Annotated in this window: 39 protein-coding genes; 20 read left to right on the forward strand and 19 right to left on the reverse strand. The window is 63.0% G+C overall.

Going from position 1 to position 41370, the window contains the following annotated elements; genetic code table 11:
* From NP534_RS07950 to NP534_RS07985, 8 genes are all read right to left on the reverse strand, one after another.
* The coding region (locus NP534_RS07950) for a PrkA family serine protein kinase (RefSeq protein WP_274098376.1) at positions 1-1783 on the reverse strand (1783 nt) is incomplete at its 3' end.
* 283 nt (positions 1784-2066) lie between these two features.
* Positions 2067-2396 carry a thiosulfate sulfurtransferase GlpE gene (gene glpE / locus NP534_RS07955; RefSeq protein WP_274098377.1) on the reverse strand — a complete coding sequence of 110 codons (330 nt, stop codon included), beginning with the start codon at positions 2394-2396 and terminating at the stop codon, positions 2067-2069.
* A 14-nt stretch (positions 2397-2410) separates the two neighbouring features.
* Positions 2411-3277 carry a symmetrical bis(5'-nucleosyl)-tetraphosphatase gene (locus NP534_RS07960; RefSeq protein ID WP_274098378.1) on the reverse strand — a complete coding sequence of 289 codons (867 nt, stop codon included), beginning with the start codon at positions 3275-3277 and terminating at the stop codon, positions 2411-2413.
* Positions 3277-3657 (reverse strand): Co2+/Mg2+ efflux protein ApaG, encoded by a 381-nt coding sequence (gene apaG / locus NP534_RS07965; RefSeq protein ID WP_033703052.1) that lies wholly within the window; start codon positions 3655-3657, stop codon positions 3277-3279. The genes NP534_RS07960 and apaG overlap by 1 nt, the downstream gene beginning before the upstream one ends.
* 153 nt (positions 3658-3810) lie before the next feature.
* Positions 3811-4611, reverse strand: a complete 801-nt coding sequence (gene rsmA / locus NP534_RS07970) for a 16S rRNA (adenine(1518)-N(6)/adenine(1519)-N(6))-dimethyltransferase RsmA (RefSeq protein ID WP_033703051.1) — start codon at positions 4609-4611, stop codon at positions 3811-3813.
* Entirely contained in the window at positions 4608-5597 is a 990-nt protein-coding gene (pdxA, locus tag NP534_RS07975) for a 4-hydroxythreonine-4-phosphate dehydrogenase PdxA (protein ID WP_033703049.1), read from the reverse strand. Before pdxA ends, rsmA begins: the two co-directional genes overlap by 4 nt.
* Positions 5594-6913, reverse strand: a complete 1320-nt coding sequence (surA, locus tag NP534_RS07980; RefSeq protein ID WP_033703048.1) for a peptidylprolyl isomerase SurA — start codon at positions 6911-6913, stop codon at positions 5594-5596. Before surA ends, pdxA begins: the two co-directional genes overlap by 4 nt.
* Positions 6894-9734, reverse strand: coding sequence for an LPS-assembly protein LptD (locus NP534_RS07985; protein ID WP_033703047.1), 2841 nt, complete (start codon positions 9732-9734; stop codon positions 6894-6896). The genes surA and NP534_RS07985 overlap by 20 nt, the downstream gene beginning before the upstream one ends.
* 130 nt (positions 9735-9864) lie before the next feature.
* Between NP534_RS07985 and NP534_RS07990 the strand changes: the two genes are divergently transcribed.
* Genes NP534_RS07990 through NP534_RS08000 form a run of 3 tightly spaced genes read left to right on the forward strand, consistent with a single transcriptional unit; the run spans position 9865 to position 12318 of the window.
* Entirely contained in the window at positions 9865-10884 is a 1020-nt protein-coding gene (locus tag NP534_RS07990) for an aminoglycoside phosphotransferase family protein (protein WP_274098379.1), read from the forward strand.
* Positions 10881-11552 carry an N-acetylmuramate alpha-1-phosphate uridylyltransferase MurU gene (gene murU, locus NP534_RS07995; RefSeq protein WP_274098380.1) on the forward strand — a complete coding sequence of 224 codons (672 nt, stop codon included), beginning with the start codon at positions 10881-10883 and terminating at the stop codon, positions 11550-11552. Before NP534_RS07990 ends, murU begins: the two co-directional genes overlap by 4 nt.
* Position 11553: 1 nt before the next feature.
* A complete protein-coding gene (locus tag NP534_RS08000) occupies positions 11554-12318 on the forward strand; it encodes a TerB family tellurite resistance protein (RefSeq protein WP_274098381.1) in 765 nt (254 codons plus the stop codon).
* 42 nt (positions 12319-12360) lie between these two features.
* Here the strand turns inward: NP534_RS08000 and NP534_RS08005 are convergent, their stop codons facing one another.
* A complete protein-coding gene (locus tag NP534_RS08005) occupies positions 12361-13359 on the reverse strand; it encodes an alpha/beta hydrolase family protein (protein WP_274098382.1) in 999 nt (332 codons plus the stop codon).
* A gap of 95 nt (positions 13360-13454) precedes the next feature.
* On the opposite strand from NP534_RS08005, the gene NP534_RS08010 reads away from it, so the two are divergent.
* From NP534_RS08010 to trpE, 9 genes are all read left to right on the forward strand, one after another.
* On the forward strand, positions 13455-15842 hold the full coding sequence (locus NP534_RS08010; RefSeq protein WP_274098383.1) for a PAS domain-containing sensor histidine kinase: 2388 nt from the start codon (positions 13455-13457) through the stop codon (positions 15840-15842).
* Positions 15843-15849: 7 nt separating this feature from the next.
* A complete protein-coding gene (locus tag NP534_RS08015) occupies positions 15850-16482 on the forward strand; it encodes a response regulator (RefSeq protein ID WP_177326514.1) in 633 nt (210 codons plus the stop codon).
* Between the two features lie 214 nt (positions 16483-16696).
* Positions 16697-17821: an ABC transporter ATP-binding protein gene (locus NP534_RS08020; RefSeq protein ID WP_033703038.1), complete on the forward strand. Its 1125-nt coding sequence runs from the start codon at positions 16697-16699 to the stop codon at positions 17819-17821.
* A gap of 40 nt (positions 17822-17861) precedes the next feature.
* Entirely contained in the window at positions 17862-18896 is a 1035-nt protein-coding gene (locus NP534_RS08025) for an ABC transporter substrate-binding protein (RefSeq protein ID WP_274098384.1), read from the forward strand.
* Positions 18897-18962: 66 nt separating this feature from the next.
* On the forward strand, positions 18963-20210 hold the full coding sequence (locus NP534_RS08030) for an ABC transporter permease (protein WP_274098385.1): 1248 nt from the start codon (positions 18963-18965) through the stop codon (positions 20208-20210).
* An 11-nt stretch (positions 20211-20221) separates the two neighbouring features.
* Positions 20222-21049 carry an ABC transporter permease gene (locus NP534_RS08035; RefSeq protein ID WP_033703035.1) on the forward strand — a complete coding sequence of 276 codons (828 nt, stop codon included), beginning with the start codon at positions 20222-20224 and terminating at the stop codon, positions 21047-21049.
* A gap of 161 nt (positions 21050-21210) precedes the next feature.
* On the forward strand, positions 21211-21885 hold the full coding sequence (gene rpe, locus NP534_RS08040; protein ID WP_274098386.1) for a ribulose-phosphate 3-epimerase: 675 nt from the start codon (positions 21211-21213) through the stop codon (positions 21883-21885).
* On the forward strand, positions 21882-22700 hold the full coding sequence (locus tag NP534_RS08045; RefSeq protein WP_047583858.1) for a phosphoglycolate phosphatase: 819 nt from the start codon (positions 21882-21884) through the stop codon (positions 22698-22700). Before rpe ends, NP534_RS08045 begins: the two co-directional genes overlap by 4 nt.
* A gap of 70 nt (positions 22701-22770) precedes the next feature.
* Positions 22771-24252: an anthranilate synthase component I gene (trpE, locus tag NP534_RS08050; RefSeq protein ID WP_274098387.1), complete on the forward strand. Its 1482-nt coding sequence runs from the start codon at positions 22771-22773 to the stop codon at positions 24250-24252.
* Positions 24253-24388: 136 nt separating this feature from the next.
* On the opposite strand, the gene estP is transcribed toward trpE, so the two are convergent.
* Positions 24389-26278, reverse strand: coding sequence for an esterase EstP (estP, locus tag NP534_RS08055; RefSeq protein ID WP_274098388.1), 1890 nt, complete (start codon positions 26276-26278; stop codon positions 24389-24391).
* Positions 26279-26651: 373 nt separating this feature from the next.
* Between estP and NP534_RS08060 the strand changes: the two genes are divergently transcribed.
* From NP534_RS08060 to NP534_RS08075, 4 genes are all read left to right on the forward strand, one after another.
* Positions 26652-27245: an aminodeoxychorismate/anthranilate synthase component II gene (locus NP534_RS08060; RefSeq protein ID WP_274098389.1), complete on the forward strand. Its 594-nt coding sequence runs from the start codon at positions 26652-26654 to the stop codon at positions 27243-27245.
* Between the two features lie 9 nt (positions 27246-27254).
* Positions 27255-28304, forward strand: a complete 1050-nt coding sequence (gene trpD / locus NP534_RS08065; RefSeq protein WP_033703029.1) for an anthranilate phosphoribosyltransferase — start codon at positions 27255-27257, stop codon at positions 28302-28304.
* Positions 28301-29134 carry an indole-3-glycerol phosphate synthase TrpC gene (trpC, locus tag NP534_RS08070; protein WP_033703028.1) on the forward strand — a complete coding sequence of 278 codons (834 nt, stop codon included), beginning with the start codon at positions 28301-28303 and terminating at the stop codon, positions 29132-29134. The genes trpD and trpC overlap by 4 nt, the downstream gene beginning before the upstream one ends.
* A 76-nt stretch (positions 29135-29210) precedes the next feature.
* Positions 29211-29915 carry a lipoate--protein ligase family protein gene (locus NP534_RS08075; RefSeq protein WP_274098390.1) on the forward strand — a complete coding sequence of 235 codons (705 nt, stop codon included), beginning with the start codon at positions 29211-29213 and terminating at the stop codon, positions 29913-29915.
* On the opposite strand, the gene crp is transcribed toward NP534_RS08075, so the two are convergent.
* Positions 29912-30556 carry a cAMP-activated global transcriptional regulator CRP gene (crp, locus tag NP534_RS08080; RefSeq protein WP_033703333.1) on the reverse strand — a complete coding sequence of 215 codons (645 nt, stop codon included), beginning with the start codon at positions 30554-30556 and terminating at the stop codon, positions 29912-29914. The two genes, NP534_RS08075 and crp, sit on opposite strands and share 4 nt — an antisense overlap.
* Positions 30557-30747: 191 nt before the next feature.
* Here crp and NP534_RS08085 point away from each other — a divergent pair, with 191 nt between their 5' ends.
* Positions 30748-31170, forward strand: a complete 423-nt coding sequence (locus tag NP534_RS08085; RefSeq protein WP_027594409.1) for an OsmC family protein — start codon at positions 30748-30750, stop codon at positions 31168-31170.
* A 40-nt stretch (positions 31171-31210) separates the two neighbouring features.
* Here the strand turns inward: NP534_RS08085 and NP534_RS08090 are convergent, their stop codons facing one another.
* The 6 genes from NP534_RS08090 to hemJ all read right to left on the reverse strand — a co-directional run bounded on the left by NP534_RS08090 (position 31211) and on the right by hemJ (position 35636).
* Entirely contained in the window at positions 31211-32251 is a 1041-nt protein-coding gene (locus NP534_RS08090) for a DUF2157 domain-containing protein (protein WP_274098391.1), read from the reverse strand.
* Between the two features lie 10 nt (positions 32252-32261).
* Complete coding sequence (gene coq7, locus NP534_RS08095) at positions 32262-32909, reverse strand: 2-polyprenyl-3-methyl-6-methoxy-1,4-benzoquinone monooxygenase (protein WP_274098392.1); 648 nt, start codon at positions 32907-32909, stop codon at positions 32262-32264.
* 65 nt (positions 32910-32974) lie between these two features.
* Positions 32975-33313: a histidine triad nucleotide-binding protein gene (locus NP534_RS08100; protein ID WP_033703025.1), complete on the reverse strand. Its 339-nt coding sequence runs from the start codon at positions 33311-33313 to the stop codon at positions 32975-32977.
* 64 nt (positions 33314-33377) lie between these two features.
* A complete protein-coding gene (locus NP534_RS08105) occupies positions 33378-34160 on the reverse strand; it encodes an SDR family NAD(P)-dependent oxidoreductase (RefSeq protein ID WP_047583853.1) in 783 nt (260 codons plus the stop codon).
* A gap of 67 nt (positions 34161-34227) precedes the next feature.
* On the reverse strand, positions 34228-35184 hold the full coding sequence (locus NP534_RS08110; RefSeq protein ID WP_274098393.1) for an NAD(P)H-dependent flavin oxidoreductase: 957 nt from the start codon (positions 35182-35184) through the stop codon (positions 34228-34230).
* A gap of 26 nt (positions 35185-35210) precedes the next feature.
* The gene (gene hemJ / locus NP534_RS08115) at positions 35211-35636 is read right to left on the reverse strand and encodes a protoporphyrinogen oxidase HemJ (RefSeq protein WP_027594415.1); all 426 of its coding nucleotides are present in this window, start codon (positions 35634-35636) and stop codon (positions 35211-35213) included.
* A 141-nt stretch (positions 35637-35777) separates the two neighbouring features.
* Between hemJ and argC the strand changes: the two genes are divergently transcribed.
* Positions 35778-36812, forward strand: a complete 1035-nt coding sequence (gene argC / locus NP534_RS08120) for an N-acetyl-gamma-glutamyl-phosphate reductase (RefSeq protein ID WP_274098394.1) — start codon at positions 35778-35780, stop codon at positions 36810-36812.
* 145 nt (positions 36813-36957) lie between these two features.
* The gene (gene erpA / locus NP534_RS08125; protein ID WP_033703332.1) at positions 36958-37308 is read left to right on the forward strand and encodes an iron-sulfur cluster insertion protein ErpA; all 351 of its coding nucleotides are present in this window, start codon (positions 36958-36960) and stop codon (positions 37306-37308) included.
* A 58-nt stretch (positions 37309-37366) separates the two neighbouring features.
* Here erpA and NP534_RS08130 read toward each other — a convergent pair whose 3' ends face one another.
* Both NP534_RS08130 and NP534_RS08135 read right to left on the reverse strand, forming a co-directional pair.
* Complete coding sequence (locus NP534_RS08130; protein WP_274098395.1) at positions 37367-38458, reverse strand: anhydro-N-acetylmuramic acid kinase; 1092 nt, start codon at positions 38456-38458, stop codon at positions 37367-37369.
* Positions 38459-38461: 3 nt separating this feature from the next.
* Positions 38462-39880: a peptidoglycan DD-metalloendopeptidase family protein gene (locus NP534_RS08135; protein WP_274098396.1), complete on the reverse strand. Its 1419-nt coding sequence runs from the start codon at positions 39878-39880 to the stop codon at positions 38462-38464.
* Positions 39881-40097: 217 nt separating this feature from the next.
* Here NP534_RS08135 and tyrS point away from each other — a divergent pair, with 217 nt between their 5' ends.
* Positions 40098-41297 (forward strand): tyrosine--tRNA ligase, encoded by a 1200-nt coding sequence (tyrS, locus tag NP534_RS08140; RefSeq protein WP_033703018.1) that lies wholly within the window; start codon positions 40098-40100, stop codon positions 41295-41297.
* Positions 41298-41370: the final 73 nt, after the last annotated feature.

Consider the following 41370-nt stretch of genomic DNA (forward strand, 5'->3'; position numbering starts at 1 on the left):
TGACCGGCAGCAGGTCTTCGGTGTTGGAGAACATTTTCTTCTCGATCACCACCCGCAGTTTTTCATAGCTCAGCCAGCTCGGGTTCTTGCCGTTGTTGTTGGCGCGTGCGCGCAGTACGAAGTTGACGATCTCGTTGCGGAAGTCTTTCGGGTTGCTGATGCCGGCAGGCTTCTCGATCTTCTCCAGTTCTTCGTTGAGGGCAATACGGTTGAGGATCTCGCCGGTTTCCGGGTCGCGGTATTCCTGGTCCTGAATCCAGAAGTCGGCGTACAGCACGTAGCGGTCGAAGATGTTCTGGCCGTATTCGCTGTAAGACTCGAGGTAGGCGGTCTGGATTTCCTTGCCGATGAACTCGATGTAGCGCGGCGCCAGGTATTCCTTCAGGTAGCGCAGGTAGCGTTCGCGCACTTCGGCCGGGAACTGTTCCTGTTCGATCTGCTGTTCGAGCACATACAGCAGGTGAACCGGGTTGGCCGCGATCTCGTGCGGGTCGAAGTTGAAGACCTTGGACAGGATCTTGAAGGCGAAGCGCGTCGACAGGCCGTTCATGCCCTCGTCGACGCCTGCCGAGTCCCGGTATTCCTGGATCGACTTGGCCTTTGGATCGGTGTCCTTGAGGTTTTCACCGTCGTAGACGCGCATCTTCGAATAGATGTTGGAGTTCTCGGGCTCCTTGAGGCGCGAGAGCACGGTGAACTGGGCCAGCATCTTGAGTGTGTCGGGCGCGCAATGGGCCTTGGCCAGCGAGCTGTTGACCAGCAGTTTGTCGTAGATCTTGATTTCGTCACTGACGCGCAGGCAGTAGGGCACCTTGACGATGTAGATCCGGTCGATGAACGCTTCGTTGTTCTTGTTGTTGCGGAAGGTGTGCCACTCCGATTCGTTGGAGTGGGCCAGCAGGATGCCGGTATAGGGGATCGCCCCCAGCCCTTCGGTACTGTTGTAGTTACCTTCCTGGGTCGCCGTGAGCAGGGGGTGCAGGACCTTGATCGGCGCCTTGAACATCTCGACGAATTCCATCAGGCCCTGGTTGGCCCGGCACAGCGCACCCGAATAGCTGTAGGCGTCGGCGTCGTTCTGTGGGTATTCCTCGAGTTTGCGGATGTCCACCTTGCCCACCAGGGCAGAGATGTCCTGGTTGTTCTCATCGCCGGGTTCGGTCTTGGCGATGGCGATCTGGTTAAGGATCGAGGGGTAGAGTTTGACCACCTTGAACTTGGAGATATCGCCGCCGAACTCCTGCAGGCGCTTGGTGGCCCAGGGCGACATGATGGTGTTCAGGTAGCGCCGTGGGATCCCAAACTCTTCCTCGAGAATGGCCCCATCTTCGGTGGCGTTGAACAAACCCAGTGGTGATTCGAATACAGGCGAGCCCTTGATGGCGTAGAAGGGCACCTTCTCCATCAGTTGCTTGAGCTTCTCGGCCAGCGACGACTTGCCGCCGCCTACCGGGCCCAGCAGGTAAAGGATTTGCTTCTTCTCTTCCAGGCCCTGCGCCGCGTGGCGGAAGTACGAAACGATCTGGTCGATGCATTCTTCCATGCCATGGAAGTCTTCAAAGGCCGGATAGCGCCGAATGACCTTGTTCGAGAAGATCCGTGAAAGCCTGGAATTGTTGGAGGTGTCGACAAGCTCCGGTTCGCCGATGGCCAGCAACAGCCGTTCTGCCGCCGAAGCGTAGGCGCTGCGATCCTGCTTGCACAGCTCGAGGTACTCCTGCAGCGAAAGTTCTTCCTGGCGGGTGGACTCGAAACGTTGTTGGAAGTGGCTAAAAATGCTCATGACGTCACCTCGCTCGATACGTGGAGACGACGCCGGATCAGTCAGCTGATGCTGGCATGCAACCGGGTTCGCCGATTGCTGTATACCCCCCAGAACACCCTTGAAACGCTACCGATGACCCGCACGCCGGTGTACCGGCTCTCCCCTTTTTTGGATGGCCTGGGCTTAAGGATAGTTGGTAATACGCAAGGTCAAGGGCGCGAGGCCGAGAAGTTGCTCGCGACCGTTCGTCAGGTGAGCCGCAAGCCCGCATGGGGCGCGGGCTGCAGTAAAAATGAAAAAATTATTCAGCAGAGCCTTGGGCGGTCTCGTCCGGGTAGGTGGCGCGCCACAGCTCAAAGCCGCCATCGACGCTGTACACCTCCGAGAAGCCCTGGCCGGCCAGGTAGGCGGCGGCGCTCTGGCTGGAATTGCCGTGGTAGCAGACCACCAGGGTCGGTGCATCGAGGTCGGCATTGCGGATGAAATCGGCGACCGAATGGTTATCCAGGTGGGTGGCGCCGCTGATGTGGCCGGCGGCAAAGGCCTGTGGGTCGCGAATATCGACCACTACCGCACCTTGCGCGCGCAGGGCCAGGGCCTGCTCGGGAGGGATGCGCTTGAATTCGCTCATGGGTACGGTTTCCTTCAGGGCTGATCGTTGAGTCTAGTGGGTTGTGCCGGCTTGCGTACGGTGCCGTCGTCGGCGCAGTCACAGCGATGGTATTCACCACTGTCGACGTTATAGAGGGTCATGGCACCACCCCACACGCAACCGGTGTCCAGGGCGATGATGCCGGGCTCGTCGACGCGCCCTTCAAGGGCGGCCCAGTGGCCGAAGATGACCTTCACATGCCGCGAGCGGCGGTCCTTGTGCGCAAACCAGGGCTTGTAGCCTTTGGGGGCTGTGCCCAGGCCTTCCTTGCTCTTGAGGTCGAGCTTGCCCTCGGGGGTGCAGAAGCGCATGCGCGTGAGGTAGTTGGTGATCACCCGCAGGCGCTCGATGCCGGTGAGGTTCTTGCTCCACTTGTTCGGCTCGTTGCCGTACATGCCATCGAGGTAGAGCTTGAGGCGCCCGTCGTCCCGCAGCACTTCCTCGACTTCGGCGGCAAGCTCAAGGGCTCGGCCCAGGGTCCACTGTGGCGGTATGCCGGCATGTACCATGGCGATACCGCGGGGCTCGTCGTAATGCAGCAGCTTTTGCCGACGCAGCCAGTCGAACAGCAGGTCGGCGTCTGGCGCTTCGAGGATTGCGCCCAGGGTGTCACTCTTTTTCAGGCGTTCGACGTTGTGCCAGGCGGCCAGCAGGTGCAGGTCATGGTTGCCCAGCACACACACCAGCGAGTCACGGATCGAGTAAAGGAAGCGCAGGGTTTCGAGCGACTCGGGGCCGCGGTTGACCAGGTCGCCGACCAACCAGAGGCGGTCGACGGCGGGGTTGAAGCGCACGCGTTCGAGCAGGCATTTAAGCGGTTGCAGGCAGCCTTGCAGGTCACCGACGGCGTAAGTCGCCATCAGTGCAGGGCTCCGGGTACCGCCAGGCGGAAGGGCGCGATCTGGGCATCGAAGCGTTTACCGTCTTCGGCGAACATCTGGTAGCTGCCCTGCATGGTGCCGACGCGGGTGCTGATGACCGCGCCACTGCTGTAGGTATGGCTCTGGCCCGGGTCGATGTTCGGTTGCTGGCCGACCACACCGGCGCCGCGCACTTCCTCGACTTCGCCATCACCGTTGGTGATCAGCCAGTGTCGGGACAGCAACTTGGCCGTGACTGAGCCGTTGTTCTGCACGGTAATGGTGTAGGCGAAAGCGAAACGACTGTTTTCGGGGTCGGATTGTTCTTTGAGGTAGCGGGTCACGACGCTGACGTCGATCTGATAGCGGGGATCGGACATGCAAAGACCTTGGGCGAACTGACGCAATAATGCAGTCTAGGCCATTGGCGGGGGGGAGGGCCAGCGGTGTGGTCGCGGGCAGGCATGTCAGCAGGGGTGGGGCGGTGCCAGCCTCATCACGGGTGAACCGCGAAGAGGCCGGTGCAGGCGCTATCAGGCTTGTTGGTCAGCCAACTGGTCTGCCAGGCGCACGAAGGCCGCCAGGTCCAGTTGCTCAGGCCTCAGGCTGCCGTCAACGCCTGCGGCTTCGATCGCCTGGCTGTCGAGCAGGCCTTTAAGGGTGTTGCGCAGTGTCTTGCGACGCTGGTTGAAGGCCTCGCGAACGACGCGCTCCAGCAGCAGGTGGTCCTTGGCCGGGAACGGCAGCACTTCGTGTGGCACCAGGCGCACGATGGCCGAGTCCACCTTTGGCGGCGGGTTGAACGCGCCAGGGCCGACGTTGAACAGGTGTTCGACCCGGCAGTGGTACTGCACCATGATCGACAGGCGGCCCCAGTCACCGCCACCCGGGCCTGCGGCCATGCGTTCGACCACTTCCTTCTGCAGCATGAAGTGCATGTCGCGGATCAGCCCGGCGTGGCTGAGCAGGTGGAAGATCAGTGGGGTGGAAATGTTGTAGGGCAGGTTGCCGACAACCTTGAGGCTGCGCGGTGGCACGCCGAGCTGGTTGAAGTCGAACTTCAGGGCGTCGCCCTGGTGCAGGCGGAAGTTGTCACGGCCGGCGAACTTGTGCTGCAGGATCGGCACCAGGTCCTTGTCCAGTTCCACCACGTCCAGCTGTGCGCCGCTGCCCAGCAGGCCCTCGGTGAGGGCGCCCTGGCCCGGGCCGATTTCCAGCAGGTGTTCACCCGCCTTGGCGTGGATGGCGCGCAGGATGCGGTCGATGATGCCGGCGTCGTGCAGGAAGTTCTGACCGAAGCGCTTGCGCGCCCGGTGTTGGTATTGCTCGTTCATGGTCGGTTCTCGGCCATCTGGTAGGCGGTTTCCAGGGCAACCCGCAGGCTGCCGGTATCAACCTTGCCGGTGCCGGCCAGGTCCAGGGCGGTGCCGTGGTCGACCGACGTGCGGATGATCGGCAGGCCCAGCGTCACATTGACGGCGGCGCCGAAGCCTTTGTACTTGAGTACGGGCAGGCCCTGGTCGTGGTACATCGCCAGCACTGCGTCGCAGTGCTCCAGATATTTGGGGGTAAACAGGGTATCGGCCGGCAGCGGTCCGCGCAGGTCCATGCCTTCGGTACGCAGGCGGGCCAGTGTCGGTTCGATGATGTCGATTTCTTCGCGGCCCAGATGGCCGCCTTCTCCGGCGTGCGGGTTGAGGCCGCAGACCAGGATGCGAGGGTTGGCAATGCCGAACTTGTCGCGCATGTCGGCGTGCAGGATGCGGGTGACACGCTCGACGCGTTCAGCGGTGATCGCGTCGGCAATCTCGCGCAGCGGCAGGTGAGTGGTCACCAGTGCCACGCGCAGGCCGCGGGTCGCCAGCATCATCACCACTTGCGCGGTGTGGGTCAGCTCGGCGAGGAACTCGGTATGCCCGGAAAAGGCAATGCCGCTCTCGTTGATCACGCCCTTGTGCACAGGGGCGGTGATCATCCCGGCGAAATGCCCGTCCAGGCAGCCAGTGCCTGCGCGGGTCAAGGTTTGCAGGACGAAGGCGGCATTGGCCTTGTCCAGCTGGCCTGCCGTCACGGCGGTGGCCAGGGGGGTATCCCAGACATACAGGCTGCCCGCAGGCGCTGGCTGGTCGGGCCAGTGGTCCGGCGCCACCGGCAGCAGGTTGACAGCCAGCCCCAGCTGCGTGGCCCGCTCGGCGAGCAGGTCACGGCTGGTGATGGCGATCAGGGGGTGGGGCTGGGCGTCTGCGGCGAGCAGCAGGCACAGGTCGGGACCTATGCCGGCTGGTTCACCGGGGGTGACGGCGAAGCGCAGGGGCTTCACTGTGCAGCCTGGTCGGCGCCAGGCAGCTTGATTTCAACGTAGGCCTCGTCGCGGATCTGGCGCAGCCAGGTCTGCAGCTCTTCGTCGTACTTGCGGTTGCGCAGCACGTTCAATGCCTGCTGTTCGCGCGCCTGTTCGGTGCTGTCGGTGGCGCGGCGGCCCAGCACTTCCAGGACGTGCCAGCCGTACTGGGTCTTGAACGGTTTGGTGACTTCGCCCTGGGCTGCGTTGGCCATCTGCTCACGGAACTCGGGCACCAGGCTGTTCGGGTCGACCCAGTTGAGGTCGCCGCCGTTAAGCGCCGAACCCGGGTCTTCCGAGAAGCTCTTCGCCAGCTCGCCGAAGTCTTCGCCGTTCTTGATGCGGTCGTACAGGCGCTCGGCCAGTTGCTCGGTGGCTGCGTCGCTGCGGATTTCGCTCGGCTTGATCAGGATGTGGCGTACATGCACTTCGTCACGCAGCACGTTCTCGCTGCCACCACGCTTCTCTTCCAGTTTGAGGATGATGAAGCCGTTGGGGATACGGATTGGCTGGGTGACATCGCCAGTGGCCATGTTGCTGAGCATCTTGGCGAAGTCAGGTGGCAACTGGCCGGCTTTACGCCAGCCCATCTCGCCGCCTTCCAGGGCGTTCTCGCTGGCGGAACGGGCGATGGCCAGTTGGCCGAAGTCCGCGCCTTGCTTGAGCTGCTGGTAGACATCGCCGGCCTGGCGGGCGGCCGCCTGGATGGCGTCGGAGTTGGCGCTTTCCGGGGTCGGGATAAGGATGTTGGCCAGGCGGTACTCTTCGGAGAGCTGCATCTTGCCCAGGTCCGAGTTGAGGAAGTTTTTCACTTCCTGCTCGGAAACCTGAATGCGCTCGGCCACACGGCGCTGGCGCACGCGGCTGATGATCATCTCGCGCTTGACCTGCTCGCGAGCGTCGTCGAACGACAGACCGTCATGGGCCAGGGCCGCGCGGAACTGGTCCAGCGACATGCCGTTGCGCTGGGCAATGGTGCCGATGGCCTGGTTCAGCTCCTCATCGGTGATGCGGATGCCGGAACGCTCGCCGATCTGCAGTTGCAGGTTTTCGACGATCAAACGCTCGAGCACCTGTTGTTCCAGGGCGCTGGTCGGTGGCGCGCCGGCGCCACGTTTGGCGATGGTTTGCTGAACTTCGTGGACGCGCTGGTCCAGTTGGCTCTGCATGACCACGTCGTTGTCGACGATGGCCACCACGCGGTCCAGGGGTTGTACCGCGGCATGCACCGCGCCACTCAGCAAAGCGGCGCCCAGCAACACTGGGCGCAGACGATCAATAAGCTTGGTCTTCACGTGTACGGTAACCTTGAATGCCTTCGTCGAGGAAAGATTCGACCTTGTTGCCCACTACACCACCGAGGCCTTTCAGCACGATCTGCAGGAAGATACCGTGGTCGCCTTTTTCGTTCGCTGGAAGGGCTTGGCTGAAGTCGTCGTAGTCGATCCAGTAACGGTTGATCAGGCGCAGCTTCCAGCAGCAGTTGTCATACTCGAAACCGCCCATGGCTTCCAGGGTGCGGTTGCGGTTGTAGTCATGCTGCCAGCGAGCGATGACGCTCCACTGCGGAACGATCGGCCAGATGACCGAGAAGTCATGCTGCTGGATCTTGTAGTAGTCCTTGATGTAGTTCTCGCTGCCTGGCACACCGTAGTCGCCGCCGCCCACTTTCCAGGTACCGGTCTGGGAGTCGTAGGAGATGGTGTCGTTGCGGTAGCGATAACCGAGGTTGACCACCTTGTTCGGGTTGTCTTCAGGCTGGTAGTGGAACATCGCGCTGCCCGAGCGGGTGCTGCGGCTGTCCGGGTCCCAGTTGAAGTCCGAATTGAAGCGCCAGTCGCGGTTGAACGCATAGTTGTACACCAGGGCGTACGGCGAAACGTCGGCCTGCGAGTCGGCGCGGGTCTTGTAGTTGATACCCGGCAACTGGACCTTGCGATCCTTGAAGTAGTAGGCCTGGCCGATGCTGAAGCTCTGCCGCTCGAAGCCGTCGTCCTCGATCCAGCGTGTGGTCACGCCCAGCGACAGTTTGTTCTCGTCGCCGATGCGGTCGGTGCCGCTGAAGCGGTTGTCGCGGAACAGCGAGTCGTAGCTGAACAGCGTTTCACCCGAGTCGAACAGCGGGATGTCCTTCTGGTCCTTGTACGGGACGTAGAGGTAGAACAGGCGCGGTTCGAGGGTTTGCTTGTAATTTGTGCCGAACATCGAGGTGTTGCGGTCGAAATACAACCCGCTGTCCACGCTGAAGATTGGCACGTCACGGTTCACCGTGCCGCTGTAGCTGCCATAAGCTACCGGATCAGCTGCCTGCAGCCTGATAGCGTCGGCCTTGCCTTTGCTGTCCAGGTCGAGATCGTAATGGGTGTAGGCGTACTTCAGTTTCGGCGTCAGGTAGCCGTAGCTGGCTTCCATCGGCAGGCTGATCGATGGTGCGAAGTTCAGACGTGTGCCGTTGGCACGGGCAATACCGGCAATGTTCTGGTCAAGCCGTCGGCCGCCCAGCACTTGCCCGGTAATCGGGTCCCTTACAACGCCTGCTGTCGTGTCTGGCACGCCGTCCTTGTTGAATACCAGGTCGTCTTTCAGGTCACGATCAAAGCGAACCGCTTCAGTCTCATAAGCAAGGTTCAGCCCACCCGGCTCGAACGGCAGCTTACCGTTGAAGGTGATCTGCGGCAGGCGGTCATACGGCGTGATCTGCGAGATGGTCGCCATCTCGTAGGCATGCACGTTCAACCGCGCGGTGTAGCTGTCGCCACGGTAGGTCAGGGCGCCCTGCTGGTTGAGCAGGTCCTGGGTCTCTACGCCGATCTGGTCGGATTCGAGGTCCTGGAAGTAGAACGGGTCGCTGATGTCGGTGTAGTCCACCTCGGCCATCAGGCGCTCGTCCAGGCCACCCTTGTGCTGCCAGTTGACCATCCAGCGCTGTTCTTTGTAGTCAGTCTGGTCTTTACGGTCGTCGTTCTTGTCGTTCAGGTACGCGCCGCCGAACTGGCCTTCGCTGGACGGGGTCAGGTAACGGAACTCACCTTCCATCAGCAGGCCGCGCTTGGTCATGTAGCGCGGGTACAACGTGGCGTCATAGTTGGGCGCCAGGTTGAAGTAGTACGGGGTGACCAGCATGAAGCCGGTGTCGCTGCTGCTGCTGAACGAGGGCGGCAGGAAGCCGGACTGGCGACGGTCGTCGATCGGGAAGTAGATGTACGGTGTGTAGAACACCGGGAAATCCTTGACCCGCAGGGTGACGTTGGTCGCCGTGCCGAAACCGGTGGCCGGGTTCAGGGTGATGTTGTTGCCCTTCAGCTGCCAGGCGTTGCTGCCCGGTTCGCAGGTGGTGTACGTACCGTCCTTGAGACGGATGATGGCGTTTTCGCCACGCTTGGCGTACAGGGCGTTGCCGCGGATATGCGACTTGTGCATCACGTATTCGGCGTTGTCGACCTGGGCTTCGCCCGTGTCGAGCTGGATCTGCGCCTCGTCACCGACCACCAGCGAGCCGTTGTCACGGATCTTGACGTTGCCCTTGAGCTCGCCACGGTTCTCGGTCTGGTAGAGGTTGGCCTCGTCGGCCTCGGCCTGCATGCTGCCCTGGCGCATCACCACGTTACCGGCGAGGGTAGCGATCTGCTGCTCCTGCTGGTACTTGGACACCTTGGCATTGATGTAGGTCGGCGACTCGTCCTTGGGCGTGGTGTCGGCCATGCCAGGGCGGGTCGGCTCGATGTACGCGCCACCGCAGTACGGGCCGGTTTCGGCCAGCTGGGCGGCGGTAAGCTTGTCACGCGGGACCCAGTCGAGGTGGCTGTAGTCTTCGCTGCGCGACTTCAGGCCACGGCCCTTGGCCTCGGTGACCAGCATCGGCTTGTCCGCGGTTTCGGCTTCGCCTGCCTGGGCTTCGGTACCGGAACTGAGGGCAGCACCCTCGTGCACCGGACGCGGCGGAAGGTTGTTGACAGGCGCCTTGGGCTTGCAGTCCCAACCACCGGAGGCGGACACTTGGCAGTCGAACTGTTCGGCTGCCACGACGTACGACGTGGCCAGAGGTTGCAGGGCCAGCAAACCGCCGGTGACCAGCAACGGAAACTTTCTACGAAACGCGGGGGATTTCAATGCCATCTTATTAGTCCGGGCTTCCTGCGTGCCATCTGCCCGCGTGTGGGGCCGCACGCCTCTCGATGGTCTGAAAAAGATGCTGGATAATAAAGCATGACCCGCTTGACGGCTAGGGCCGTCGGAGACCCTTGTAATGCCTGATCACGATGTACGCTTGCAACAACTGACTGTCTGGCTCGATGAGCAGCTCAACACTATTTTCCAAAACAACGCCTGGGGCGAAGTGCCAGCAGGCAGCCTGACTGCCGCCAGCAGCGATGCGAGCTTCCGCCGCTACTTCCGCTGGCAGGGCGCAGGCCATAGTTTCGTGATCATGGATGCCCCCCCGCCGCAGGAAAACTGCCGACCGTTCGTCGCCATCGATCACCTGCTGGCCAGTGCCGGCGTGCACGTGCCGGTGATCCATGCCCAGGACCTGGAGCGCGGTTTCCTGCTGCTGGGCGATCTGGGCCACCAGACCTACCTGGACATCATCGATGGCCAGAATGCCGATGGCCTGTTCAGTGATGCCATCGATGCGCTGCTGGCGTTCCAGCGCCTGCCGATGGACGCGCCACTGCCGAGCTACGACGATGCCCTGCTGCGCCGGGAAGTCGAACTGTTCCCCGAGTGGTACGTCGGGCGAGAGCTTGGCCTGGCCTTCAGCGAGGGTCAGAAGGCTGCCTGGCAACGTGTCAGCCAGGCGCTGATCGACAGTGCCCTGGCCCAGCCCAAGGTGCTGGTGCACCGCGACTACATGCCGCGCAACCTGATGCACAGCACGCCAAACCCAGGCGTGCTGGACTTCCAGGACGCAGTCTACGGCCCGGTCACCTACGACATCACCTGCCTGTTCAAGGATGCCTTCCTCAGCTGGCCGCAGGCTCGGGTAGACGGCTGGCTGCGCGACTACTGGCAAAAAGCGCAGGCTGCCGGTATTCCCGTGCAAGCCGATTTCGAGGCATTTCAGCGCGCCAGCGACCTGATGGGGGTGCAGCGTCACCTCAAGGTGATCGGCATCTTCGCCCGCATCTGCCACCGCGATGGCAAGCCGCGCTACCTGGCGGACGTCCCGCGATTCTTCGCCTATATAGATGAAGTGATCGGTCGCCGCCCCGAATTGGCGGAGCTGGGCGAGCTGATTGCCGAACTCAAGGCCGGAGCACAGGCATGAAAGCGATGATCCTGGCAGCGGGCAAGGGCGAGCGCATGCGCCCCTTGACCCTGCACACGCCTAAGCCACTGGTGCCGGTAGCAGGCCAGCCGCTGATCGAGTACCACCTGCGCGCCCTGGCGGCAGCCGGTGTTACCGAGGTGGTGATCAACCATGCCTGGCTGGGCCAGCAGATCGAGGACCACCTGGGTGATGGCAGCCGTTTCGGCCTGAGCATCCGCTATTCGCCTGAGGGCGAACCGCTGGAAACCGGTGGCGGGATCTTCAAGGCACTGCCGTTGCTGGGCGCGGCGCCGTTCCTGCTGGTCAACGGTGACGTCTGGACCGACTACGACTTCACCCGCCTGCAGGCGCCGCTTGCGGGCCTGGCGCACCTGGTGCTGGTAGACAACCCAGGGCATCACGACCGTGGCGACTTCCGCCTGGCTGGCGCGCAAGTGCTGGATGGCGATGAAGCGCCGGGTACCTTGACCTTCAGTGGCCTCTCGGTGCTTGACCCCGCGTTGTTCGAGGGTTGCCAGCCGGGGGCTTTCAAGCTGGCGCCTTTGCTGCGCCAGGCTATGGCGGATGGCAAGGTCACGGGCGAGCACTACCGTGGCGATTGGGTCGATGTCGGCACGCTGGAGCGCTTGGCCCAGGCCGAGCGCCTGATCGGCGAGCGCGCCTGAGATGTGGTGGCCTAGCACGGTGATTGGTGCCGGCGCCGGTTTTGCCGTCGCCAGCATCCCCGGCGCCTTGCTCGGCGCTCTGCTCGGGCAGGCCATGGACCGGCGCCTGCGGGTGCGTGGCTGGGAGGACATGCGCGAGCGCCTGGGCGGGCGCCCGGCCCTACGCGACGAGGAGTTGCTGTTCGTGCTGCTCGGCAGGTTGGCCAAATGCGATGGGCGGGTGGCCGAGCAGCATATCCAGCAGGCGCGCCAAGAGATGGTACGCCTGGACCTGGCTGAGGCGGCCCGGCTGCGGGCCATTAACGCGTTCAACCGTGGCAAGGCCGGCAAGGACCGGTTGGCCGGCCATCTGCGCCGTATCCGCCAGCAGCCGCATGCTGCAGAAGGGACCTTGCGTGCCTGTTGGCGCATGGTCTGGGCCGATGGCAAGGTTGGTAGCAAAGAGCGCGAGATGCTGTTGGATTGGGGGCAGAAGCTGGGTTTGAGCCGGCGCCAGGTGCAAGCCATGTCGCTGGAGTACGAGCCGCGCAAGGCAGGGCTGGACGGTGGCACCATGACCTATGCGGCGGCCTTGCGAATGTTGGCGGTCGAGGCTGATACCGAGGGCGACAAGGTCAAGCAGGCCTATCGCCGGCTGATCAGCCGGCATCACCCGGACAAACTCGCGGGTAGCGGCGCTACGGAAGCCCAGGTGCGCGAGGCGACCGAACGGACCCGTGAGTTGCATCAGGCGTATGGGCTGATTCGCAAGCGGCGGGGGTTGTAGTCAACAGCCGAGGGCCGCACTACGGCCCCCGGCGGCTTGTAATCAGTCTTGCGGGTTCAGCCACCCGCGCACCCGGCGGAACAATTGCTCCTGTTCAGCGGCCTTGTTACCGGGCATGGCAATCAGCGACAACTGCCGGTACTGGCTGTCCTTCTGCCGCTTGCTGGCCTGCAGGCGCAATACTGCAGCACGGCGATCACCGGTGCGGGTGGCGTAATACAGGTCGGCGGTCGGCACCTTGAGAGTGGGGGCCAGGCTTTCCAGGTCATGTTCCACCCGTGCCGGCGTCTGCGCGGCGACCATCACCAGTTTCTGCACCTGTGCGGGTTGCTTCTCGCTCAGGTAGCGGGCCGCCCAATACGCGCCACTGCCATGGCCGATCAGCACGATGCTGCGCGCGTCATGCTGTTGCGCGTAGGCCACCGCAGCGTCGAGGCGGGCGAAGATGCGTTCGGCATCGGCAGGGTCGTTCTGCTCGCTGGCCTGCTCGGCGTCGGTGCTTTCTGCGGCATCGGCATCGGCGGCTGTTGCCTGGGCGACGTTGGCGTTGGCATCGGTCGGGGTGTCCTTGGCTGGCGCACTTTCGCCGTTGTCGTTGGCCGGCGCTTCGGTGGGCTTGGCTTCAACCCGCGCCTGCGGGCTGTCGGCGAGCAGGTCGGGCAAACTTACGCTCAGGCTGTGCCAGCCGACGTCGGGGAACTTGCGCCGCAGCGGGCCGACGGCGTTCGGCCAGTCAGCCGTCTCACCGGCACCGGGCACGATGATCACCGCACCTTGCGGGTCGTTGCTGTTGGCCGGTTTCCACAGTGCCAGAAAGCGCTCGGCGCCTGCCTGCAGGGTTTGCTGCTCGGCCTTGGGCACCAGGCGCTCCAGGGCCTGGGCGTCTTCCTGGCTGCGTTCCAGCAGGGGTGGCCGGGTGGCCTCGACGGGCGCGGCTTCGGTGGCGGTGGAAGGTTTTTCAGCGTCGGCGGCCATGGCGCCGAGCGGAAGGATCGAGGCGAGGCAGCACAGTGCCAGCGTCGTGCGATAAAGTGTGGACATGCGTCAACCCAAGGCCAGAATGATACCGGCAGCCTAATAGTATTTGCCCGTGACGGCCATGCTGCATGGCCGCCCTTGCCAAGACGAGCGTGTAGATGAAGCGAATGCGTCGCCTGTTGGTTATCGGCTGCTTGTGGCTACCCTTGATCGCGCTGGCAAGGCCCGAGGCAGTGCCGAGCGTGGCCCTTGAACCCGCGCAGCAGCAGTGGCTGGAGGCGCATCGCAGCCTGCGGGTCGGCCTGGTGTTGCAGGCGCCGTATGCGCAGTTCGACCGCCGTCTGCAGCAACTTTACGGGGCCAATGTCGAACTGGTGAACGCGTTGGCCCAGGCGCTGAGGCTGGACCTGACCTGGCGCAACTTCGCCGATCAGGCCAGCCTCGAACACGCTTTGCATGCCGGCGAAATCGACTTCGCCCCCGGCCTTACCCAGACCCCGGCGAGCCTGCGGCTATGGCTGTTCAGCGACCCGTACATGCGCGTGCCGCAACTGGTGGTCGGCCCGCGCACGGGCGCCATGGCGGTGGAGCTGGAAAAGCTCGAACCCGACCAGCGCGTCGCCGTGCGCATGCCCAGCCCGTTGGCGGATTACCTGCGTAGCAACTACGGCAACCTCAACCTGCAAGGCGTGCCCAACGAGCGCGAGGCGCTGCAGTTGATCGTGGGTGGCCAGGCCAGCTACGCGGTGCTCGATGAAGCCCAGCTCAGCCGGCTGTCGCGCGAGAGCGAGTTCGGCGAGCTGGCGGTGGTCGGCGATATCGGCTTGCCGCAACTGCTGCGGGTGGGCTCGCGGCGTGACTGGCCGCTGTTGGCCGACGTGCTCGAACGGGGCTTGCAGGCCATCCCGGCCAAGGCGCTGGAGCAACTTCACCAGCGCTGGCTGCAACCCAAGTACCCACGTTTGAGTGAGTCGGCCGGCTTTTGGCAGAACCTCGCCTTGCTGTTCGGCCTGTTGCTGCTGTGCGCGCTGGCCACGTTGACCTGGCAGCGCCGGCAACAGCGCCAGCTGGAACGCAGCCTGCTGGCAACGCGCGAGAACCTGGCCGAGCGCCAGGTACGTGAAGAGGCGTTGCGCCTGAGCCAGTTCGCCATCGACCAGAGCACCGTGGGTATCCTGTGGGTCAACTGGGACAGCCATGTGCGTTACGCCAACCATGCCGCAGAGCGCATGCTGGGCTACGGGCAAGGTGAGTTGCTGGAGCGCCCGCTGATCGACTTCGAGCCCAACCTGAACATGGACCGCTGGCTGGAACTATGGCGGGGCGCGCGAGCGGGCGGCGGCGGTGTGGGGCAGTTCGAGACCCGCTGCCTGCGCGCGGACCGCAGCTTGCTGCCGGTGGAGCTGTCGTTGAGTTTTCTGCGCTTTCGCGACGCCGAGTACCTGGTGGTGTATATCGCCGATGTCACCGAGCGCCACCGCGCGCTGGCCGCGCTGCGCGAAAGCGAAGCGCGCCTCAAGGGCATCGCTGGCAACGTGCCGGGGCTGGTGTTTCGGCTGGAGCGTGACCCGGCCGAGGGCGACCTGGAGTTCCCCTACATCAGCGAAGGCAGCGAGGCATTGGTCGGTTATGCACCCGCCGAAATCCAGCACCCGCAGATGGGCCTGCGCAATCTGGTGCACCCCGAAGACCGCAGCGACTATCACCGGGTGCAGGACCTGGCCCTGGCCAGCAACCAGGACTGGTCATGGCAGGGGCGTATCCTGACGCGCCAGGGTGAACAGCGTTGGGCCGACATCAAGGCCAGTACCCGGCGCCTGGCCGATGGCCGGGTGGTGTGGGACGGTATCGTCTGGGACATCACCCAGGGCAAGCGGGCAGAGCTGGCGCTTGCGCGCTCGCAGGAGCAGCTGCGCGAGTTGTCGGCCCACCTGGAAAGCGTGCGCGAGGAAGAAAAGGCCCGTATCGCCCGTGAGGTGCACGATGAGCTGGGGCAGATGCTGACCGTGCTCAAGCTTGAGGTCTCGATGTGTGAACTGGCCTTTGCCGAACTCGACCCAGGGCTGAACGAGCGCTTGTCGAGCATGAAGCGCCTGATCGCCCAGCTGTTCCAGCTGGTGCGCGACGTGGCCACGGCACTGCGCCCGCCGATTCTCGATGCCGGCATCGCCTCGGCCATCGAATGGCAGGCGCGGCGTTTCGAGGCGCGTACACAAATCCCCTGCCTGGTGCAGGTACCGGATAATCTGCCAGCATTGAGTGATGCCAAGGCCACCGGGCTGTTTCGTATCCTGCAGGAGGCGCTGACCAACGTCATGCGCCACGCGCAGGCGCACAGCGTGGAGATCGAACTGGTGCGTGAGCATGGGCAGTTGCGCATGACCGTCAGCGACGACGGCAGCGGTTTTTGCCGCGACCAGACCCGGCCCACCTCGTTCGGCCTGGTGGGCGTGCGCGAACGGGTGCTGATGCTGGGTGGCAGCATGACGCTGGACAGTGAACCGGGCGAGGGCACCAGCCTGAGCGTGGCCATTCCGTTGGAGTAGGAGACCGATCGTGATTCGAGTGCTGGTGGCAGAAGACCACACCATTGTCCGTGAAGGCATCAAGCAATTGATTGGCCTGGCCAAGGACATGCAAGTGGCGGGCGAGGCCGGCAACGGCGAGCAGTTGCTCGAAGCCTTGCGCCATACCCCCTGTGAAGTGGTGTTGCTGGATATATCGATGCCGGGCGTCAACGGCCTGGAGGCCATCCCGCGCATCCGCGCCCTGAACGACGCCCCTGCCATCCTGATGCTGTCGATGCACGACGAGGCGCAGATGGCGGCGCGGGCGCTGAAGGCTGGCGCCGCCGGTTATGCCACCAAGGACAGTGACCCCGCCTTGCTGTTGACCGCCATTCGCCGGGTTGCCGGGGGCGGGCGCTACATCGACCCGGCATTGGCCGACCGCATGGTCTTCGAGGTCGGCCTGACCGAATCCAGGCCCTTGCATACCCTGCTCTCGGAGCGTGAGTTCTCGGTGTTCGAGCGCCTGGCCCAGGGCGCCAACGTCAATGACATCGCCCAGCAACTGGCGCTGTCGAGCAAGACCATCAGCACCCACAAGGCGCGGCTGATGCAGAAGCTCAAGGTCAACTCGCTGGCGGAACTGGTGAAGTACGCCATGGAGCACAAGCTGGTCTGATTGCGACATGCACTTTGCGCAGCCTGCACCGCGCCCGCTGGTGGCAGCGGTGTGATGCCGAGCGCGAGTATTCCAAACCCGCCATCCTTGTAGGGCAATCCCTACAACGAATCTTCCATCTGGATGATGGCATTCTCTCAGCGCCCCCGATTTTCGGGCACTTGCGTCTTGTCTAGTCTTTGCCTACGCAGTCATCCAACAAGAAGGTGCAGGCATGAGCGAGGCGAATTCGAACGCTGCAACCAGCGAAACGCTGGTCAGCTTCCGTGGTGTGCAGAAGAGCTACGACGGCGAGTCGCTGATCGTCAAAAACCTCAACCTGGACATCCGCAAGGGCGAGTTCCTCACCTTGCTCGGCCCGTCCGGCTCGGGCAAGACCACCAGCCTGATGATGCTGGCCGGTTTCGAAACCCCCACCGCTGGCGAAATCCAGCTGGCCGGGCGCTCGATCAACAACGTACCGCCGCACAAGCGTGACATCGGCATGGTGTTCCAGAACTACGCGCTGTTCCCGCACATGACCGTGGCCGAGAACCTCGCCTTCCCGCTGAGCGTGCGCAACCTCAGCAAGACCGACATCAGCGAGCGGGTGAAGCGTGTGCTGAGCATGGTCCAGCTCGATGCCTTCGCCAAGCGCTACCCCGGCCAGTTGTCGGGCGGCCAGCAGCAGCGGGTGGCCCTGGCCCGTGCCCTGGTGTTCGAGCCGCAACTGGTGCTGATGGACGAACCGCTGGGCGCGCTCGACAAGCAACTGCGCGAACACATGCAGATGGAGATCAAGCATATCCACCAGCGCCTGGGTGTGACCGTGGTCTACGTGACCCACGACCAGGGCGAGGCCCTGACCATGTCTGACCGGGTGGCGGTGTTCCACCAGGGCGAAATTCAGCAGATCGCCGACCCTCGCACCCTCTATGAACAGCCGTGCAACACCTTCGTCGCCAATTTCATCGGCGAGAACAACCGCATCAACGGCACCTTGCTGGCCAGCGATGGCCACCGTTGCCAGGTGCAGCTGGCGCGTGGCGAGCGGGTCGAAGCGCTGGCGGTGAATGTCGGCCAGGCCGGCGAGCCGGTGACCTTGTCGATCCGCCCGGAACGTGTGCGCCTCAATGGCCACAGTGAAAGCTGCGTCAACCGTTTCTCTGGCCGTGTGGCCGAGTTCATCTACCTGGGCGACCACGTACGGGTGCGCCTGGAAGTCTGTGGCAAGGCCGACTTCTTCGTGAAGCAGCCGATCGCCGAGCTCGACCCGGCCTTGGCCGTGGGCGATGTGGTACCGCTGGGCTGGGAGGTGGAGCACGCCCGCGCGCTCGATCCGATTGCCGAAGCCCATTGATGGATTGCTTCACCAACCCTGTACTGTGGAGAGAATAATAATGCGCAAGCAGTTGAAACTGACCGCCCTGGCCCTGGGGCTGTTCGCCGCTGGCCAGGCCATGGCGGCCGACCTGACCGTGATCTCTTTCGGCGGCGCCAACAAGGCCGCCCAGACCAAAGCGTTCTACGAGCCGTGGGAGAAGGCGGGTAACGGCAAGATCGTCGCCGGCGAGTACAACGGCGAAATGGCCAAGGTCAAGGCCATGGTCGACACCAAGAGTGTGTCCTGGAACCTGGTGGAAGTAGAGTCGCCAGAACTGTCGCGCGGTTGCGACGAGGGCATGTTCGAAGAGCTCGACCCGGCGTTGTTCGGTGATCAAGCCGACTACGTCCCCGGCGCCATCCAGCCCTGCGGTGTAGGCTTCTTCGTCTGGTCCACGGTAATGGCCTACAACGCCGACAAGCTCAAGACTGCGCCTACCAGTTGGGCCGACTTCTGGGACACCAAGCAGTTCCCGGGCAAGCGTGGCCTGCGCAAGGGCGCCAAGTACACCCTGGAATTCGCCTTGATGGCCGACGGCGTCGCGCCCAAGGACGTGTACACGGTGCTGGCTACCAAAGAAGGCCAGGACCGTGCCTTCAAGAAGCTCGATGAACTCAAGCCAAGCATTCAGTGGTGGGAAGCCGGCGCCCAGCCGCCTCAGTTCCTGGCCTCGGGTGACGTGGTCATGAGCTCGGCCTACAACGGCCGGATCGCCGCCGTGCAGAAAGAGAGCAACCTCAAGGTGGTGTGGAACGGCGGCATCTACGACTTCGACGCCTGGGCCATTCCAAAAGGCGCCAAGAACGCCGAAGAGGCGAAGAAATTCATCGCCTACAGCGTCCAGCCCGAGCAACAGAAAATCTACTCCGAGAACATCGCCTACGGCCCGGCCAACGCCAAGGCCGTCAGCCTGCTGTCGGACGAGGTGAAGAAAGACATGCCGACCACGCCTGAGAACATCGCCAACCAGGTGCAGATCGACGTGGCCTTCTGGGCCGACAACAGCGAGCAGCTCGAGCAACGCTTCAACGCCTGGGCGGCGAAGAAGTAAAGCGCCTCGTCGGAGCGCCAGGGCTTGCACTGGCGCTTCCCGTCTACCTGTTTTGCGGAGTTCGCCATGGCCATTGCAGTGCCCCTCAACGAAGGCGCAGGTCCTAGTCTCAAGCAGCGCCTCAAGCACGCCGAGCGGGTCAACCGCTGGAAGGCGCAGGCGTTGATCGCGCCGCTGGCGCTGTTCCTTCTGCTGGTGTTTCTGGTGCCGATCGCAGCGCTGTTGTACAAGAGCGTCGGCAACCCAGAGGTGGTCGCCGGCCTGCCGCGTACCGTCGAAGCGGTGTCCCAGTGGGACGGCAAGAGTTTGCCCGGCGAAGACGTGTACAAGGCACTGAGCCAGGACCTGGCCGAGTCGCGCAAGAACCAGACCCTGGGCGACCTCTCCAAGCGGTTGAACATGGAGCTGGCCGGCTACCGTAGTCTGTTGACCAAGACCGCCCGGGCGCTGCCGTTCAAGGCTGAACCGGCCTCCTATAAAGAAGCGTTGCAGGCCCTCGATGAGCGCTGGGGTGACCCGGCCTACTGGCAGGCGATCCGCCGCAACACCAGCACGGTCACCTCGTTCTACCTGCTGGCATCGCTCGACCACCGTATCGATGACCTCGGCGAGCTGGCCAAGGCCACGCCCGACCAGGCCATCTACCTGGATATCTTTGCCCGTACCCTGTGGATGGGTGTGGTGATTACCGCCATCTGCCTGGTGCTGGCCTACCCGCTGGCCTACCTGTTGGCCAACCTGCCGGCCCGGCAAAGCAACCTGCTGATGATTCTGGTGCTGCTGCCGTTCTGGACCTCGATCCTGGTGCGGGTGGCCGCGTGGATCGTGCTGCTGCAGTCGGGCGGCCTGATCAACAGTGCGCTGATGGCCATGGGCATTATCGACCAACCGCTGGAGCTGGTGTTCAACCGCACCGGTGTGTACATCTCCATGGTGCATATCTTGCTGCCGTTCATGATCCTGCCGCTGTACAGCGTGATGAAGGGCATTTCGCCCAGTTACATGCGCGCGGCCATCTCGCTGGGTTGCCATCCGTTCGCAAGCTTCTGGCGGGTGTACTTCCCGCAGACCTACGCCGGGGTTGGCGCGGGTTGCCTGCTGGTGTTCATCCTGGCCATCGGCTACTACATCACCCCGGCATTGCTGGGCAGCCCGAACGACCAGATGGTCAGCTATTTCGTGGCGTTCTATACCAACACCAGCATCAACTGGGGCATGGCGACCGCGCTGGGTGGGCTGTTGCTGCTGGCGACCGTGTTGCTGTACCTGATCTATAGCTGGCTGGTCGGCGCCAGCCGCCTGCGCCTGAGCTGAGGAGCCTTGTCATGCTGAGCCCATACATGTCACCCGTGGAGCGGGTCTGGTTCTACAGCCTGCGCATTCTTTGCGGCCTGATTCTGCTGTTCCTGATCTTGCCGGTGTTGGTGATCGTGCCGTTGTCCTTCAACAGTGGCAGTTTCCTGGTGTACCCGCTGCAGGGCTTTTCGCTGCAGTGGTACCAGGACTTCTTCGGCTCTGCCGAGTGGATGCGGGCATTGAAGAACAGCATCATCGTCGCCCCGGCGGCCACAGTGCTGGCCATGGTGTTTGGTACGTTGGCAGCGATCGGCCTGACCAGGGGCGATTTCCCGGGCAAGTCGCTGGTGATGGCGCTGGTCATCTCGCCGATGGTGGTGCCGGTGGTGATCATTGGTGTGGCCAGTTACCTGTTTTTCGCCCCGCTGGGGCTGGGCAACAGTTTTACCTCGCTGATTCTGGTGCATGCGGTACTGGGTGTGCCGTTCGTCATCATCACCGTGTCGGCGACGTTGCAGGGCTTCAACTACAACCTGGTGCGCGCCGCAGCCAGCCTGGGTGCCTCGCCGCTGCTGGCGTTCCGCCGGGTGACCCTGCCGTTGATCGCGCCGGGGGTGATCTCGGGGGCGCTGTTTGCCTTCGCGACGTCGTTCGATGAGGTGGTGGTGACGTTGTTCCTTGCTGGGCCTGAGCAGGCGACCCTGCCACGGCAGATGTTCAGTGGTATTCGCGAAAATCTGAGCCCGACGATTGCGGCGGCGGCGACCTTGCTGATCGCGTTTTCGGTGGTGCTGCTGCTGACCCTGGAGTGGCTGCGTGGGCGTAGCGAGAAGCTGAGGACCCAGCAGCCGGGCTGATCCCTGTATTGCGTGTACCGGCCTTGTGGATGCGGGCTTGCCCCGCGAAGAGGCCGGTACAGGCTGGAGTACCTCGTCGACACGGATTGATACCAATCAGCCTCTATCCGTTTGCCTGAGTTACAATGCGCGCCACCGTGATTCTGCCCTACAGGTGCGCCATGCAGCCCTACGCTATTGCCCCCTCCATTCTCTCAGCCGATTTCGCCCGCCTGGGCGAGGACGTCGACAAGGTGCTGGCCGCTGGTGCCGACATCGTTCACTTCGATGTGATGGACAACCACTACGTACCCAACCTGACCATCGGCCCGATGGTCTGCACCGCCCTGCGCAAGTACGGCCTGACCGCGCCGATCGACGTGCACCTGATGGTCAGCCCGGTTGACCGTATCATCGGTGACTTCATCGACGCCGGTGCCACCTACATCACCTTCCACCCGGAAGCCAGCCAGCACATCGACCGCTCGCTGCAGCTGATCCGCGACGGCGGTTGCAAGGCCGGCCTGGTGTTCAACCCGGCGACCAGCCTGGATGCCCTGAAGTACGTGATGGACAAGGTCGACATGGTCCTGCTGATGAGCGTCAACCCAGGCTTTGGCGGGCAGAAGTTCATCCCCGGCACCCTCGACAAACTGCGTGAGGCGCGTGCGCTGATCGACGCCAGCGGCCGTGATATCCGCCTGGAAATCGACGGTGGCGTCAACGTCAACAATATCCGCGAAATCGCCGCCGCTGGCGCTGACACCTTCGTCGCCGGCTCGGCAATCTTCAATGCCCCGGACTACCAGGAAGTCATCGCCAAGATGCGCGCCGAACTGGCTCAGGCCCGCCCATGAGCGGCTTCGAGCAGCTGTTCCCGGGGACGCTGCCCAGGCTGGTGATGTTCGATCTGGACGGTACCCTGATCGACTCCGTGCCAGACCTGGCCGCTGCCGTGGACCGCATGCTGCTCGAACTCGGGCGCCCGCCGGCAGGCCTTGATGCGGTGCGCCACTGGGTGGGTAATGGTGCCCAGGTGCTGGTGCGCCGTGCGCTGGCAGGGGGTATCGAGCACGCGTCGGTGGACGATGCGCTTGCCGACCAGGCCCTGGCGCTGTTCATGGATGCCTATGCCGAAAGCCACGAACTGACCGTGGTTTACCCCGGCGTGCAAGACACCTTGCGCTGGTTGCGCAAGCAAGGCGTGGAGATGGCGCTGATCACCAACAAGCCCGAGCGCTTTGTTGCCCCGCTGCTGGACCAGATGAAGATCGGCCGCTACTTCCGCTGGATCATCGGCGGCGACACCCTGCCACAAAAGAAACCCGACCCCGCAGCGCTGCTGTTCGTCATGCAGATGGCCGGCGTCACGCCGCAACAGTCGCTGTTCGTCGGCGATTCGCGCAGCGATGTACTGGCCGCCAAGGCCGCGGGTGTGCAGTGCGTAGGCCTGACCTACGGCTACAACCATGGCCGGCCGATCAACGACGAGTCGCCCAACCTTGTGATCGACGATCTGCGTGCGCTGCTGCCCGGTTGCGCAGACCCGGCCACTGGGATAACGTTGGCGGACCTTCAAGCCTCACAAGACAGAGAGTCCACCGTGGCGGTTACTGGCAAATTCTGGATGAAAGTCATCAAGGCCCTGGCCCGTTGGCGTTGGCGCGCCTGACTTCTGCCCGCCGGCGCCTGCCGGCCCGTCCGTTTGCCTGACCCTATTGCTGCTTGCCACGAGGCTACTCATGACCCGCGAAGAATTCCTGCGCCTGGCCGCTGCCGGCTACAACCGTATCCCCCTGGCCTGTGAAACCCTGGCCGACTTCGACACGCCGCTGTCGATCTACCTGAAACTGGCTGATCAGCCCAACTCCTATCTGCTCGAGTCGGTACAGGGCGGGGAGAAATGGGGCCGTTACTCGATGATCGGCCTGCCATCGCGCACCGTGATGCGGGTGCATGGCTATCAGGTGAGTATCCTGCAGGATGGCGTCGAGGTAGAGCGCCATGACGTCGACGACCCGCTGGCCTTCGTCGAGTCGTTCAAGGACCGTTACAAGGTCGCCGATATCCCTGGCCTGCCACGTTTCAATGGCGGCTTGGTTGGCTACTTCGGTTATGACTGCGTGCGCTATGTGGAGAAGCGTCTGGGTGCAAGCCCGAACCCGGACCCATTGGGCGTGCCGGATATCCTGCTGATGGTGTCCGACGCCGTGGTGGTGTTCGACAACCTGGCCGGCAAGATGCACGCCATCGTGCTGGTAGACCCGGCCGAGGAACAGGCCTTCGAACAAGGCAAGGCCCGCCTGGCAGGGTTGCTGGAGACATTGCGCCAGCCTATCACCCCGCGCCGTGGCCTGGACCTGAGCGGCCCGCAGGCGGCCGAGCCGGAGTTCCGCTCCAGCTATACCCGCGAGGATTACGAAAACGCGGTTGGCCGCATCAAGGAGTACATCCTGGCGGGTGACTGCATGCAGGTGGTGCCGTCCCAGCGCATGTCGATCGACTTCAAGTCGGCGCCCATTGACCTGTACCGTGCCTTGCGCTGCTTCAACCCGACGCCATACATGTACTTCTTCAATTTCGGCGACTTCCATGTGGTCGGCAGTTCGCCTGAAGTGCTGGTGCGGGTCGAGGACAACCTGGTCACCGTGCGCCCGATTGCCGGCACCCGCCCGCGCGGTGCTACCGAGGAAGCGGACCGTGCTCTGGAAGACGACCTGCTGTCGGACGAGAAAGAAATCGCCGAGCACTTGATGCTGATCGACCTGGGCCGCAACGACGTGGGCCGTGTGTCGTCGACGGGCAGTGTGCGCCTGACCGAGAAGATGGTGATCGAGCGTTACTCCAACGTGATGCACATCGTTTCCAACGTCACCGGGCAGTTGCGCGAGGGCCTGACCGCGATGGACGCATTGCGCGCGATTTTGCCGGCCGGGACCCTGTCGGGTGCACCGAAGATCCGTGCGATGGAGATCATCGACGAGCTGGAGCCGGTCAAGCGTGGCGTTTACGGTGGCGCGGTGGGCTATTTTGCCTGGAACGGCAACATGGATACCGCGATTGCCATCCGTACTGCGGTCATCAAGGACGGCGAACTGCATGTGCAGGCGGGTGGCGGCATCGTGGCGGACTCGGTGCCGGCGCTGGAATGGGAAGAAACCATCAACAAGCGCCGGGCGATGTTCCGCGCGGTGGCGTTGGCTGAGCAGACATCTGCCAAGTAGGTGATGAGGTTTTGGGGCTGCGTTGCAGCCCTTTCCGACCGGTCCGGCGCCCCGGCAAGGCCGCTCCTACAGGTACAATCCGCCCCCTGTAGGAGCGGCCTTGCGTCGCGAGAGGGCCGCAAAGCGGCCCCAAAATTCAGAAGTCCACACTCACCGCCAAGCTCACCCCCTGCTGCTTCAACTCATCACTCTTGCGCCAGTTGTAGTTCCCCCGCACATGCACCCCCGCCACCAGCTCATGGCTCAGCCCCACGCTGGCCCGGGTCAGGTCGCTATGCGGCGTATACCCGGTCAGGGTGAAGTCGTTGGCCGGTAACGTCGTCAGGTGCATGGTCACATCCTGCTGGTCATCCTCGAACTCGTGTTCCTGAGCGACCTCGGCAAACACCCGGGTACTCGCAGCCACTTGCACACTGCCTAGCAGCCCAATGCCCAACCGGCGGGAGGTGCGCTCCTGGTCATCGAAGCCCAGCGCGGTCGAGCGCCCGCTCTTTTCGTCATAGCCATCGACCTTGACCCGGGCATAATCGGCGCTGATGAACGGTGCCAGTTGCCAGGGGCTGCTCTCGGCGGCCAGGTTATAGCCCAGCCGACCCGTCAGCGCCCAAGCCTCGCCGTCGGTATCGCCTTTCTCGCTGCGGTCATTCACGCCGAGGGCGAAGGTGCGCTTGAGGTCGCTGTAGTCCAGGTGGCCGGCAGTCAGTGCGGCATCTGCCCACCAGCGGTCATGGCGATACTGGGCGAAAGCCGTGGCCAGGTAGCTGTCGAGCTTGTAGTCCGAATCCTGTTCCCCGGCCTCCAGTTTCTGCCGGTAAACGCCGCCCGCCAGGCCCAGGCGCCAGGCATCGCTCACGCGATAGCTGCCACCCAGGGTCAGGTTGTAGCCCCGGCCGTCGCCGCTGGCCGCGCTGTGCTGGCCGTCAAAGTCCAGGTCCTGGGCACCGGTGGCGACGAATGCCTGCCACTGCCCCACGGCTTGCCAGGGTGTTTGCCACTGGTTGCGCAGTTCGTCCTGGTGGGCGCGCAGGCTGGCGTGGGCCATTTCCGGCAGCAGGGTCAGCTCCCACGGTGCGGAGATGATCGAGTAGGCGTAGTCGGCAATCAACTGCTGGCCGGCAATGGTCGGGTGCACCGAGTCGTTGAACAGCAACTTGGTCGGGTCGGGGCTGGTGCCGTTGACGCCGTATACCGGGTTTTCGACGCAGCTATTGCCGCTGTAGCAGGTGCCGACCAGGTTCTGGCCGCTGGCCAGGCCGAACTGACTGGGGCTGGCCAAGGCCTCACCCAGTAGAACGGGGATGTTCAGTGGGATGATCTCGGCGTCGATCTGCCCGAGCTGATTGAGCAGCGACTGGTTGAACACGCTGGAGAGCTGCGACAGCGGGTTTTGCTGTGGGGTGCCGCTGAAGTTTGGCGTCTGGCCCAGGTCGGGTAATAGCCAGACCATGATGTAGCGTGCGCCACCCCGTTGCAGAGCCTGGGCGCTGGCGGCCAGGCGGCCTCCGGCAGCTGCAGCGTCGGCGGGGCTGTTTACCAGGCCCTGAAGGAAGTCGTTGCCGCCGCCGGTAAGGTAATAGAGTGCATTCGGGTCGGCACGTAGGCCGTTGGCCAGATAACCAGGGCGGTCTCGAAGTACCGCGCCTGCACCAAAGTTGCCTGGCGGAATGACCGTCTCGGACGTTGTAGTGATCGAATCAAGAATCTGCTGCGTCGTGTAGCCACCCACCGCCCAGTTGTTGCCATCAGGCTGGATGCCCACTGACGTGGAAGGGTTGAGTTCGTCAGGGGAGATACCCAGCCGACCGCCGAGAATCATCGGCGATATCGGTGCATAGTTGCCATCGGCATCGCGGTTGGTAAAGCGCATGCCTGCGGTGCCACCGGTCAGGTCCGGAAACTGCCCGGCATCACTCAGGCTGTCGCCAAACACGATCAGGGTCGAGTAAGGGGAGGGTGCGGCGAACGCCTGGCTGCAGGCCAGGGCCAATGTGGCGAGGGTAAAACGCAACAATGGAGCTTTTCGCATCTGGGAACATCCTTTTCATTGTTTTTATGAGCACTACCCGATCGACCTTAGCAAATCGCGGGGCTTGTCTCCCAAGTCCATTCGTTTCCCAGTGTTTACAGGCATATTGCGCCCGTCGTCCCGGTAGGCTACTGTGCGGGGACGTATGAGCGAGACCTATCCTGTGTTGATCGTCAGCAAACTCTTGATGCGCGTAATCAAGGCCCACGCCCGTTGGCGTTGGCGCGCCTGACTTTATCTCCTGCCGGCCAGCCCGGCCCGTTTCTGTTTGCCTTCTTATCCGTTTCCGAATGCTCTTCGTGGCAATGCCATGCTGCGGGCGGTGTAGCAAGGTTCGTATTCTAAAGTCAGTAGATTCAAGAGGTTTAGCCCGATGTTACTGATGATCGACAACTACGACTCATTCACCTACAACGTCGTTCAATACCTGGGCGAGTTGGGTGCCGAGGTCAAGGTCATTCGCAATGACGAAATGACCCTCGCTGAAATCGAAGCCCTCAACCCGGAGCGCATCGTTGTCTCCCCTGGCCCTTGCACGCCGAGCGAGGCGGGTGTGTCGATCGAGGCGATCCTGCATTTCGCCGGCAAGCTGCCGATTCTGGGCGTGTGCCTAGGCCACCAGTCCATCGGCCAGGCGTTTGGCGGCGACGTAGTGCGCGCCCGTCAGGTGATGCACGGCAAGACCAGCCCGGTGCTGCACCGCGACCTGGGCGTATTCGCCGGCCTCAATAACCCGCTCACCGTTACTCGTTACCACTCCCTGGTGGTCAAGCGTGAAACCCTGCCCGAGTGCCTTGAAGTCACCGCCTGGACCGCTCATGCCGACGGCACGGTCGACGAGATCATGGGCCTGCGCCACAAGACGTTGAACATCGAAGGGGTGCAGTTCCACCCCGAATCCATCCTCACCGAGCAGGGCCACGAGCTGTTCGCCAACTTCCTCAAGCAGACCGGCGGCCGCCGCTAAGGATCGAACATGGATATCAAGAGCGCGCTGAGCCGCATCGTCGGCCATCTGGACCTGTCCACTGAAGAAATGAGCGACGTCATGCGTCAGATCATGACCGGCCAATGCAGCGAGGCGCAGATCGGTGCCTTCCTGATGGGCATACGCATGAAAAGCGAGAGCATCGACGAGATTGTCGGTGCGGTTTCGGTGATGCGTGAGCTGGCCGACAAGGTCGAGCTGAAGAGCCTCGATGGTGTGGTCGATATCGTTGGTACCGGCGGCGATGGTGCCAACATCTTCAACGTTTCCACGGCGTCGGCGTTTGTCCTGGCCGCAGCCGGTTGCCCGGTGGCCAAGCATGGTAACCGCGCGGTTTCGGGCAAGAGCGGCAGCGCCGACCTGCTGGAAGCGGCCGGCATCTACCTGAACCTGACCCCGGTGCAGGTCGCCCGTTGCATCGACAGCCTGGGCATCGGTTTCATGTTTGCGCAAAGCCATCACAAGGCAATGAAGTACGCCGCTGGCCCGCGTCGCGACCTGGGCCTGCGCACCCTGTTCAACATGCTGGGCCCGCTTACGAATCCGGCCGGTGTGAAGCACCAGGTGGTCGGCGTGTTCAACCAGGCATTGTGCCGCCCGCTGGCCGAAGTGCTGCAGCGCATGGGCAGCAAACATGTTCTGGTGGTTCACTCCAAGGACGGCCTGGACGAGTTCAGCCTGGCGGCGCCGACCTTCGTAGCCGAGCTGAAGAAGGGCGAGATCACTGAATATTGGGTCGAGCCCGAAGACCTCGGCATGAAGAGCCAGAGCCTGCATGGCCTGGCCGTCGACGGCCCGCAGGCCTCGTACGAGCTGATTCGTGATGCACTGGGCCGGCGCAAGACCGAGAACGGTCAGAAAGCGGCCGAAATGATCGTGCTCAATGCTGGCGCTGCGCTGTATGCCGCTGATCATGCCATGACCCTGGCGCAGGGCGTGGAACTTGCCCACGACGTACTGCATACAGGGCTTGCCTGGGAAAAACTGCAGGAACTGGGTGCCTTCACCGCCGTATTCAAGCTGGAGAACGAAGCATGAGCGTACCGACCGTGCTGGAAAAGATCCTCGCCCGCAAAGTCGAGGAAGTGGCCGAGCGCAGTGCCCGGGTCAGCCTTGCCGAGCTGGAGCGCCTGGCCAAGGCCGCCGACGCCCCACGTGGCTTTGCCAATGCGCTGATCGAGCAGGCCAAGCGCAAGCAACCCGCGGTCATTGCCGAAATCAAGAAGGCATCGCCGAGCAAGGGCGTGATCCGCGAGCACTTCGTGCCGGCGGACATCGCCGTCAGCTACGAGAAGGGCGGGGCGACCTGCCTGTCGGTGCTGACCGATGTGGATTACTTCCAGGGCGCTGATGCGTACCTGCAGCAGGCCCGCGGCGCAGTTTCGCTGCCGGTGATCCGCAAGGACTTCATGATCGACCCCTACCAGATTGTCGAGGCACGGGCGCTGGGCGCCGACTGCGTGCTGCTGATCGTCTCGGCGCTGGATGACGTGAAGATGGCCGAGCTGGCCGCCACGGCCAAGGATGTCGGCCTGGATGTGCTGGTCGAAGTGCATGACGGCGATGAGCTGGAGCGCGCGCTGAACACCCTCGATACCCCGCTGGTCGGCGTCAACAACCGCAACCTGCACACCTTCGAGGTCAGCCTGGAGACCACGCTCGACCTGCTGCCGCGTATTCCGCGCGAGCGTCTGGCCATTACCGAAAGCGGCATTCTCAACCGTGCCGATGTCGAGCTGATGGCAATCAACGAGGTTTACTCGTTCCTGGTGGGCGAGGCGTTCATGCGGGCCGAGCAACCGGGGCTTGAACTGCAGCGGCTGTTCTTCCCGGAACAGGTGAAGAAGACTGTTCAGCCATTGGACTGACCAAGACGAGCCGGCTTTTGCCGGCTTTTTTGTGGGCAAGGGCTGCATCGTGAACAATCACATCAAAGGTGGATCAATGACCGATCAACCCCTGGCACTGACCGTTGAACAAGGCCTGCATGCCGAGCAGGACCTGCTGGCCGCCGTGTGCCGCGGCGAGCGCGAATTCGGTGTGCTGTTCTGGCGCCCGACCGACCATGCCCTGGTCATGCCGCGCCGCATGAGCCGCCTGGACAATTTCGAAGCCGCCTGTGCCGAGCTTGCGATTGCCGGCTGGCCGGTGCTGTTGCGCGAGACTGGCGGTGAGCCGGTGCCGCAATCGCATGCCACGGTGAATGTGGCGCTGGTGTATGTGGCACCGCGCAGCGAAGGTGACCATGGGCGCATCGAGAATGCCTACGAACGCCTGTGCCTGCCGCTGTGCGAGGTGCTACGGGAATGGGGCGGGGTAGCTTCGGTGGGCGAGATCGACGGGGCGTTCTGCGATGGCCGCTACAACGTCAATCTCAATGGTCGCAAGTTGGTCGGCACGGCCCAGCGCTGGCGCCAGGGGCTGGGCGGAAAACGCCCGGTGGTGCTGGTGCATGGTGCACTGTTGCTGGATAACGAGCGTGAGTCGATGGTCGCGGCCGTCAACCGCTTCAACGAGTGCTGCGAGCTGGAGCAGCGCTGCCGCCCCGATGCGCATATCGCCTTGCACGAAGTCGCGCCCGCAGCGCCCTGGTTCGAGCGCCTCTCGCAGGCCTATGCCAAGGTGCTTGCAGACCTGCCCAAGGACTAACGGGTACCGTAGACCACCATGGTCTTGCCCTTTACCTGCACCAGGCTGCGCTCCTCAAGGTCTTTGAGGACGCGGCCGACCATCTCCCGCGAGCACCCGACGATACGGCCGATCTCCTGTCGGGTGATCTTGATCTGCATGCCGTCGGGGTGGGTCATTGCATCGGGTTGCTTGCACAGCTCGAGCAGGCAGCGCGCGACGCGGCCGGTCACATCGAAGAAGGCCAGGTCGCCGACCTTGCGCGTGGTATTGCGCAGGCGCTGCGCCATCTGGCCACCCAGGGCGTAGAGGATGTCTGGGTCCTGGCGTGAGAGTTCGCGAAACTTGTCGTAACTGATCTCTGCCACTTCACATTCGGTCTTGGCGCGGACCCAGGCACTGCGCTGCTGTTCGCCTTCCACGGGTTCGAAAAGCCCCAGCTCGCCAAAGAAATCACCGCTGTTGAGGTAGGCGATGATCATTTCGTGACCGTCGTCGTCCTCGATGAGGATGGTCACCGAACCCTTGATGATGAACGACAATGTTTCGGCCCGATCGCCGGCGCAGATGATGTTGCTCTTGGCGGTGTAGCGGCGGCGCTGGCAGTGCACCAGCAGTTTGTCGATATTCTTGATCTTGGCGGGTAGGGCTGAGGCAACCATCACGAAATCCTGTTCGATACGACACATAGGCTTCTTGTAGGAAGTGTCTGGCGGCAAGCGCCAGTCATTTGGCGCCAGCTTATCAGACACTACAGGATGTTTCGGTACTAAACCGACACGTCTCGAGCTTTTCCGACAGCCACACAAGGTCTAAGCTGACACCCTTTTCCGAAAATTAGGAGTCCAGGTAGATGAAGGCACGTATCCAGTGGGCCGGTGACGCGATGTTCCTCGGCGAGTCGGGGAGCGGGCATGTCGTCGTGATGGACGGCCCGCCTGAGGCTGGTGGCCGAAACCTGGGCGTGCGCCCGATGGAAATGCTGTTGTTGGGCTTGGGTGGCTGCAGCAGCTTCGATGTGGTCAGCATCTTGAAGAAGTCGCGCCAGGCGGTGGAGAGCTGCGAGGCATTCCTGGAAGCCGAGCGCGCCAGCGAAGACCCGAAAGTGTTTACCAAGATCCACATGAATTTCGTGGTGAAGGGCCGTGGCTTGAAAGAGGCCCAGGTCAAGCGGGCAGTTGAGCTGTCGGCCGAGAAATACTGCTCTGCGTCGATCATGCTGGAGCGCGCGGGCGTCGAGATCACCCACGGCTACGAGATCGTAGAGTTGGGTTGAGTCCGAAATGTTCGGGGCTGCCCCGTAGCCCCGGCTGTGTTCAGTTGCGTAATGCCGGAAGGGCAACTTGCAACCACTGCGGGAGTACGTTTCTGAATGCCTGGCTCAACCGCTCCCGCCGCTTTTGATAAGCCAACCCCAGCCAGATAACCCCCAGCCCGATCACCGTCACCACCACCGGGAACAGCAGCGACTCGGCAAACACCTCGTAAGACAGGTAGCCCAGATAAGCTGCCACCCCCAACGCCCCAAACACCATGAACACCGGCCTGCGCAACAGCACGGCGATGGCCATCAGCCCGATATTGATCAGGCAGTAGAGGGCCTTGCCCAGCTCGCTACCGTTGTCCACCAGCGTCAGCCCACCCCAGAACGCCGCGAGCCCGGCCAGATAGCCCCAGTGGGCATAGTCCTCACGGGTGCGGCCGTCCGCCACCAGGAATACCAGCAGCATCCCCAGGCCGAACCAGAGCGATACTTCGCGCCGTTGCTCCCAGCTGAACGGCGAACCGAAGAACCACTCGCTGAGGTCCATCGACATGAACCACAACGCCATGGCGATTGGCATCACGATGAACGGGTAGGGGATCAGCCGCAGCATCAGCAGCCCGGCGACCACCGTGGCGGCCTCCATCAACAACCAGCCACCCTGCACATAGGTGTAGTACTGGTGATAGGCCGATTGCCTGTCATCCAGCGGCCACCAGCCGACCAGGCGCTCGATGGCAAACACCGCCAGCGGCACGATGCTCACCGCGACCGCCGCCAGTACGCCAGCGGCGACCGGTTGTGCGCGCCGTTGCAGGTTGAGGGCGAAGAGCGTCAACAAAAGGATGTACAGCGTCGCGATGGCCAGCAGTGCCCAGTCGCCGATCTGCATCCAGGCTTCGGTGAGCAGCCAGCCCATGGCGCCCATGATGAGCAAGGCGCCGAAGTAGAACGCGACGTGCGCCAGCTGGAAGCTGCCGCGCGTTGCCGGTTGCTGGCGCAGAAACTGCAGCAGGGCTTGATCCTGGCCCGGCTGGAGGATGCCGGCGTGCACGGCGCGCGCCAGGTCCTTGGCGCTGAATCGTTCCGTCATGGGTTTACCTTCAAATACGGTAGGTGCTCTTGGTCATGACCTTGGCCAGCAGGCTCATGCCGAAACGCACCGGGGCTGGAAAACGATAGCCGCCCGCCTCGAGGGCAGACTCGGCGTGCTGCTCTTCATCTATGCGCATCTGTTCGAGAATGGCGCGAGACTTTTCGTCCTCGTGCGGAATCTGCTCCAGGTGTTCGTCCAGGTGTTTGCACACCTGATGCTCGGTGGCGGCGACGAAGCCCAGGCTGACCTTGTCGCTGATCAGCCCGGCGAGCGCGCCAATGCCGAACGACATGCCGTAGAACAGCGGGTTGAGCACGCTTGGGTGGCTATTCAACTGGCGAATGCGCTGTTCACACCAGGCCAGGTGGTCGATTTCTTCTTCGGCGGCATGCTCCATGGCTTTGCGTACCTGGGGCAGTTTGGCGGTCAGTGCCTGGCCTTGGTACAGCGCCTGGGCGCAGACTTCGCCGGTATGGTTGATGCGCATGAGGCCGGCAATGTGGCGGCTCTGGGCGTCATCCAGGTCGGCATCCGGCTGGACGATGGCCGGGGATGGGCGGGACGGTTGGCCGCTGAAGGGCAGCAAGGTGCGCATGGCGGTATCGGCCTGCAGCAACAAGCGGTCGAGCGGCGAGTAGTGACGTTCGGTAGCCATCGGGCACCTCCGCAAGAGTGTGCCCGACAGTTTACCGCAATAGCGCAAGGGTCGCTTGCCCTGGATCAGCCCGGCGGCCAGTGCATCTGGCGCTGGCCAAGCACGTGCATGTGAATGTGGTAGACGGTCTGCCCACCCAGTTCGTTGCAGTTCATGACCACGCGGAAGCCCTCTTCGCAGCCTAGTTCCTTGGCCAGACGCTGGGCGGTGAACAGGATGTGACCGGCCAGGCCTTTGTCCTCTTCGGTCAGGTCATTGAGGGTGCGGATGTGCTTTTTCGGGATGACCAGAAAATGCACGGGCGCCTGGGGGGCGATATCGTGGAACGCCAGAACCTGGTCGTCCTCGTAAATGATCTTCGCCGGGATTTCCCGGTTGATGATCCTGGTGAATAAATCGTCCACAGCACTTGCTCCATGGTGAGGGTCCGGGCCGAGTGTACTCAGCCGGGCGCCGCTCGCCCAGTGGCTATTCCATTCCGACCGGGCAGTAGCGGCGATGGATCACCCCAGCGAGCTTGCGCACCAGCCAGCGGGGCAGCAGGCGCGGCGCGAATGCCAGCCAGCGATTGCGCCGGCCGGGGGTGATCAGTGTGCGGTTCTTGTCCAGGGCGCGCACCGTGTACAGCGCCACTTCTTCGGGGCTGAGGCAGCGAGTGCTGCCTTCGAGCCGGGGAATGCGCCGGCGCGATGAGCGCACGGGGCCTGGGCATAGCACCGAGACCTTGATGCCAGTGCGCTTGAGCTCTTCGCGCAGTGCCTGGGAGAAACTCAGCACATAGGCCTTGCTGGCTGCATAGGCCGCCATCCAGGGGCCCGGCGCGACACCGGCCAGGCCCGCCACATTGAGGATCTGCCCGCCGCCCTGGACTGCCATCAGGTTGCCGATGGCATGGCAGAGGCGGCTCATGGCCAGGATATTGACCTCCAGCAGGTCCTGCTCGTCGGCCCACTCATGGGCCAGAAACGGCCCGTAGGTGCGCAGGCCTGCGCAATTGACCAGCAGGTCGATACGCCGCTCACCTTCTTCCAGTTCGAGCACGAAGCCCGACAGGCGAAGGGGCTGGCTCAAGTCGCAGGCTCGGAACAGTACCTCGACACCGAAACGTTGGGTCAGCTCGATGGCCACCGGCTCCAGCGTCTCGCGCTGGCGTGCCACCAGGATCAGGTTGCGCCCGCGCCGTGCCAGCGCTTCCGCCAGGGCCAGGCCCAGGCCGCTGGAAGCACCAGTGATCATGGCGTAACGGGTCATGCAAAGGCTCCTGGGGCTGAAGAGGGCGCCTAGTGTACAGCTTGGCCGGGCAAGGTGTTGCCTTTTGCTACAAGGCCTGGGCGCGAATACCCTGGCAGCGATCCAGGGCTTCCCGGTACTCGCTTTGCAGGCGTTCGATCAGTGCGCGGGCGTTGGGCAGGTCATGGATATCGCCCACTCCCTGGCCTGCCGACCATACGGTTTTCCAGGCCTTGGCTTCGTCGTCGATCGGTTTGAGCTTGCCCGGTTCATGGCCATGCGTGAGTGCGTTCATGTCATAGCCCGCCTGCTCCAGGCTCGGGCGCAGGAAGCTGGCCGGGATGCCGGACACTGCGGGGGTATGGATGATGTCGACGGCATGGGCATCGAGCAGCATCTGCTTGTAGGCAGCCTGGGCCTGGCTTTCGGTGGTGGCGATGAAGCGGGTGCCCATGTAGGCAAGGTCGGCCCCCAGTAGTTGTGCCGCCAGGACCTCATGGCCGTGGTTGATGCAGCCCGCCAGCAGCAGGGTCTTGTCGAAGAACTGCCGGATCTCCGCCACCAGGGCGAATGGGCTCCAGGTGCCGGCATGGCCGCCGGCGCCCGCCGCCACTGCGATCAGGCCATCGACACCCGCCTCGGCGGCCTTCTCGGCATGGCGGCGGGTGGTAACGTCGTGGAATACCAGCCCGCCGTAGCTGTGCACGGCATCGACTACCTCCTTCACCGCACCCAGGCTGGTGATGACGATCGGCACCTTGTGCGCCACGCACAGGGCAAGGTCCGCCTGCAGGCGAGGGTTGGTCGGGTGCACGATCAGGTTCACGGCATAGGGTGCCGGTGCTTGCAGTTGGGCAAGCCCGGCCTCGATCTCTTCGAGCCAGGCCTTGAACCCTGCGCTGTCGCGCTGGTTCAGGGCCGGGAAGCTGCCGACCACGCCGGCGGCGCAGCAGGCCAGGACCAGCCTGGGGTTGGAGATCAGGAACATCGGTGCGGCGACCACGGGCAGGCGCAGGCGTTGTTCGAGCGAGGCGGGCAATGACATGGCAAGGCTCCTGTAGGGGGTTACCGTCAGAACGGTTTGACCACCACGAGAATTACGATACCCAGCAGGAACAACACCGGGACTTCATTGAACCAGCGATAGTAGACGTGGCTGCGGGTATTGGCGCCGCTGGCGAAGCGTTTGCGTTGGGCGCCGCACATGTGATGGTAGCCGGTCAGCAGAATCACCAGGGTGAGCTTGGCATGCAACCAGCCCTGGCTCAGCCAGCCCGGGGTCAGGTAGAGCATCCAGGCACCGAACACATAGGTAGCGATCATGGCCGGGTTCATGATGCCGCGGTACAGCTTGCGTTCCATGGTCACGAAGCGGTCCTGGCTGATGCTGTCCTGGCTCTGGGCGTGGTAGACGAACAACCTGGGCAGGTAGAACAGGCCGGCGAACCAGCAGACCACGCTGACGATATGCAGCGCTTTGATCCATAGGTAAAGCATTGAGGGAGTTCCTTCAGGTTTCACGGTCGTCAGATAGTAGTGGTCAAGCGCCCGAAGGGTCACCCGAAGAGTTGTTACAGGCGGCTTGCACCCCTATTATCGTGCGCTTTCCAGTGGGCTCGTTGATAAGGGGCAAGCGTTATGATCAAGGTCGGTATCGTCGGCGGCACGGGTTACACCGGCGTCGAGCTGTTGCGTCTGCTGGCACAGCATCCTCAGGCCGAAGTGGCGGTCATCACTTCGCGCTCCGAAGCGGGCGTGGCGGTAGCTGACATGTACCCGAACCTGCGCGGCCACTATGACGGCCTGGCGTTCAGTGTGCCGGACAGCAAAGCCTTGGCAGCGTGTGATGTGGTGTTTTTTGCAACGCCCCACGGCGTTGCCCACGCCCTGGCCGGCGAACTGCTGGCGGCCGGAACCAAGGTGATTGACCTGTCGGCCGACTTCCGCCTGCAGGATGCCACCGAGTGGGGCAAGTGGTACGGCCAGCCTCATGGCGCGCCGGAGCTGCTCAAGGACGCCGTCTACGGCTTGCCTGAGGTGAATCGCGAGAAAATCCGCCAGGCTCGCCTGATTGCAGTGCCGGGGTGCTACCCGACGGCCACCCAGCTGGGCTTCCTGCCATTGCTGGAGGCCGGCCTGGCCGACCCATCGCGCCTGATTGCCGACTGCAAGTCGGGCGTCAGCGGCGCCGGGCGGGGGGCGGCGGTGGGTTCGCTGTTCTGCGAGGCTGGCGAAAGCATGAAGGCTTACGCGGTCAAAGGTCATCGCCACCTGCCGGAAATCAGCCAGGGCTTGCGCCTGGCGGCGGGCAAGGACATCGGCCTGACCTTCGTGCCACACCTGACGCCCATGATCCGCGGCATCCACGCCACCCTGTATGCCACCGTGGTTGATACCTCGGTTGATCTGCAGGCGCTGTTCGAGAAGCGTTATGCCGATGAGCCGTTCGTGGATGTGATGCCGGCCGGCAGCCACCCGGAAACACGCAGTGTGCGCGGTGCCAACGTCTGCCGTATTGCCGTTCATCGCCCGCAAGGGGGGGACTTGGTGGTGGTGCTTTCGGTCATCGACAACCTGGTCAAAGGTGCCTCGGGCCAGGCGGTGCAGAATCTCAACATCCTGTTCGGCCTGAATGAGCGCATGGGCCTGTCCCACGCGGGCCTGCTCCCATAAGGGCACAAGCTGGCACAAGGCCCGCCGAGTGCGGGCCTTTTTGTGGGCGCGACTAAAGCCGCACAATTCTTGACCAATTTTCTCGGAGAAGCGGATAATGCGCGTCATCGAGTTTTATGGCGGCAACTGCGCCGGGAGAATCAGCATGAGCGTCGAAACCTTCACCCCTACCGGTCTGGAATTCACCCAAGGGGCAGCCCACAAGGTGAAGACCCTGGTCAACGAGGAAGGCAATGAGCGTCTGAAGTTGCGGGTATTCGTGACCGGCGGTGGCTGCTCGGGCTTCCAGTACGGTTTCACCTTCGATGAAGATGTGGCCGAGGATGACACCATCGTCGAGCGTGAAGGCGTGTCGCTGGTGGTCGACCCGATGAGCTTCCAGTATCTGGCGGGTGCCGAGGTGGACTACCAGGAAGGGCTGGAAGGCTCGCGCTTCGTCATCAAGAACCCGAACGCCGCCACCACCTGCGGTTGTGGTTCTTCGTTCTCGATCTGATCACGGGCTGTACGAAAACGCCGCGCATTTGCGCGGCGTTTTGCATTGTGCTGGGGCGTTACGCCGGGTAGATGGCGCCGAGCACGCGCAAGCCCCGGGCAGCTGTCACACTCGGGCGGTTGGCTGGGATACCTTCCAGGCAGCAATGGGCCAGCCAGGCGAAGGCCATGGCCTCTACCCAGTCCGGGTCGACGCCATGGGCCGCAGTGCTGGACACCTGGGCGCCCGGCAACAGCTGGGCAAGCCGGCGCATCAACGCCCCGTTGCGGGCCCCGCCACCGCACACCAGCAGCGCCTCGGTGCCCTGCTGAGCGTTGCGCAGTGAGTCGATGATGCTGCGCGCTGTCAGCTCCAGCAGGGTCGCCTGTACATCCTGGTCACGGTAGGGCGGCAGTTTGCTCAGGTGCCTTTGCAGCCACGCCAGGTTGAACACTTCGCGCCCCGTACTCTTGGGGCCGGTGCCGGCAAAGAACGGGTCGCTCAACAGAGCTGCAAGCAGCGCTTCGATCACCTCGCCACTGGCTGCCCAGGCACCGTCAGCGTCGTAGTGCTGGCCGCGCTTGGACTCGATCCAGGCGTCCAGCAACACATTGCCGGGCCCACAGTCGAAACCATGCACCGGCGTATCATTGGCAATCAGGCTGAGGTTACTGAAGCCCCCCACATTGAGCACGGCGAGCCGTTGGCCCAGATGGCTGAACAGGGTTTCGTGAAATGCCGGTACCAAGGGTGCCCCTTGCCCGCCAGCGGCCACATCGCGGCGTCGGAAGTCGCCGATCACGCTGATCTGGGTAAGCTCTGCAAGCAGTGCCGGGTTGCCGATCTGCACGGTGAAGCCCCGGGCAGGTTCGTGGCGGATGGTCTGGCCATGGCTGCCGATGGCGCGGATGGCGCTTGGCGCAAGCCCCTGGCTTGCGAGCAAGTGGCCAATACCTTCGGCTGCCAGGCTGGCCCAGCGGTTCTCGGCCAGGGCGGCGCGCGCGATTTCGTCAGGGCCGCTGGCGCAAAGGCTCAGCAGGCCCTGGCGCAGGTCGGCGGGCATGGGGATGTAATGCGTGGCGAGCAGTGTTGGTTGCTCGCGCTGTTCGATCAGGGCGATGTCCAGGCCATCGAGGCTGGTACCGGACATCACCCCCAGATAAAGCGCCATGACTCAGCGCTTGTTCGCAGCGAGCATGGTGGCCTTTTCCTGATCCATGCGGGCGATCAGTGGCTGGCTCTGCTGCAGGAAGCGTGAGCGTTCGGCCTTGGCGATCGGGTCGGCCATCGGCACTTTCTGGCTTAGCGGGTCGACGTGCACGCCGTTGACCTGGAACTCGTAATGCAAGTGCGGCCCGGTGGAAAGGCCGGTGGTGCCGATGTAGCCGATGATCTGGCCCTGCTTGACCGAGCCGCCAGTCTTGATGCCTTTGGCGAAGCCTTGCATGTGACCGTATAGGGTCTTGTAGCGGTTGCCGTGCTGGATGATCACGGTATTGCCGTAGCCACCCCGGCGCCCAGCCAGCTCGATGCGGCCGTCACCGGCGGCCTTGATCGGTGTACCGCGCGGGGCGGCATAGTCAACACCTTTGTGGGCGCGGATCTTGTTCAGAATCGGGTGCTTACGGCCAGCGGAAAAGCGCGAGCTGATGCGGGCGAAATCCACCGGGGTGCGGATGAACGCTTTGCGCAGGCTGTTGCCGTCGGCAGTGTAGTAGCTGGTATTACCCTGTTTGTTGGTGTACCGCACGGCGGTGTAGGTTTTGCCGCGGTTGCTGAAGCGAGCGGACAGGATGTTACCGGTGCCGACCACCTTGCCATCCATGACTTTTTGCTCGTACACCACGTCGAATTCGTCACCCTGGCGGATGTCCTGGGCGAAGTCGATGTCGTAGCCCAGCACGCGTGCCATGTCCATGGTCAGGCTGTGGGACAGGCCGGCACGCTGAGCGGAGGCCGACAGCGAGCTCTTGATCACGCCGTGGGCGTAGGCCGTACGGACCACAGGCTTGCTGATTTCGCGGTTGAAGCTGTAGCCCTTGGCGCTTTTGGTCAGGCGAATGGTTTCGAGGTTGCTGACTTTGCTGTGCAGGTTGGTCAGTTGGCCGTCTTTGTCGAGTTCGAACTGCAACACCTGGCCGTGCTTGAGCTGGCTGAACTGCTTCGCCTGCTTGTTGCTGGCCAATACTTCATGGACTGCGCTGGCTGGCAGGCCGACTTTTTCGAACAGGGTGGACAAGGTGTCACCCCGCGCTACGGTGACTTCGCGGTGGCCAGGCTGCTTGGCTTCGGCGACTGGTTCTGGCGCAGGCGTTTGTTGCTCCGCCTTCTGGGTAGCCGTGTCGGCTTCTTCGATCTGGGCGAACGGCGAGCCTTGCTCTGCCTCAGCGTGTACGAGTGGGGCGGCCTTGGACTCCTCCTTCAATTGTTCGACCGGGCTTTCCAGTTCGAGGTTGAGGGTGGTCTTCTTGGCTTCGACTTCGCTGGAAGGAAATACCAGCAGTGCCAGGCTGAGCAGGGCGGCGATGCCGCTGGCGGCCAACAGATGGCTTTTCGGATAAAGCGGGGGCGCTTTAGGCGGTTCGTTGGTCATAGGTAAGGTGACTTTTTGAAGAAAAGTGAATATGGAAAAGATGAATGACATGATGAAGATGAAATAACTGTATAAAATATAACCAAATCCATTTTCACGCAAGGGCGCGTAGACGCCGCAAGGCCGCCTGCGGGTCACATTCTATTGCGAAACTTGTATTTGATGGCCGATCTTGTATGGTTGGCTCCCCTTGAATCTGAGCCTTGCGGGTCTGTCTATGAAGTCGGTTGAAGAGCAGCTGGCGCTTATCAAGCGCGGTGCGGAAGAAGTATTGGTCGAGTCGGAACTGGTGGAGAAGCTCAAGCGCGGCCAGCCTCTGCGTATCAAGGCAGGTTTCGATCCGACCGCGCCTGACCTGCACCTGGGGCACACCGTGCTCATCAACAAGCTGCGCCAGTTCCAGGAGCTGGGCCACCAGGTCATCTTCCTGATCGGTGACTTCACCGGGATGATCGGTGACCCGAGCGGCAAGAGCGCCACGCGTCCGCCGCTGACTCGCGAACAGGTGCTGGACAACGCCGAGACCTATAAGCAGCAGGTGTTCAAGATTCTCGACCCGGCCAAGACCGAGGTTGCGTTCAACTCCACCTGGATGGACACGCTGACCCCGGCCGACTTCATCCGCCTGGCGTCGCAGTACACCGTGGCGCGCATGCTCGAGCGCGATGATTTCGACAAGCGTTACACCACCAATCAGCCGATCGCGATCCACGAGTTCCTCTACCCGCTGGTGCAGGGTTATGACTCCGTTGCGCTGAAAGCTGACGTGGAGCTGGGCGGTACCGACCAGAAATTCAACCTGCTCATGGGGCGCGAGCTGCAGCGCGCCTACGGCCAGGAAGCGCAGAACATCGTGACCATGCCGCTGCTCGAAGGGCTGGACGGCGTGAAGAAGATGTCCAAGTCGCTGGGTAACTATGTGGGTATCCAGGAAGCGCCTGGGGTGATGTACAGCAAGCTGGTGTCTATCCCTGACACGCTGATGTGGCGTTACTTCGAGCTGCTGAGCTTCCGCTCGATGGAGGAGATCGACCAGTTCCGTGCTGATGTTGCCAATGGCGCGAACCCGCGCGACATCAAGATCAAGCTGGCGGAAGAGATTGTTGCGCGTTTCCATGGCGAAGAGGCTGCTGCCAACGCTCACCGTGCGGCGGGCAACCGTATGAAGGAGGGCGAGTTGCCGGAAGACTTGCCTGAGATCGAGGTTGCTGCAGCTGAAGACTTGCCGATTGCTGCGGTGCTGAACCGTGCCGGCCTGGTGAAGAACTCGGCAATGGCGCGCGATCTGCTTAATGGCGGCGCGGTCAAGGTTGATGGTGCGGTGGTTGATCGCGACTTCGTGTTTGCGCTGGGTGCTACCCATGTGTGTCAGGCGGGCAAGAAGGCGTTTGGCCGGGTTACCCTCAAGGCCGAGTGATTGCCTGGTGGTGTAGCTATATAGAGGCGGGGAGGCCGGAAGGCCTCCCCGCTTTGCTTTTCAGCGATATCGA

The organism is Pseudomonas sp. 39004 (assembly GCF_028682155.1).
GTDB lineage: Bacteria > Pseudomonadota > Gammaproteobacteria > Pseudomonadales > Pseudomonadaceae > Aquipseudomonas > Aquipseudomonas capeferrum.

Bases quoted from the DNA above. Each gene is read 5' to 3' on its own strand.
- glpE (WP_274098377.1), bottom strand. From the start codon at position 2,396: ATGAGCGAATTCAAGCGCATCCCTCCCGAGCAGGCCCTGGCCCTGCGC.
- NP534_RS07960 (WP_274098378.1), bottom strand. From the start codon at position 3,277: ATGGCGACTTACGCCGTCGGTGACCTGCAAGGCTGCCTGCAACCGCTT.
- apaG (WP_033703052.1), bottom strand. From the start codon at position 3,657: ATGTCCGATCCCCGCTATCAGATCGACGTCAGCGTCGTGACCCGCTAC.
- rsmA (WP_033703051.1), bottom strand. From the start codon at position 4,611: ATGAACGAGCAATACCAACACCGGGCGCGCAAGCGCTTCGGTCAGAAC.
- NP534_RS07985 (WP_033703047.1), bottom strand. From the start codon at position 9,734: ATGGCATTGAAATCCCCCGCGTTTCGTAGAAAGTTTCCGTTGCTGGTC.
- NP534_RS07990 (WP_274098379.1), top strand. From the start codon at position 9,865: ATGCCTGATCACGATGTACGCTTGCAACAACTGACTGTCTGGCTCGAT.
- murU (WP_274098380.1), top strand. From the start codon at position 10,881: ATGAAAGCGATGATCCTGGCAGCGGGCAAGGGCGAGCGCATGCGCCCC.
- NP534_RS08000 (WP_274098381.1), top strand. From the start codon at position 11,554: ATGTGGTGGCCTAGCACGGTGATTGGTGCCGGCGCCGGTTTTGCCGTC.
- NP534_RS08005 (WP_274098382.1), bottom strand. From the start codon at position 13,359: ATGTCCACACTTTATCGCACGACGCTGGCACTGTGCTGCCTCGCCTCG.
- NP534_RS08010 (WP_274098383.1), top strand. From the start codon at position 13,455: ATGAAGCGAATGCGTCGCCTGTTGGTTATCGGCTGCTTGTGGCTACCC.
- NP534_RS08020 (WP_033703038.1), top strand. From the start codon at position 16,697: ATGAGCGAGGCGAATTCGAACGCTGCAACCAGCGAAACGCTGGTCAGC.
- NP534_RS08025 (WP_274098384.1), top strand. From the start codon at position 17,862: ATGCGCAAGCAGTTGAAACTGACCGCCCTGGCCCTGGGGCTGTTCGCC.
- NP534_RS08030 (WP_274098385.1), top strand. From the start codon at position 18,963: ATGGCCATTGCAGTGCCCCTCAACGAAGGCGCAGGTCCTAGTCTCAAG.
- NP534_RS08035 (WP_033703035.1), top strand. From the start codon at position 20,222: ATGCTGAGCCCATACATGTCACCCGTGGAGCGGGTCTGGTTCTACAGC.
- rpe (WP_274098386.1), top strand. From the start codon at position 21,211: ATGCAGCCCTACGCTATTGCCCCCTCCATTCTCTCAGCCGATTTCGCC.
- NP534_RS08045 (WP_047583858.1), top strand. From the start codon at position 21,882: ATGAGCGGCTTCGAGCAGCTGTTCCCGGGGACGCTGCCCAGGCTGGTG.
- trpE (WP_274098387.1), top strand. From the start codon at position 22,771: ATGACCCGCGAAGAATTCCTGCGCCTGGCCGCTGCCGGCTACAACCGT.
- estP (WP_274098388.1), bottom strand. From the start codon at position 26,278: ATGCGAAAAGCTCCATTGTTGCGTTTTACCCTCGCCACATTGGCCCTG.
- NP534_RS08060 (WP_274098389.1), top strand. From the start codon at position 26,652: ATGTTACTGATGATCGACAACTACGACTCATTCACCTACAACGTCGTT.
- trpD (WP_033703029.1), top strand. From the start codon at position 27,255: ATGGATATCAAGAGCGCGCTGAGCCGCATCGTCGGCCATCTGGACCTG.
- trpC (WP_033703028.1), top strand. From the start codon at position 28,301: ATGAGCGTACCGACCGTGCTGGAAAAGATCCTCGCCCGCAAAGTCGAG.
- NP534_RS08075 (WP_274098390.1), top strand. From the start codon at position 29,211: ATGACCGATCAACCCCTGGCACTGACCGTTGAACAAGGCCTGCATGCC.
- crp (WP_033703333.1), bottom strand. From the start codon at position 30,556: ATGGTTGCCTCAGCCCTACCCGCCAAGATCAAGAATATCGACAAACTG.
- NP534_RS08085 (WP_027594409.1), top strand. From the start codon at position 30,748: ATGAAGGCACGTATCCAGTGGGCCGGTGACGCGATGTTCCTCGGCGAG.
- NP534_RS08090 (WP_274098391.1), bottom strand. From the start codon at position 32,251: ATGACGGAACGATTCAGCGCCAAGGACCTGGCGCGCGCCGTGCACGCC.
- coq7 (WP_274098392.1), bottom strand. From the start codon at position 32,909: ATGGCTACCGAACGTCACTACTCGCCGCTCGACCGCTTGTTGCTGCAG.
- NP534_RS08105 (WP_047583853.1), bottom strand. From the start codon at position 34,160: ATGACCCGTTACGCCATGATCACTGGTGCTTCCAGCGGCCTGGGCCTG.
- NP534_RS08110 (WP_274098393.1), bottom strand. From the start codon at position 35,184: ATGTCATTGCCCGCCTCGCTCGAACAACGCCTGCGCCTGCCCGTGGTC.
- hemJ (WP_027594415.1), bottom strand. From the start codon at position 35,636: ATGCTTTACCTATGGATCAAAGCGCTGCATATCGTCAGCGTGGTCTGC.
- argC (WP_274098394.1), top strand. From the start codon at position 35,778: ATGATCAAGGTCGGTATCGTCGGCGGCACGGGTTACACCGGCGTCGAG.
- erpA (WP_033703332.1), top strand. From the start codon at position 36,958: ATGAGCGTCGAAACCTTCACCCCTACCGGTCTGGAATTCACCCAAGGG.
- NP534_RS08130 (WP_274098395.1), bottom strand. From the start codon at position 38,458: ATGGCGCTTTATCTGGGGGTGATGTCCGGTACCAGCCTCGATGGCCTG.
- NP534_RS08135 (WP_274098396.1), bottom strand. From the start codon at position 39,880: ATGACCAACGAACCGCCTAAAGCGCCCCCGCTTTATCCGAAAAGCCAT.
- tyrS (WP_033703018.1), top strand. From the start codon at position 40,098: ATGAAGTCGGTTGAAGAGCAGCTGGCGCTTATCAAGCGCGGTGCGGAA.